Source organism: Streptomyces sp. NPDC051561 (assembly GCF_044454195.1).
Taxonomy (GTDB): domain Bacteria; phylum Actinomycetota; class Actinomycetes; order Streptomycetales; family Streptomycetaceae; genus Streptomyces.
Genome location: NZ_JBITDM010000022.1, coordinates 1 through 55,437, shown reverse-complemented (window position 1 = coordinate 55,437; position 55,437 = coordinate 1). Strand labels below are relative to the sequence as shown.

General features: G+C 69.9%; 54 protein-coding genes, 1 tRNA gene, 1 pseudogene and 2 riboswitches (1 of these 58 only partly in view). Of the genes and pseudogenes, 26 read left to right on the top strand and 30 right to left on the bottom strand.

Features of this window, described 5'->3' with window-relative positions:
- The 6 genes and pseudogenes from ACIA73_RS33670 to ACIA73_RS33645 form a co-directional block, all read right to left on the bottom strand.
- On the bottom strand, nt 1-247 hold the 5' portion of the coding sequence (locus ACIA73_RS33670; RefSeq protein ID WP_399442701.1) for an ArsR/SmtB family transcription factor. 404 nt of this gene lie to the left of the window's left edge; only the first 247 of its 651 coding nucleotides appear in the window; it begins with the start codon at nt 245-247; the stop codon falls past the left edge of the window.
- A gap of 122 nt (nt 248-369) precedes the next feature.
- Complete coding sequence (locus tag ACIA73_RS33665; RefSeq protein ID WP_399442768.1) at nt 370-1,260, bottom strand: glycine betaine ABC transporter substrate-binding protein; 891 nt, start codon at nt 1,258-1,260, stop codon at nt 370-372.
- Between the two features lie 119 nt (nt 1,261-1,379).
- Nucleotides 1,380-2,276, bottom strand: a complete 897-nt coding sequence (locus ACIA73_RS33660) for an ABC transporter permease (RefSeq protein ID WP_399442700.1) — start codon at nt 2,274-2,276, stop codon at nt 1,380-1,382.
- Nucleotides 2,273-3,678 (bottom strand): annotated as a pseudogene (locus tag ACIA73_RS33655) (betaine/proline/choline family ABC transporter ATP-binding protein). The gene ACIA73_RS33660 and the pseudogene ACIA73_RS33655 overlap by 4 nt, the downstream one beginning before the upstream one ends.
- Complete coding sequence (locus ACIA73_RS33650; RefSeq protein ID WP_399442699.1) at nt 3,671-4,318, bottom strand: ABC transporter permease; 648 nt, start codon at nt 4,316-4,318, stop codon at nt 3,671-3,673. The pseudogene ACIA73_RS33655 and the gene ACIA73_RS33650 overlap by 8 nt, the downstream one beginning before the upstream one ends.
- A 28-nt stretch (nt 4,319-4,346) precedes the next feature.
- Nucleotides 4,347-4,817 carry an Lrp/AsnC family transcriptional regulator gene (locus ACIA73_RS33645; RefSeq protein WP_399442698.1) on the bottom strand — a complete coding sequence of 157 codons (471 nt, stop codon included), beginning with the start codon at nt 4,815-4,817 and terminating at the stop codon, nt 4,347-4,349.
- A gap of 124 nt (nt 4,818-4,941) precedes the next feature.
- Between ACIA73_RS33645 and hppD the strand changes: the two genes are divergently transcribed.
- Nucleotides 4,942-6,090: a 4-hydroxyphenylpyruvate dioxygenase gene (gene hppD / locus ACIA73_RS33640; RefSeq protein ID WP_399442697.1), complete on the top strand. Its 1,149-nt coding sequence runs from the start codon at nt 4,942-4,944 to the stop codon at nt 6,088-6,090.
- A 119-nt stretch (nt 6,091-6,209) separates the two neighbouring features.
- On the opposite strand, the gene ACIA73_RS33635 is transcribed toward hppD, so the two are convergent.
- On the bottom strand, nt 6,210-6,851 hold the full coding sequence (locus ACIA73_RS33635; RefSeq protein WP_399442696.1) for a helix-turn-helix domain-containing protein: 642 nt from the start codon (nt 6,849-6,851) through the stop codon (nt 6,210-6,212).
- Between the two features lie 90 nt (nt 6,852-6,941).
- On the opposite strand from ACIA73_RS33635, the gene ACIA73_RS33630 reads away from it, so the two are divergent.
- Complete coding sequence (locus ACIA73_RS33630; RefSeq protein WP_399442695.1) at nt 6,942-8,237, top strand: benzoate/H(+) symporter BenE family transporter; 1,296 nt, start codon at nt 6,942-6,944, stop codon at nt 8,235-8,237.
- On the opposite strand, the gene ACIA73_RS33625 is transcribed toward ACIA73_RS33630, so the two are convergent.
- Nucleotides 8,200-9,957, bottom strand: coding sequence for a tetratricopeptide repeat protein (locus ACIA73_RS33625; RefSeq protein ID WP_399442694.1), 1,758 nt, complete (start codon nt 9,955-9,957; stop codon nt 8,200-8,202). The two genes, ACIA73_RS33630 and ACIA73_RS33625, sit on opposite strands and share 38 nt — an antisense overlap.
- A 108-nt stretch (nt 9,958-10,065) precedes the next feature.
- Between ACIA73_RS33625 and ACIA73_RS33620 the strand changes: the two genes are divergently transcribed.
- Both ACIA73_RS33620 and ACIA73_RS33615 read left to right on the top strand, forming a co-directional pair.
- The gene (locus ACIA73_RS33620) at nt 10,066-11,517 is read left to right on the top strand and encodes an FAD-binding oxidoreductase (RefSeq protein ID WP_399442693.1); all 1,452 of its coding nucleotides are present in this window, start codon (nt 10,066-10,068) and stop codon (nt 11,515-11,517) included.
- Nucleotides 11,518-11,679: 162 nt separating this feature from the next.
- On the top strand, nt 11,680-12,087 hold the full coding sequence (locus tag ACIA73_RS33615) for a VOC family protein (RefSeq protein WP_399442692.1): 408 nt from the start codon (nt 11,680-11,682) through the stop codon (nt 12,085-12,087).
- Here the strand turns inward: ACIA73_RS33615 and ACIA73_RS33610 are convergent.
- Nucleotides 12,084-12,524, bottom strand: a complete 441-nt coding sequence (locus ACIA73_RS33610) for an SsgA family sporulation/cell division regulator (RefSeq protein WP_399442691.1) — start codon at nt 12,522-12,524, stop codon at nt 12,084-12,086. The genes ACIA73_RS33615 and ACIA73_RS33610 overlap by 4 nt on opposite strands.
- Before the next feature lie 267 nt (nt 12,525-12,791).
- Between ACIA73_RS33610 and ACIA73_RS33605 the strand changes: the two genes are divergently transcribed.
- Both ACIA73_RS33605 and ACIA73_RS33600 read left to right on the top strand, forming a co-directional pair.
- Nucleotides 12,792-14,612, top strand: coding sequence for an RDD family protein (locus ACIA73_RS33605; RefSeq protein ID WP_399442690.1), 1,821 nt, complete (start codon nt 12,792-12,794; stop codon nt 14,610-14,612).
- Between the two features lie 131 nt (nt 14,613-14,743).
- Complete coding sequence (locus ACIA73_RS33600; RefSeq protein ID WP_399442689.1) at nt 14,744-15,430, top strand: RDD family protein; 687 nt, start codon at nt 14,744-14,746, stop codon at nt 15,428-15,430.
- Between the two features lie 61 nt (nt 15,431-15,491).
- Here ACIA73_RS33600 and ACIA73_RS33595 read toward each other — a convergent pair whose 3' ends face one another.
- Nucleotides 15,492-15,899, bottom strand: a complete 408-nt coding sequence (locus tag ACIA73_RS33595; RefSeq protein WP_399442687.1) for a hypothetical protein — start codon at nt 15,897-15,899, stop codon at nt 15,492-15,494.
- A gap of 556 nt (nt 15,900-16,455) precedes the next feature.
- Between ACIA73_RS33595 and ACIA73_RS33590 the strand changes: the two genes are divergently transcribed.
- On the top strand, nt 16,456-18,702 hold the full coding sequence (locus tag ACIA73_RS33590; protein WP_399442767.1) for an immune inhibitor A domain-containing protein: 2,247 nt from the start codon (nt 16,456-16,458) through the stop codon (nt 18,700-18,702).
- Nucleotides 18,703-18,849: 147 nt separating this feature from the next.
- Nucleotides 18,850-19,173: a hypothetical protein gene (locus ACIA73_RS33585; protein WP_399442686.1), complete on the top strand. Its 324-nt coding sequence runs from the start codon at nt 18,850-18,852 to the stop codon at nt 19,171-19,173.
- Nucleotides 19,174-19,235: 62 nt separating this feature from the next.
- On the opposite strand, the gene ACIA73_RS33580 is transcribed toward ACIA73_RS33585, so the two are convergent.
- Complete coding sequence (locus ACIA73_RS33580; RefSeq protein WP_399442685.1) at nt 19,236-19,820, bottom strand: isochorismatase family protein; 585 nt, start codon at nt 19,818-19,820, stop codon at nt 19,236-19,238.
- Nucleotides 19,821-20,003: 183 nt separating this feature from the next.
- Nucleotides 20,004-21,332, bottom strand: a complete 1,329-nt coding sequence (locus ACIA73_RS33575) for a nicotinate phosphoribosyltransferase (RefSeq protein WP_399442684.1) — start codon at nt 21,330-21,332, stop codon at nt 20,004-20,006.
- Nucleotides 21,333-21,414: 82 nt separating this feature from the next.
- On the opposite strand from ACIA73_RS33575, the gene clpS reads away from it, so the two are divergent.
- The 9 genes from clpS (at nt 21,415) to ACIA73_RS33530 (ending at nt 29,385) form a co-directional block, all read left to right on the top strand.
- On the top strand, nt 21,415-21,729 hold the full coding sequence (gene clpS / locus ACIA73_RS33570) for an ATP-dependent Clp protease adapter ClpS (protein WP_399442683.1): 315 nt from the start codon (nt 21,415-21,417) through the stop codon (nt 21,727-21,729).
- The gene (locus ACIA73_RS33565; protein WP_399442682.1) at nt 21,729-22,334 is read left to right on the top strand and encodes a DUF2017 domain-containing protein; all 606 of its coding nucleotides are present in this window, start codon (nt 21,729-21,731) and stop codon (nt 22,332-22,334) included. The genes clpS and ACIA73_RS33565 overlap by 1 nt, the downstream gene beginning before the upstream one ends.
- 421 nt (nt 22,335-22,755) lie before the next feature.
- Nucleotides 22,756-24,222, top strand: coding sequence for an amino acid permease (locus tag ACIA73_RS33560; protein ID WP_399442681.1), 1,467 nt, complete (start codon nt 22,756-22,758; stop codon nt 24,220-24,222).
- 84 nt (nt 24,223-24,306) lie between these two features.
- Nucleotides 24,307-24,726, top strand: a complete 420-nt coding sequence (locus ACIA73_RS33555; RefSeq protein WP_399442680.1) for a Mov34/MPN/PAD-1 family protein — start codon at nt 24,307-24,309, stop codon at nt 24,724-24,726.
- Nucleotides 24,727-24,809: 83 nt separating this feature from the next.
- Nucleotides 24,810-24,935: riboswitch (cobalamin riboswitch) on the top strand.
- Between the two features lie 38 nt (nt 24,936-24,973).
- Complete coding sequence (locus ACIA73_RS33550) at nt 24,974-25,960, top strand: ABC transporter substrate-binding protein (protein WP_399442679.1); 987 nt, start codon at nt 24,974-24,976, stop codon at nt 25,958-25,960.
- A gap of 13 nt (nt 25,961-25,973) precedes the next feature.
- The gene (locus tag ACIA73_RS33545; protein ID WP_399442678.1) at nt 25,974-27,020 is read left to right on the top strand and encodes a FecCD family ABC transporter permease; all 1,047 of its coding nucleotides are present in this window, start codon (nt 25,974-25,976) and stop codon (nt 27,018-27,020) included.
- Nucleotides 27,017-27,799, top strand: coding sequence for an ABC transporter ATP-binding protein (locus tag ACIA73_RS33540; protein WP_399442677.1), 783 nt, complete (start codon nt 27,017-27,019; stop codon nt 27,797-27,799). The genes ACIA73_RS33545 and ACIA73_RS33540 overlap by 4 nt, the downstream gene beginning before the upstream one ends.
- Nucleotides 27,800-28,127: 328 nt before the next feature.
- Complete coding sequence (locus tag ACIA73_RS33535) at nt 28,128-28,433, top strand: MoaD/ThiS family protein (protein WP_399442676.1); 306 nt, start codon at nt 28,128-28,130, stop codon at nt 28,431-28,433.
- A gap of 1 nt (nt 28,434) precedes the next feature.
- Nucleotides 28,435-29,385, top strand: coding sequence for a PLP-dependent cysteine synthase family protein (locus ACIA73_RS33530; protein WP_399442675.1), 951 nt, complete (start codon nt 28,435-28,437; stop codon nt 29,383-29,385).
- Nucleotides 29,386-29,480: 95 nt separating this feature from the next.
- Here the strand turns inward: ACIA73_RS33530 and ACIA73_RS33525 are convergent, their stop codons facing one another.
- Together ACIA73_RS33525 and ACIA73_RS33520 are read right to left on the bottom strand one after the other, a co-directional pair.
- Nucleotides 29,481-30,683 (bottom strand): glycosyltransferase, encoded by a 1,203-nt coding sequence (locus ACIA73_RS33525; protein ID WP_399442674.1) that lies wholly within the window; start codon nt 30,681-30,683, stop codon nt 29,481-29,483.
- A gap of 242 nt (nt 30,684-30,925) precedes the next feature.
- Nucleotides 30,926-31,411: a type II toxin-antitoxin system PemK/MazF family toxin gene (locus ACIA73_RS33520; protein WP_399442673.1), complete on the bottom strand. Its 486-nt coding sequence runs from the start codon at nt 31,409-31,411 to the stop codon at nt 30,926-30,928.
- A gap of 357 nt (nt 31,412-31,768) precedes the next feature.
- Between ACIA73_RS33520 and ACIA73_RS33515 the strand changes: the two genes are divergently transcribed.
- Entirely contained in the window at nt 31,769-32,521 is a 753-nt protein-coding gene (locus ACIA73_RS33515) for an MBL fold metallo-hydrolase (RefSeq protein ID WP_399442766.1), read from the top strand.
- Nucleotides 32,522-32,649: 128 nt separating this feature from the next.
- On the opposite strand, the gene ACIA73_RS33510 is transcribed toward ACIA73_RS33515, so the two are convergent.
- Both ACIA73_RS33510 and ACIA73_RS33505 read right to left on the bottom strand, forming a co-directional pair.
- A complete protein-coding gene (locus ACIA73_RS33510) occupies nt 32,650-33,927 on the bottom strand; it encodes a PTS transporter subunit EIIC (RefSeq protein ID WP_399442672.1) in 1,278 nt (425 codons plus the stop codon).
- 318 nt (nt 33,928-34,245) lie between these two features.
- On the bottom strand, nt 34,246-35,541 hold the full coding sequence (locus tag ACIA73_RS33505; protein WP_399442670.1) for a PTS transporter subunit EIIC: 1,296 nt from the start codon (nt 35,539-35,541) through the stop codon (nt 34,246-34,248).
- Nucleotides 35,542-35,683: 142 nt separating this feature from the next.
- Between ACIA73_RS33505 and ACIA73_RS33500 the strand changes: the two genes are divergently transcribed.
- From ACIA73_RS33500 to ACIA73_RS33490, 3 genes are all read left to right on the top strand, one after another.
- The gene (locus ACIA73_RS33500) at nt 35,684-36,007 is read left to right on the top strand and encodes a glucose PTS transporter subunit EIIB (RefSeq protein WP_399442765.1); all 324 of its coding nucleotides are present in this window, start codon (nt 35,684-35,686) and stop codon (nt 36,005-36,007) included.
- A 268-nt stretch (nt 36,008-36,275) separates the two neighbouring features.
- On the top strand, nt 36,276-37,034 hold the full coding sequence (rph, locus tag ACIA73_RS33495) for a ribonuclease PH (RefSeq protein ID WP_399442669.1): 759 nt from the start codon (nt 36,276-36,278) through the stop codon (nt 37,032-37,034).
- A 137-nt stretch (nt 37,035-37,171) separates the two neighbouring features.
- The gene (locus ACIA73_RS33490; RefSeq protein ID WP_399442668.1) at nt 37,172-37,573 is read left to right on the top strand and encodes a hypothetical protein; all 402 of its coding nucleotides are present in this window, start codon (nt 37,172-37,174) and stop codon (nt 37,571-37,573) included.
- 108 nt (nt 37,574-37,681) lie between these two features.
- Here the strand turns inward: ACIA73_RS33490 and ACIA73_RS33485 are convergent, their stop codons facing one another.
- From ACIA73_RS33485 to ACIA73_RS33470, 4 genes are all read right to left on the bottom strand, one after another.
- Nucleotides 37,682-38,323, bottom strand: coding sequence for a DUF1707 domain-containing protein (locus tag ACIA73_RS33485; RefSeq protein WP_399442763.1), 642 nt, complete (start codon nt 38,321-38,323; stop codon nt 37,682-37,684).
- Nucleotides 38,324-38,409: 86 nt separating this feature from the next.
- Nucleotides 38,410-39,387, bottom strand: coding sequence for an ATP-binding cassette domain-containing protein (locus tag ACIA73_RS33480; protein WP_399442667.1), 978 nt, complete (start codon nt 39,385-39,387; stop codon nt 38,410-38,412).
- A 20-nt stretch (nt 39,388-39,407) separates the two neighbouring features.
- On the bottom strand, nt 39,408-40,253 hold the full coding sequence (locus ACIA73_RS33475; protein ID WP_399442761.1) for an ABC transporter permease: 846 nt from the start codon (nt 40,251-40,253) through the stop codon (nt 39,408-39,410).
- Nucleotides 40,254-40,275: 22 nt separating this feature from the next.
- Entirely contained in the window at nt 40,276-41,082 is an 807-nt protein-coding gene (locus ACIA73_RS33470) for an ABC transporter permease (RefSeq protein WP_399442666.1), read from the bottom strand.
- A gap of 254 nt (nt 41,083-41,336) precedes the next feature.
- Here ACIA73_RS33470 and ACIA73_RS33465 point away from each other — a divergent pair, with 254 nt between their 5' ends.
- Nucleotides 41,337-43,805, top strand: a complete 2,469-nt coding sequence (locus ACIA73_RS33465) for a transglycosylase domain-containing protein (protein ID WP_399442665.1) — start codon at nt 41,337-41,339, stop codon at nt 43,803-43,805.
- Here ACIA73_RS33465 and ACIA73_RS33460 read toward each other — a convergent pair.
- The 3 genes from ACIA73_RS33460 to ACIA73_RS33450 all read right to left on the bottom strand — a co-directional run bounded on the left by ACIA73_RS33460 (nt 43,802) and on the right by ACIA73_RS33450 (nt 45,024).
- Nucleotides 43,802-44,122, bottom strand: coding sequence for a multidrug efflux SMR transporter (locus ACIA73_RS33460; RefSeq protein WP_362411757.1), 321 nt, complete (start codon nt 44,120-44,122; stop codon nt 43,802-43,804). The two genes, ACIA73_RS33465 and ACIA73_RS33460, sit on opposite strands and share 4 nt — an antisense overlap.
- A gap of 44 nt (nt 44,123-44,166) precedes the next feature.
- Nucleotides 44,167-44,232: riboswitch (guanidine-III (ykkC-III) riboswitch) on the bottom strand.
- A gap of 55 nt (nt 44,233-44,287) precedes the next feature.
- Nucleotides 44,288-44,584 (bottom strand): GroES family chaperonin, encoded by a 297-nt coding sequence (locus ACIA73_RS33455; RefSeq protein ID WP_399442760.1) that lies wholly within the window; start codon nt 44,582-44,584, stop codon nt 44,288-44,290.
- Between the two features lie 119 nt (nt 44,585-44,703).
- Nucleotides 44,704-45,024 carry a DUF3618 domain-containing protein gene (locus ACIA73_RS33450; RefSeq protein ID WP_399442664.1) on the bottom strand — a complete coding sequence of 107 codons (321 nt, stop codon included), beginning with the start codon at nt 45,022-45,024 and terminating at the stop codon, nt 44,704-44,706.
- 130 nt (nt 45,025-45,154) lie between these two features.
- Here ACIA73_RS33450 and bcp point away from each other — a divergent pair, with 130 nt between their 5' ends.
- The 3 genes from bcp to ACIA73_RS33435 all read left to right on the top strand — a co-directional run bounded on the left by bcp (nt 45,155) and on the right by ACIA73_RS33435 (nt 47,494).
- Nucleotides 45,155-45,622: a thioredoxin-dependent thiol peroxidase gene (gene bcp / locus ACIA73_RS33445; RefSeq protein WP_399442663.1), complete on the top strand. Its 468-nt coding sequence runs from the start codon at nt 45,155-45,157 to the stop codon at nt 45,620-45,622.
- Between the two features lie 242 nt (nt 45,623-45,864).
- Entirely contained in the window at nt 45,865-47,361 is a 1,497-nt protein-coding gene (proP, locus tag ACIA73_RS33440) for a glycine betaine/L-proline transporter ProP (RefSeq protein WP_399442662.1), read from the top strand.
- Nucleotides 47,362-47,410: 49 nt separating this feature from the next.
- Nucleotides 47,411-47,494: transfer RNA gene (locus tag ACIA73_RS33435), tRNA-Leu, on the top strand.
- A 65-nt stretch (nt 47,495-47,559) separates the two neighbouring features.
- Here the strand turns inward: ACIA73_RS33435 and rdgB are convergent.
- Together rdgB and ACIA73_RS33425 are read right to left on the bottom strand one after the other, a co-directional pair.
- On the bottom strand, nt 47,560-48,201 hold the full coding sequence (gene rdgB / locus ACIA73_RS33430) for an RdgB/HAM1 family non-canonical purine NTP pyrophosphatase (protein WP_399442661.1): 642 nt from the start codon (nt 48,199-48,201) through the stop codon (nt 47,560-47,562).
- A 44-nt stretch (nt 48,202-48,245) separates the two neighbouring features.
- The gene (locus ACIA73_RS33425; protein WP_399442660.1) at nt 48,246-49,580 is read right to left on the bottom strand and encodes an SGNH/GDSL hydrolase family protein; all 1,335 of its coding nucleotides are present in this window, start codon (nt 49,578-49,580) and stop codon (nt 48,246-48,248) included.
- Between the two features lie 335 nt (nt 49,581-49,915).
- On the opposite strand from ACIA73_RS33425, the gene ACIA73_RS33420 reads away from it, so the two are divergent.
- Entirely contained in the window at nt 49,916-51,409 is a 1,494-nt protein-coding gene (locus ACIA73_RS33420) for a DUF445 domain-containing protein (protein ID WP_399442659.1), read from the top strand.
- 273 nt (nt 51,410-51,682) lie between these two features.
- Here the strand turns inward: ACIA73_RS33420 and ACIA73_RS33415 are convergent, their stop codons facing one another.
- From ACIA73_RS33415 to ACIA73_RS33395, 5 genes are all read right to left on the bottom strand, one after another.
- The gene (locus ACIA73_RS33415) at nt 51,683-52,531 is read right to left on the bottom strand and encodes an excalibur calcium-binding domain-containing protein (protein WP_399442658.1); all 849 of its coding nucleotides are present in this window, start codon (nt 52,529-52,531) and stop codon (nt 51,683-51,685) included.
- Nucleotides 52,532-52,786: 255 nt separating this feature from the next.
- A complete protein-coding gene (locus tag ACIA73_RS33410) occupies nt 52,787-53,656 on the bottom strand; it encodes an excalibur calcium-binding domain-containing protein (protein WP_399442657.1) in 870 nt (289 codons plus the stop codon).
- Between the two features lie 90 nt (nt 53,657-53,746).
- Nucleotides 53,747-53,947 carry a DUF397 domain-containing protein gene (locus ACIA73_RS33405; RefSeq protein WP_399442656.1) on the bottom strand — a complete coding sequence of 67 codons (201 nt, stop codon included), beginning with the start codon at nt 53,945-53,947 and terminating at the stop codon, nt 53,747-53,749.
- A gap of 95 nt (nt 53,948-54,042) precedes the next feature.
- Complete coding sequence (locus ACIA73_RS33400) at nt 54,043-54,255, bottom strand: DUF397 domain-containing protein (RefSeq protein ID WP_399442655.1); 213 nt, start codon at nt 54,253-54,255, stop codon at nt 54,043-54,045.
- A complete protein-coding gene (locus ACIA73_RS33395) occupies nt 54,255-55,100 on the bottom strand; it encodes a helix-turn-helix domain-containing protein (RefSeq protein WP_399442654.1) in 846 nt (281 codons plus the stop codon). The genes ACIA73_RS33400 and ACIA73_RS33395 overlap by 1 nt, the downstream gene beginning before the upstream one ends.
- Nucleotides 55,101-55,437 lie beyond the last annotated feature (337 nt).

Here is a 55,437-nt window from a genome sequence, read left to right as displayed (position 1 = left end):
GGCGCAGGTGGTAGCTGGTCGCGCCGCTCGACTCGCCCAGTCGGTCGGCCAGTTGGGAGGCGGTCGCGGGGCCGTAGTCCCGCAGTGCGCGCAGCAGGCTCATACGCAGCGGGTGTGCCAGTCCGCGCAGGGACCGGGCATCGAGCATGTGGATCTTCTGCTCGGGGGCGGCGGCGGGGGCCGGCGCCTCCGGAGCGGCCGGCGGGACCGGCGTCCCCTGGCTCTGCGGAGCATCGCGTTCTGGCATGCCCCTACCGTAGAGTTGCAAAGAGATCGTTGCAAGGGATTTTTGCAACTACTTCTTTGCAAGGGGTTGTTGGCAAGCCGGAGCGCCGGTCCAGGCTGCCCCACCGCCCAACTCCCCACCCCCTAGCCCTCCTTGATGAACCCCTTCCTGACCAGCCACTCCTTCGCCACCGCATGCGGATCATCCCCGTCCACATCCACCTGGGCGTTCAGTTCCTGTGCCACCTCATTGCTGAGCTCGGCCGTGACCGGGGCCAGCAGGCCGGCGATGGCCGGGTACTTCTCCAGGGTCGCGGAGTTGATCTCGGGGGCCGCGTTGTAGTTGGGGAAGAAGTGCTTGTCGTCCTCCATCACCACCAGATCCATCGCCTTGATCCGGCCGTCGGTGGTGAAGACCTCGCCGTAGGTGCAGGCCGTGCCCGCGGCGACCTGGGTATAGATGATTCCGCTGTCCATCTTGGCGATGTTCGCGGGCGGGATCTTCATGCCGTACGCCTTCTCCATGCCCGGCACCCCGTCGTCGCGCGACGCGAACTCCGAGCCCACGCACAGCGTCACCGCCGACGGGTCCTTCCGGGACAGGGCGGCCACGTCGGAGAGGGTCCTGGTCCCGTACTTCTTCTGGTTGGCCTGGTTCATGGCCAGGGCGTAGGTGTTGTTGAGGGTGGCCGGGGGCAGCCAGCTGATGCCGTTGGACACGTCGGCTGCCTTCACCGCCTCCCACTGCTTCGCCGGGTCGGTGATCGGCTTGTCGTGACCGAGGTACGTGATCCAGGCGGTGCCGGTGTACTCGTACATGGCGTCCGCGTCGCCGCCCTTGACGGCCTCCCGCGCCCCGATCGACCCCTGGATCCCGGTCCGGTCGAGGACGTCCGCGCCCGCCGCCTCGAAGACGAGCCCCAGGATCTGGCCGAGCACGAGCTGTTCGGTGAACTCCTTGGAAGTGACGGTCAGTTCGGCGTCCTTCAGCGGCAGCCCCGCCCCCACGCTGCCCGGCCTCACGTCGTCCACCATCGGGCTGCCACTGGTCAGCCCGCACCCCGAGAGGGCGATCAGCGCGGCCACGGTCGCGGGCCCCCTCGTACCCCGGAAGCCTCTCGCGCCCCGGTAACCCCGCGAACCCCGAAAGCCCCTCATGCCCCGACCTCCAGTCCCCGTGGCCGCAACAGCACTTCCACCAGCGACGCCAGCCAGTCCACGAACAGCGCCAGCGCCACCGTCAGCACCGACCCCAGCACCAGCACCGGCATCCGCTGGGTGGTGATGCCGGTGGTGATCAGGTCACCCAGCCCGCCGCCGCCCCCGAACGCGGCCAGCGTCGCCGTGCCCACGTTCAGCACGAGCGCCGTCCGGACGCCCGCCAGGATCAGCGGTACGGCCAGCGGGAGTTCCACCTTCGTCAGTACGCCCGCCCTGGACATGCCGATCCCGCGGGCCGCCTCCAGGAGGGTCGGGTCGTTGGCCCGCAGTCCGGCCACGGTGTTGGAGAGGACCGGCAGCACGGCGTAGATGACCATCCCGATGAGGGCGGCGCGCATGCCGATGCCGAGCCAGATCACCAGCAGGGCCAGCAGTCCGATCGCGGGAGTGGCCTGCCCGATGTTGGCGAGCGTGGTGGCCACCGGGGCGGCCCGGCGCAGGGCGGGCCGGGTGAGCAGGATGCCCAGCGGGATGGCGATGAGGAGCACGAAGAAGGTGGAGATCAGGGTCAGTTCGACGTGCTGCTTGAAGCGGAGCCAGACATTGCCGTCGGCCAGTGCGTTCTGCGCGATGGAGTCCAGTTCGGCGGACTCGAACCACAGCCAGGTCGCCAGCAGTACCAGCGCCAGTGCGGCGGGCAGCAGGACCACCCGCTGCCAGGTGAGCCGCCGTGGCAGCCGACCGCCCGGTACGCCGGGGCCTTCGCCCGCGCCCAACGGCGGAGCGTCCGCCTCCGGTGCCCGTGCGTCGTCCCGGAACACCGCACCCTTGACCTCGTGCTCCCCCTCGGGCCGCCGCGACTCGAACCCCGGACCGCCACCAGGGCTCACGACCCCTCCTCCGACCCGGCCGCCCGCCCACCGGGCCCGGCCTCCGTCGCCCCCGAATCCGTCGGCCCAACCAGCGAAGCTCCCAGCCCCTCAGCCCCCGGCCCCTCAGCCCCCGGCCCCTCAGCCCCCGCCCCCTCCGAGCCCGCCCCCGAAGCCCCCGAAGCCTCCGAAGCCCCCGTACCCCCCACCTGACCCAGATGCGAAGCCGCCTCCACCCGGTCCGCCTCCAGCATTTCCTGTACGGAGTTCATCAGCGTCCCCATGTCGACGACCCCGGCGAACTCCCCGCGCCGCCCGGTCACCGCCACCCGCCCCCCGCTGTCCGTCAGTACCGCCTCCAGCGCGTCCCGGAGCGTCGCGTCCCTGGTCACGGTGTCGTGGACCAGCGTGCCCGCCCGGTCCAGGGAGCCCTTGGCCCGGCTCAGGTCGCCCCGCCGCAGCCACTTGTAGGGCCGCCGGTGCCGGTCCAGCAGCAGCAGTTCGCCCACCCGGGCGTCCCGCAGCGTGTCGAAGATCTCCTGGAGCGGGTCCTCCACCGTCACCGTGGGGAAGTCCGCGATCTCCACATCCCGCACCCGCGCCAGGTTCAGCCGCTTCAGGGCCGCGCCCGCCCCCACGAACCCGGAGACGAAGTCGTCCGCCGGTTGGTGAGGATCGCCTCCGGGGTGTCGAACTGGGCGATGTGCGAGCGGTCCCGGAGCACCGCGATGCGGTCCCCGAGCTTGATCGCCTCGTCGAAGTCATGGGTGACGAACACGATCGTCTTGTGCAGCTCGTGCTGGAGGCGGATCAGCTCGTCCTGGAGGTGGTCCCGGGTGATCGGGTCCACCGCGCCGAACGGTTCGTCCATCAGGAGTACGGGCGGATCGGCGGCCAACGCCCTAGCCACGCCCACCCGTTGCTGCTGGCCGCCGGACAGCTGGCGCGGGTAGCGCCCCCGGAACTCGCCCGGGTCCAGGCCCACCAGATCGAGCATCTCCTCGACCCGTGAGGACACCCGCGACTTGCTCCAGCCGACCATCTTCGGTACCAGCGCGATGTTCTGAGCGACCGTCATATGAGGGAAGAGGCCGGACGACTGGATCGCGTACCCCACGCTGCGGCGCAGCTTCACCGGGTCCATCTCGGTGACGTCCTCGCCGTCGATCCGGATCCGCCCCGAGGTCGGCTCGATCAGCCGGTTGATCATCTTCAGCAGGGTCGTCTTGCCGCCGCCGGACGGGCCGACGAAGACCACGGTCTCCCCGGCCCTGATCTCCATGGAGACGTTGTCCACCGAGGGGTACGGGTTGCCCGGGTACTGCTTGGTGAGGTTCTCCAGCCGGATCGCGGCACCGGACGCAACACCGCCACCGGGCGCAACAGCACCACCGGACGCGGCAGCGGCAACGGGCTCAGGCACGAATCCCCCTAGGGATGGTCAGACGCCCCACCAGGACGTACACGGCGTCGAAGATCAGCGCGAGCACCACGATGCCCAGCGTTCCCGCCAGCACCTGGTTCAGCGCGTTCCTGCTGCCCAGCGAGGAGATCCCGCGGAAGATCTCATTGCCCAGGCCGGGCCCCGAGGCGTAGGCGGCGATGGCGGCGATGCCCATCAGCATCTGGGTGGCCACCCGGATCCCGGTCAGGATCGGCGGCCAGGCCAACGGCAGTTCCACCTTGAGCAGCCGGGTGGTTCGGGACATTCCGATGCCGCGTGCCGCGTCCACCAGGGTGGGGTCGACGCCCCGGAGTCCGACGATGGAGTTCCGTACGATCGGCAGCAGCCCGTACAGGACGAGGGCGATCACCGTCGGCGCCACACCGAGCCCCACCACCGGAATCAGCAGACCGATCATCGCCAGTGAGGGGATGGTCAGGATCCCGGAAGCGGCCGTGGTCGCCAGGTTTCCCGCCCATTCGCTGCGGTACGTGAGAATGCCGATCAGTACGCCGATCAGCGTCGCCACCACCATGCACTGGAAGACGGCGCTGGCGTGCTGGAAGGCGTCGGCGAGGAGCTGCTGGTGCCGGTTGCCGAGGTACTCCCAGAAATTCACGGGCGGCTCCCTCGACGTAGGACGTGCGTCAGGTCAGCCCGGACGCCTGCTCCACCAGCGGGATGATCCGCAGCGGAACGGGGTTCTCCATGACGATCGCCGTGGAGGCCCGGACGATGCCATCAAAGCCCACAACCCGGTCGATCACACGTTGGAGATCGGCGTTGGACCGTGCGACCAGACGGCACAGCATGTCCCCGTGCCCGGTCGTCGTGTGCAGCTCCAGCACCTCCGGAACACCGGTCAGATGCGCCCGTACGTCCGCGCCCTGACCCTGTTTGATCTCCAGCGTCGCGAATGCCGTCACCGGATATCCGAGCGCCGCCGGGTCCACATCGGGCCCGAACCCCCGGATGGAGCCATTCGACTGAAGCCGGTCCATCCGCGCCTGCACGGTCCCGCGCGCCACTCCGAGCCGTCGAGAAGCCTCCAGCACCCCGATCCGGGGCTCACGGGCCAGCAGCACGATCAGCCGTCCGTCCAGCTCGTCCACGGTCATGGGCACTCCCAAGAGCTAGGCATCCTGTACAGATAGCCCGCCAATCCTCCCCCTGCACTGGGCAGATTGACCAGCTTTTACGCGAACTATTGCGCACCTTGCGATGTGGGGCGACGCTCCACCCATGACTGAGACCACTGAGCACGTCACCCCCTCCACCGCGCGTGAGGCCGATCCCTTCCCGGTCAAGGGGATGGACGCGGTCGTCTTCGCCGTCGGCAACGCCAAGCAGGCCGCGCACTACTACTCGACCGCCTTCGGCATGAAGCTGGTCGCCTACTCCGGACCGGAGAACGGCAGCCGCGAGAGCGCGAGTTACGTCCTGGAGACCGGCGCCGCCCGCTTCGTCTTCACCTCCGTCATCCGCGCCACCACCGACCACGGCCGCTTCCTCGAAGCGCATGTCGCCGAGCACGGCGACGGTGTCGTCGACCTCGCCATCGAGGTCCCGGACGCCCGCGCGGCGTACGAGTACGCCACCGCGCACGGCGCCACCGGCCTCACCGAGCCGCACGAGCTCAAGGACGAGCACGGCACCGTGGTGCTGGCCGCCATCGCGACGTACGGCAAGACCCGCCACACCCTGGTCGAGCGCAAGGGTTACGAGGGCCCCTACCTGCCCGGTTTCGTCGCCGCCAAGCCGATCGTCGAGCCCCCGGCCAAGCGCATCTTCCAGGCCATCGACCACTGCGTCGGCAATGTCGAGCTCGGCAGGATGAATGAGTGGGTGGCCTTCTACAACAAGGTCATGGGCTTCACCAACATGAAGGAGTTCGTGGGCGACGACATCGCCACCGAGTACTCCGCGCTCATGTCGAAGGTCGTCGCGGACGGCACTCTCAAGGTGAAGTTCCCGATCAACGAGCCGGCGATCGCGAAGAAGAAGTCGCAGATCGACGAGTACCTGGAGTTCTACGGCGGCGCGGGCGTCCAGCACATCGCGCTCGCCACCAACGACATCGTCGCCTCGGTACGCGCCATGCGCGCCGCCGGTGTCCAGTTCCTCGACACCCCCGACTCGTACTACGACACCCTCGGCGAGTGGGCGGGCGAGACCCGTGTCCCCGTCGAGACGCTGCGCGCCGAGAAGATCCTGGTCGACCGGGACGAGGACGGCTACCTGCTGCAGATCTTCACCAAGCCGGTCCAGGACCGCCCGACCGTCTTCTTCGAGATGATCGAGCGCCACGGCTCCATGGGCTTCGGCAAGGGCAACTTCAAGGCGCTCTTCGAGGCGATCGAGCGCGAGCAGGAGAAGCGGGGCAACCTCTAACGGCTGCCCGGCCGCCGGCAACTTCCCCTGCCGGTGGCGTGACGGACCCCGCGGCCCCACGGAACCTGCCCCGTGGGGCCGCGGTGTTTCCTCGGAGACCTGGGTTCGGACACCGGCTCTCAGTACCGGATGACCAGCGACGCCACCACGTCCCTGTCGCCCTCCGCTGCGTACACGTGCGGCACATCCGCCACCCATGACACATGGGTCCCGGCGGCGACGGTGAACGGCGCGTCCTTCGGGCCCACCCGGGCCACCCCCTCGTACACCGTCAGATACTCCGTCGTCCCCGGCGGGTGGGCGGGGGAGGTCTGGACGCGGCCGGGGCGGATGCGCAGGCGGTAGAGCTCGGTGGTGGCCGTGCCGTCCGCGAAGACCTCAAGGAGTTCGCCCGTCACCGAGTCGCCGTGCATCGGCTCGCGCGGGCCGCCGGAGAGCAACGAGGCCAGCGGTACGCCGAGTTGGGCGGACACCGCGTACAAGGTCTCCAGCGTGGGGTTGCGGGTGCCCGCCTCCAGGCCGGACAGGGTGGCCTTGCCGATGCTCGCGCGCAGGGCCAGCTCGGACAGGCTCAGACCGCGCTCGGTGCGCAGCTCGCGGATGCGGTGACCGATGCCGGCGGTGAAGGCCGCCGAGTGGGGAGCGGGTCCGGCGGTGTGCCGACCGGGTGCGGGGCTCCGGTCGGCCGGGTGGCTCCGGCCGGCCGTGGGGCTTCGGTCGTCCTCGGGTTGCCGGCCGGTGGTGGGGTCCTGGTCGTTCATGGGGTCCAGTATCCGAAACGCCGTTCCCTTTACGGAACGGGGGTGCCTATCCTCGTTCCGTAAACGGAACAGCACAGGAGGGGCCACCGCATGGGCCGCACCGCACAACCCGTCCTTGCCGGAATCGTCCTCGCGGTCGTCGGCTGCGCCAGCTCCTTCGCCGTCGTCCTCGCGGGACTGCGCGCCGTCGGGGCGAACGAGGCGCAGGCCGCGTCCGGGCTGTTCGTGCTCTGTCTGTCGATGGGGGTCGTGGGCATCGGGCTCGGGCTGCGCTACCGGATACCGATGAGCGTCGCCTGGTCCACTCCCGGCGCGGCGCTACTTGCCGCGGTGGGTACCCAGCACCCGGACTACCGGGCCGCGTTGGGCGCCTTCCTCGTCGCCGGTGCGCTGATCTTCCTGACCGGGCTCTCCCCGCATCTGGTACGCCTGCTCCAGGCGATCCCCGCACCCCTGGCCGCCGCCATGCTGGCCGGCGTACTGCTGCCACTGTGTCTGGCCCCGGTGCACGCGGTGGTGAAGTTCCCGGCGGAGGCGGTGCCCGTGGTGGTGGTCTGGGCGGTGCTCTTCCGGTGGGCACGGCGGTGGGCGGTGCCCGCGGCGCTCGCGGTGACCGTGGCCGTCATCCTGCTCGCGCACCCCAGCGACAAGGGTGACCTCCCGCTGCTGCCGACCCTCACCTTCGCCACCCCCACCTTCACCGTGGGCGCCCTCATCGGCATCGCGGTCCCGCTCTACATCGTCACGATGGTCTCGCAGAACGTGGCGGGGATGAGCATGCTCGCGACGTACGGATACCAGGCGCCCCTGCGCCCGGCCCTCACCACCACCGGGCTGGCCACCATGGCGGGCGCCCCGTTCGGCGCCCACGCGGTGAACCTGGCCGCCCTCACCACCGCCCTCGCGGCCGGCCCCGACGCGCACCCCGACCCCCGGCGCCGCTGGATCGCCTCCGTCACCGGAGGTGTCGGCTACATCGTCATCGGCCTCACCACCGGACTGACCCTCTCCGCCATCGCGGGAGCCCCACCGCTGCTCATCGAGACCGTCGCCGGGCTCGCCCTGTTCTCCACCCTCGCCGCCGCGCTCCGCACCGCCGTCTCGGACACCACCGCCCGTGAACCCGCCGTCCTCACCCTGGTCGTCACCGCCTCGGGCATCGCCCCGTTCGGCATCGGTGCCGCCCTGTGGGGGCTGCTCGCCGGACTGGCCCTGCACCTGGTGCTGAGGCGGGCCCCCGACCCCGTACGACAGAACCCCCCGAAGACCGGCGAGCCGCAGGCCGGCGCCCTCCCCGCACAGGGTGAGCGGCAGTCGGCCGCAGCCGCCAGCACCGTCGAACCGCAGGTCAGCGACGCTTCCGGGGAGCGGGCTCCGACTTCCTGACCTCGGAGGACCTCGCGCGCGAACCACCGCCCGTCGACCCACCGCCCGTCGACTCGGACTTGCGCACCTTCGGACGGTACGGCCACACATGGCGCGGCCCGCCCTCCGGCGGCTCGCCCAGCCGGTCCAGGGACGCCTGCGCGCGCGGCGCCCACAGCGGCGAGAAGACCGGGTTGACGCGCAGCGCCTCCGCCAAGTGCCGCCGTGCCGCCCCGTAGTCGCCGGTTCCCCGCTCGATCTCGCCCCGGTGGTAGAGGAACAGGGCGCTGCGCACCCCCTCCTTCGCCGCTCGCCGCGCGTACTCCAGCGCGGCCTCGTCGTCCCCGGTGCGGTGCAGCGCCCAGCCCAGCGCGTCCGCCACCTCCGCCCCGGGGTGCCGCGAGAACTCCTCGCGCAGCAGCTCCACGGCGGCCTCCGCGTCCCCGTGGTCGGCCTCCAGCCTGCCCAGCACCAGGGCTCCGCTCACCCCCTGCTCCCGGTCGTGCTCCACCTGTGCGCGCACCACCCCGAACTGTGCCGCGCCATCCCCTTCCTCGCCTGTCGCCTCCGTCAACTCGCCCAGTTCCAGGGAGTATTCGGGGCGCGGCGCGAGCGCCAGCGCCGCCCGGTACGCTTTCACCGCCTGCGCCGTACGTCCCATCGCCGCCAGTACCCGCGCCCGGCCCGCGACCGTCGCGCCCTGCTTGCGGTCCAGGGCGAGCGAGGCGTCGAAGAAGCCCAGCGACTCCTTCAAGTCGCCCCGCTCCCAGGCGAGTTCGGCCGCACGGCGCAACTGCTCCGCCTTCTCCGGCGCCTCCTGCGCCTCCATCGCGGCCTGAGACAGCAGGACGGCCGCGTCCTCGCGCCACCCCTTGTCCCGGTACGTCTGCGCCGTCCAGCCCAGCGCCGCCGCCCCACCGCGCTTCTCCATCAGCTCCTCGGCCGCCCGGCCCGCCGCCTTGGGGTCACCCAGCCGCCCGTATACGTCGATCAGCAGGGAGTACGTCGCCCACTGGCCCGGCGCCCGCAGCTGCGCCATCTCTCCGAAACGCCGGGCCTCACCGAAGTCGCCGCGCGAATAGGCGAGTTGAGCCATGCCCAGCATCGCGGCCAGGTTGCCCCGGTCCGCCGTACGCAGCGACAGCGACCGCTTGAGCGCCGCCTCCGCCCGGGGGTAGAAGGTGGCGTCGGCCGCCCGCGCACCCTTCTCGATCAGCGCGGTGCCGAGCGCCGACCACGCCCCGTCGTCCCTCGGATTCGTCCGCGTCCGGGCGGTCAGCACCGTCAGCGAACCGGCCGCCGGAGCACCGGCCACCGGCTTCGCGGCAGGCCGCTCGGGGCGCTCCGACCGCGTCAGTACGATCCCCCCGGCCGCGATCACCGCCACCACGAGGGAGGCCACCGCCACCCGGCGCACCAGGGGGGAGGGCCTCCTGGCGGGCACGGCGGGTACGGCGGACAGCACGGGCGCGGCAGGTGATGCGGGCGTGACGCCAGGTGCGAAAGGTACGTCGCCCCCGGCGGACCACTCCGACACGGCGGCCTCACCCATCACGGCCACCCCCTCCGGCATGGGAGCCGCCGCACTCCCGCCCGCCGAGTGCCCCGTAGCCCCCTCGCCCGCACCGGGCCCGGCCCCCGCAGGCGCACCCCGCTCACCCTCCCCGCGCGCCCCAGCGGGTGCCCCCCGCTTCCCCGATTCAGCGAATGCGTCCCGCTCGGTGGAGTCCATGGCGTCCATGGCGCTCACTGTGCGTCAACAGGAGCCGGTATGACGAGCACACCCGCCAACCGGGTTCCGGAACGCAGACGGGTTCACACCGATGGCCCCGAGTGCCAGGCTGACACCATGGACGATCTTGCGACCCCGCCCGGCCCCCCGTCCGGCTCCGCGCCCGTACCCCCGCGTGAACCCCTGCCCCCGCAGGATCCCGCGCGCGCCCTGCACGCGCGCCTGCGCACCGGGCTCCCCGAGGAGGCGCTGCTCACCGACCCCGATGTGATGGCGTCCTACACCCATGACATGGCCGGCTTCTGCGCGGCAGGGGCACCCGCCGCGGTCGTCCTGCCCCGCACCGTCGAGCAGGTGCAGCACATCATGCGCACCGCCACCGAGCTGCGGATCCCCGTCGTCCCGCAGGGCGCCCGCACCGGTCTGTCCGGAGCGGCCAATGCCACCGAGGGCTGCATCGTCCTGTCCCTGGTGAAGATGGACCGGATCCTGGAGATCAACCCGGTCGACCGGATCGCCGTCGTCGAACCCGGTGTGATCAACGCCGTCCTCTCCCGCGCCGTCGCCGAGCAGGGCCTCTTCTATCCACCGGACCCGTCCAGCTGGGAGACCTGCACCATCGGCGGCAACATCGGCACCGCGTCCGGCGGACTGTGCTGCGTCAAGTACGGGGTGACCGCGGAGTACGTCCTCGGGCTGGACGTGGTCCTGGCGGACGGACGGCTGCTCACCACCGGGCGGCGTACCGCCAAGGGCGTCGCCGGATACGACCTCACCCGGCTCTTCGTCGGCTCCGAGGGCAGCCTCGGCATCGTCGTGCGCGCGGTGCTCGCCCTCAAACCCGCACCGCCCGAGCAGCTCGCCATGGCCGCCGAGTTCCCGTCCGCCGCCGCTGCCTGCGAAGCCGTCTGCGCGATCATGGAGCGCGGCCACGCCCCCTCGCTGCTCGAACTCATGGACCGCACCACGTTGCGAGCCGTCAACGCCATGGCTCAGATGGGCCTCCCGGAAACCACCGAGGCCCTCCTGCTGGCCGCCTTCGACAGCCCGGACCCCGCAGCCGACCTGGCCGCCGTGGGGGAGGTCTGCACCGCCTTCGGCGCCACCCAGGTCGTACCGGCGGAGAACTTCGCCGAGTCCGAAATGCTGCTGCACGCACGGCGTTTGTCGCTCACCGCACTCGAAACCATCAAGTCCGCCACGATGATCGACGACGTCTGCGTCCCCCGCTCCCAGCTCGCCGCGATGATCGACGGCACCGCCGCCATCGCCGAGAAGTACGACCTCACCATCGGCGTCTGCGCCCACGCGGGTGACGGCAACACCCACCCCGTGGTCTGCTTCGACGCCGCCGACCAGGACGAGTCCCGGCGCGCCCGCGAATCCTTCGACGAGATCATGGCGCTCGGCCTGGAACTCGGCGGCACGATCACCGGCGAACACGGCGTCGGGCTGCTGAAGAAGGACTGGCTTGCGCGCGAACTCGGCCCGGTGGGCGTGGAGTTGCACCGCTCGGTGAAGGCGGCCTTCGACCCGCTCGGTCTGCTCAACCCCGGCAAGCTCTTCTGAGTGGGCCCAGCGGTCTAGGACCTCGGACGCCGGGGGAGTGGGTCGAAGGTCCGATGCGGCGCGCCCGGCCTCCTCCATAACCTTCAGTGGTACGTCGGTTGATCGATACGCACCGATCGATTTCGCACCGATCGATTTCGCACCGCTCGACGAGGAGGAATCGTGCCCGCACGACTCGACCACACCATCGTCCACAGCCGCGACCGCTGGGTGTCCGCCCGCTTCCTGACCGAACTGATGGGCGCCCCGGAGCCCAAGCCCTTCGGTCCGTTCGCCACCGTCCCGCTGGAGAACGGGGTCTCCATCGACTACGCGGACGCCCGGGGCGAGCACTACGGCGAGGAGGGCGACGCCCCGATCGTGTCCCAGCACCTGGCCTTCCTGGTCGGCGACGAGGAGTTCGACGCCATCCTCGGCCGCATCCAGGAACGCGAAATCCCCTACTGGGCAGACCCGTTCAGCAGCAAGCCCCAGCAGATCAACCACGACCACCAGGGCCGCGGCTTCTACTTCCGCGACCCGGACAACCACTTCTTCGAATTCCTCACCCACACCTATGTGATCGATTAGCAGTCCCCGTCCGAGGAGTCGGACGAGGTGGCCAACAGCTCGGCCAGGGCCTCGTCCAGGCCGAGCTGGTCGTTCTCGGTGCCCGGCGGCACCATGGTCAGCGTCCGCTCCAGCCACGCGGAGACGACCGGCGACGAGGCCTCCAGAAGTGCGTCACCCTCGGGCGAGGTCAGCGCCACACACACGACCGAACACCCGTCGACCTTCGTCGGCCAGATCCGGACATCTCCGTGCCCACACGGACGGAACACCCCGTCGACCAGAAGTTCGCGCGCGAACGTCCAGTTGACCGGGTAGTCCGAACCGATGTGGAAGGTGAAGTGCACGGCGTACGGGTCGTTCGTCCGGTACACCAGGCGCGCCTGGACGGGGATGGCTCGCTCGGGGGACAGGACGAGGTTGAGCTCCAGCTCGCGTTCCACGACGGTGTGCTGCACGGTCGTACTTCCTTTCCGGTACGGGGCCCAACGGAGGGCCGTACCAGGAGAGAGCGCAACCGGCGCGGTTCATTACGCGACTTGTGGGGTGGTTCTTTTCTCTGCCCGCCAATGACCGAAAAGTGGTGCATCCGGGCGGACGGGCCCGGTGGTGGGCGGGCGTCTGGTAGATGTGGACCCCGGTGTTTGAGACAGACCCAGCCAGACGGACACCGTCAGACAGGCCCCCTTGGCAGACGCGGCCCCCAACAGATTCGGGAATCGGTGATGAGCGCCCCCACACCGGCCAACGGCGACAGCAGCCCCACCCACGGCTTCTATCCCGACCCGTCCATTCCCGGATACGTCCGGTACTGGAACGGCAGCGCCTGGGTGCCCGGCACCAGCCGCCCCGCGCCCGCTCCCGGCGAGCCGATGCCGGCCCCGCCTCCCGGTGTCACCCCGGCGGCCCCGTACCCCCCGAACTCCGGTCTGCCGAACCTGGCTTCCGTACCCGCGCCGGCACCCACCACGCCCGCCGCCGGGCCCGCCGCGGTGGAGGAGACCGGCCCGTTCTTCTTCGACGAGGAGGGGCGGGAGCGGACGGGACAGTGGCAGCGGTCGGACGCTCAGCCAGGCCCGGTGTCCCAGCAAGGCCCGGTGTCCCAGCAACGTCCGGTGCCCCAGCAGGGTCCGGGCGGTGAGCTGGAGGTGCGCCGCTCGGCGGAACCCGCCCCGGCCTGGCAGGCGGACACCTCCCGGCAGAACGGTTTCGGCGGCGAGCGCGACCGCAGGGTGTCCTGGGGTTCCCCTGCCCAGGGCGGCGCCGGTGCTCAGGCGGTCGCCCCCGCTGCCGGTACGGCGCCGGGCGCGCCCGGCGCCCCGACTCCCGCAGGGCTCACCCCGGCCCCGGCCCGGGGCCGGACCCCGGCACAGGACCCTCGTACTCCCCGTACCCCCGGCACCTCCCACGCCCTGCCCGCACGCGCCGAACGGCCCGCACTGGAATCCCCGCCGGCCCAGCAGCAGCCGCACCAGCAGCAGCCCCAACAGCCCCAACCGCCCCAGCAGCCAAGCCAGTCACAGTCACGGTCCCAGGAGCAGAAGCAGCCGCCGCAGATTCCCTCGGCGCAGACCGCCGAGCCGCAGGTTCCGCAGGCCAAGTCCGCGCCGCGCACCGACCACACCGTGTCGATCCGCACCCGTGGCCCCGCCAAGGCCGCACCCGGCAGCGACGGCACCATGGCCATCCGCACGGTCCGTCCGAAGTCCCCACAGCAGAAATCGCCACAGCCCAACTCCCCGCAGCCCAATTCCCCACAGTCGCAGGCAAAGCCACAGGCACAGCCACAAGCCCAGTCCCAGCAGCCCGTGCAGCACCGCCCGCAGCCCCAGAGCCGCACTCAAGCCCCCGCTTCGACGCCTACCCCGTCCCCCACCCCCCAGGGCCAACTCCCGCCCCAGGGACGCAACTCGGCCCCATCCGGCTCCGCCTCCTGGGCCCAGCAGGTGCATCAGCTCGCCTCCGCCCCGGCGGCGGAGGGACAGGACGAGGGGAAGCCCGTCGTCCCGTGGAAGCCGCCGGTCGAGGACCACTTCACCAGGGCCGCGCGCGAGCAGGCGGCGGCCAAGCCCGCCGGGCTCGGGCGGCGGCTGGCGGCCCGGCTGATCGACACGGTGGTGCTGGGGGCCGCCGTCGCCGCCGTCGCCGTACCGCTGGTGACACAGGGCGTCGACCACATCGACGAGAAGATCCGGGCGGCCCGGCTCTCCGGGACGACGGTGACGGTCTATCTGCTGGACAGCACCACGGTCGGCATCCTCGCCACCGTCCTCGGCACCTTCCTGGTCCTCGGTCTGCTCTACGAGGCGCTGCCGACCGCCAAGTGGGGGCGCACGCTCGGCAAGAAGGTGTGCGGGCTCCAGGTGCGGGGCATCGAGGAGCACGAACCGCCCCGGTTCGGCGGGGCACTGCGGCGATGGGTGGTGTACGGGGTGCTGGGGGTGCTCGGCATCGGCGTGCTCAACGTGCTGTGGTGCCTCGTCGACCGTCCGTGGCGGCAGTGCTGGCACGACAAGGCGGCCCGTACCTTCGTCGCCAGGGGCTGACCCGCGCCGGGCGTCCCGGCCGGCCCCTCCCGTACCCGCATTCACCTTGTTGGCCGCACCTGCCGGCCGCCCGTCCCCCGAACGGCGTGCGAGCCCTTGCGGGGCCGGTGCGGGCGCGGTCGACTCCGGATATGAGTACCGACCAGCCGCCGCCCGGCGTGCCGCCTGAGAACGACCCGTTCCAGAAGTACCCGCCGCCCCCGCCGCCGCAGGGTGGTGCCGGTAACCCCTACGACCAGCCGCCGGGCAACGCGGGCGGCTCCCTGCCCCCGTACGGAGGCGGGCCGTACGACGGCAACAACTACGGTGCGGGAGGCGGTGGCCTCGGCGGGAACGACCCGCTGTCCGGGATGCCGCCGCTGGCCTCGATCGGCAAGCGGTTCGCCGCCCGGTTCCTCGACCTGCTGGTGGTGGGCATCCCGCTCGCGATCATCGGCATCCCGTTCGGGACGTACCGCAGGGTCACCGAGACCACCGACGACCTCGGCGACACCATCACCCAGGTCACCACCGGCACCGGGCTGGTCTTCCAGCTGATCTCCGTGGTCGCCTACGTCGCGTACGACGCCCTGATGACCAAGAAGAACGGTCAGACGGTCGGCAAGCGGCTGATGGGCCTGAGGGTCGCGATGCTCAACGACGGCAGCGTCCCGCAGAGCAACGCCGCGTGGATGCGGGCAGCGGTGCTGATGCTGCCCGCGATGCTGTGCTGCCCCTGTCTGTGGTGGCTCATCAACCTGGTGATGATCCCGGTCGACAAGCCGTACCACCAGGGCGTGCACGACAAGGCCGCCAAGACCGTGGTGGTCACGGTCTGAGCGGCAGCGAGCCGTACGCCGTCGGCCGTGCGGTGAGCGGGCCGGCGGTGCGGTGAGGAAGTCAGCCGTGCAGTGAGTGCTCGCCCACCGAGGAACGGGGGCGCGGACCGGGAACCCGGACCGCGCCGTACGCCTCGTCGGCGGCGGGAGACGCGACGGTCCCGGGATCCGTACCCGCAGCGGTACGGGTCCCGGGGGCCGTACCCGTGGTGTGCGAGGTGGTCCTCGGCATCGGCACCGTCATCGCCACCAGCAGCCCGAGACCCAGCGCAGCACACGCGATGACCGCGATCCAGGCACCCGAAGTGGTCTGGGAAAGCAGCAGCATGGCGAGGGTGGAGAAGACAACTGTGACTGCGCCGCACACGCACTGGGCGACGGTCGGGAGCGGGATCCGCAGCGCGTTGCCCGGGGGGTGCGAGCTGCTCGGGTCGCGGTCTGTCCGGGGGGTATGGCGTGTCCGCAGCATGGGGTCCGTCCTCGGAGCACGGGGTGGGGGTCGCGGGGTCTCGGCCGACCCTATGACCTTGGGTGCCCGCGCGCAGCAGCCGGTAAGCGTGACCTTACCCACGGTGCCGATGCATGGGGGGCGCACGGTGTCATGACGCCGTCCGCCCCTTGAGACGCAAGCGCCCGTACAGGAGTGACCCGGTGCCTGTCCGGATAGCGGATCGCCGCAACGTCCTAGCGTGCACGATGAGTTCATGTCAAGGTCTGTCTTTTCTTTCGTAACTCCGGTCGAATGAGGTCACTTGTGACGCGTGCCGCACACGGACCCCCTCACCCTTCGGGCCGGCGGCCGCGAGGGAGGACACCACCAAGTGATCAGCAACAGACGGGCGCTGCGCAGCGCCGCCGTACTCGTGGCGCTCGCGGCGACCGCCGCCACCGCCTCGACCTTCGCCACCGCGCAGGCGGCCCCGGCACCCGCGGCCGCCGCGCAGGACGCCATCAGCCACGGGACCAACGCTCCCGGCGCGGGCGACCCGAACGGCAAGGGCGTCAAGGGCGACAAGGGCCACGTCATCGACGGCCCGTTCAGCGAGCAGCAGGCGCAGCAGCGCAAGGCCGCCCTGGAGGAGGTCCTCAAGGGGACCAAGAAGGCGGAGAAGCGCGGCAGTTCCAGCGTGGTGAAGCTCGGCGACAAGAAGTACGTCGAGCTGGGCCGTGAGCGCACCGACCAGATCTTCACCATCCTGGTCGAGTTCGGCGACAAGGTCGACGACACCACGATGTACGACCCGGACGGCAGCGGCCCCAAGCCGCCCATCAAGAAGTACGGCGGCACCCCCGGCCCGCTGCACAACCGGATAGCCGAGCCCGACCGCGCCAAGGACAACTCCACCGCCTGGAAGAAGGACTACAACCAGGAGCACTTCCAGGAGCTGTACTTCGGCAAGGGCAAGGGCGCCGACGGCAAGCCCATCGAGTCCCTGAAGACCTACTACGAGAAGACCTCCTCGGGCCGCTACTCGGTCGAGGGCAAGGTCTCCGACTGGGTCAAGGTCGACTACAACGAGGCCCGCTACGGCTCCGACTACTGCGGCAGCAACAACTGCCCCAACGTCGAGGACCTGGTCCGCGACGGCGTCAACGCCTGGGTCGCCAAGGAGAAGGCGGCCGGCAAGACCGACGCCCAGATCAAGACCGACCTGGCCAAGTACGACGCGTGGGACCGTACCGACCACGACAACGACGGCAACTTCAACGAGCCCGACGGCTACATCGACCACTTCCAGGTCGTGCACGCCGGTGAGGACGGCTCGGCGGGCGGCGGCGCCCAGGGCACCGACGCCGTGTGGGCGCACCGCGGTTACGCGTTCGGCCGCGACGACGGCGAGAGTGGTCCCTCCGGCTTCAAGGCGGGCGGCACCCCGATCGGTGACACCGGCATCTGGGTCGGCGACTACACCGCGCAGCCCGAGAACGGCGGACTGGGCGTCTTCGCCCACGAGTACGCCCACGACCTGGGCCTCCCGGACCTCTACGACACCACCAACACCGCCGAGAACTCGGTCGGTTTCTGGTCGCTGATGTCGGCGGGCTCCTGGCTGGGCACCGCCAAGAACGAGATCGGCGACATGCCGGGCGACATGACCGCCTGGGACAAGCTGCAGCTCGGGTGGCTCAACTACGAGAAGGCCAAGGCCGGCACGACCTCGCTGCACAAGCTGGGCGTCGCGGAGTACAACACCAAGAACCCGCAGGCGGTCGTCGTCGAACTGCCGAAGAAGAACGTCACCACCGACGTCGTGAAGCCCTTCGAGGGCAGCAAGCAGTGGTGGTCGGACTACGGCGACAACCTCTCCAACACCCTCTCCCGCGACGTCGACCTGACGGGCAGGTCCAAGGCGTCCCTGGAGCTCCAGGGCTGGTGGGACATCGAGGCTGACTACGACTACCTGTACACCCAGGTGTCCGAGGACGGCGGCGCCTCCTGGAAGTCCATCGACGGCACCGCCGACGGTGAGACCATCACCCGCGACGGCGGCGACAAGCCCGCGCTGACCGGTGTCTCGGGCAAGTACAAGAAGCTCGTCTACTCGCTGGACGCCTACGCGGGCAAGAAGATCGGCGTCCGGTTCCGCTACAAGACCGACGGCGGCGCGGGCGGCAAGGGCTTCGCGGCCGACGGCATCACCGTCCAGGCGGACGGCGCTGCCCTGTTCACCGACAACGCGGAGGGCGACGACAACGGCTGGACCGTGCGCGGCTTCCAGCGCGTGGGCGAGTCCATCAACGGTGACTTCCCGCAGTACTACCTCGCGGAGAACCGCCAGTACGTCAGCTACGACAAGACCCTGAAGTCCGGCCCGTACAACTTCGGCTTCCAGAAGACGGACCGCCCCGACTGGGTCGAGCACTACGCGTACCGCCCCGGCCTGATGATCTGGCAGTGGGACACCTCGCAGCGCAACAACAACGTCGCGGAGCACCCGGGCAAGGGCATGCTGCTGCCCATCGACGCCCACTCCAAGCCGCTGAAGTGGCAGAACACCGGCAAGCTGATCTCCAACAAGATCCAGCCGTACGACGCGGCCTTCAGCTGGTACCCGAACCCCGGGTTCACCCTCCACAAGGAGGGCGTCGCCACCCGGATCCCGGCCCAGCTCGGCAACCCCGTCTTCGACGACCGGCGGGGCAGCTACTGGTCCGCGGAGAACCCCACGGGCAGCGTCCAGACAACTGACACCAACACCAAGATCTCCATCGTCCACCAGCCCCTGGACGGTCAGACGATGTCCATCCTGGTGAGCAAGTCCGGCCGCTGATGGCTTGATTTCCAGCCATTTACGCAGGTCAGAGCATGATCGGCCGTCGCCCCTCTAGCGGGCGGCGGCCGATCGCGTTTAGATGCCTCTTACGTACTCGCTATTGACGCGACGTCTTACGGGGCGTCGTACGGGGGAGTGATCGACATGTCCGCAGGAGGTTTCAACAGACTTCCGAACGGGAGCGTGGTGGTGGCACTGACCCTGCCCCGCCCCGGCCCCAGCGGCCTCGGCGCGGGGCCCAAGGTCCGCGTCCTGGTCCATGCCGCCAACCGGTCGCGCGCCCTGACCCGGCTGCGCAACCTGGGGCTGCGCGCCGTCTACCTCCGGGGTAACGCCGAGCCACCCACTCCGGACGAGATCACGGCTGTCCTGCACCACCCGGACGGATTGCTGTGGCGGGCGGCACCGGAGGCGCGCGAAGAGCTCTGGCACCCGATACGCGCCCTGCTGAAGACGGCGGTGCGCTAGCGCGGTCCGCCGGATACCCGGCCGGCCGCGCCCCGGGGCGACCGGGTATCCGGCCGCGGCCCTCAGACCACCGGCTTCCCGCTCAGGCGTACGCCCGCCGCCCGCAACTCCTCCAGCGCCGCCTCCGTCGTCGGCGCGGCCACCCCCGCCGTCAGATCCAGCAGCACATGGGTGGTGAAACCCTCCCGCGCCGCGTCCAGCGCCGTCGCGCGGACACAGTGGTCGGTGGCGATGCCGACCACGTCGACCTCCGTGACGTCCCGGGAGCGGAGCCAGTCCGCCAGCGCGACTCCGTTCTCGTCCGAGCCCTCGAAGCCGCTGTAGGCGGCCGAGTGCGCGCCCTTGTCGAAGACGGCGGCGATGGCGCCGCAGGCGACGGCGGGGGCGAAGTTCGGATGGAAGCCGACGCCCTCGGTGCCCGCCACGCAGTGGACGGGCCAGGAGTGCACGTAGTCCGGGTTCGGGGAGAAGTGGTCGCCGGGGTCGATGTGGTGGTCGCGGGTGGCGACGACATGGCGGTAGCCGGCCTGGGCCTCACCGATCAGATCGGTGATCGCGGCGGCGACGTCCGCCCCGCCCGCGACCGCGAGACTGCCGCCCTCGCAGAAGTCGTTCTGCACGTCGACGACGATCAAAGCGCGGTGCATGGCACATTCCTCACTGGCTCAAGAGGCACTCACCGGCGAGAGCGGGTGCCGTCGCGGAGGCCCGTCCTCCTGAGAGTAGAGACTCCGGCGCCCCGGGGGGAGTGGGCGTCCGGGGCAACCGGTAAATCCGGTTCAGGGGTGGTGCACGTACCCGGTGGAATCAGAGGTACGCGACCGCACCCCTCACAGGTACTCGGTCGGAATCACCGGCTCGCCCCGCGAGAGCTGCACCGCCGACATCGGCAGCGCCCCCCGCACCCTGGTGTGCCGCTCCCGGGCCGCGTCCAGCGGCTCGCGGGCGACGACCTCGCCGCCCTTGACCAGCTCCACCTGGAGCTGCCGGTCGACCAGCTCCGGCGGCACCGGACCGGTGCCGATGACCTCCGCCTCGGCCGCCCCGTACTCGTCGGGCCTGCGCGCCGCCCACTTGCGGCCGCCGCGCGAGGACTTCGCGCCCATGGACTTCTTCGCCACCGGGACGAGCGGGGCCTTGGGGTCGGCGGACTGTGCCCGGGCCACCAGCTTGTAGACCATCGAGCAGGTGGGGTGACCGCTGCCGGTGACCAGCTGGGTGCCCACGCCGTACGCGTCCACCGGGGCCGCCGCCAGCGAGGCGATCGCGTACTCGTCCAGGTCGGAGGTGACGACGATCTTCGTCCTGGTGGCGCCCAGCTCGTCCAGCTGGTCGCGCACCCGGTGGGCGACCAGCAGGAGGTCGCCGGAGTCGATCCGTACCGCGCCCAGTTCCGGACCCGCGACCTCCACGGCCGTACGGACTGCCTCGGCCACGTCGTAGGTGTCCACCAGCAGCGTCGTACCGCTGCCCAGCGAATCGACCTGTGCCTGGAAGGCGTCGCGCTCGCTGTCGTGCAGGAGGGTGAAGGCGTGGGCGGAGGTGCCCACCGTCGGGATGCCGTAGCGGAAGCCCGCGGCCAGGTCGGAGGTGGAGGTGAAGCCGCCGACGTACGCCGCGCGGGCCGAGGCCACCGCGGAGAGCTCGTGGGTGCGGCGCGCGCCCATCTCGATCAGGGGGCGGCTGCCCGCCGAGGCGGCCATCCGGGAGGCGGCGGCGGCGATCGCCGAATCGTGGTTGAGGATCGAGAGGATCACCGTTTCGAGCAGCACGCACTCCGCGAAGCTGCCCTCGACGCGCAGGATCGGCGAGCCCGGGAAGTACACCTCGCCCTCCGGGTAGCCCCAGATGTCACCGCTGAAGCGGTAGGAGGTCAGCCATTCGAGGGTCGGCTCGTCGACGATGTCCTGTTCGCGCAGGAAGGCGATGAGGTCCGCGTCGAAGCGGAAGTTCTCGACGGCGTCCAGCACCCGGCCGGTCCCCGCGACCACGCCGTAGCGCCGCCCGGAGGGGAGTCTGCGGGTGAAGACCTCGAAGACGGAGCGGCGGTCGGCGGTGCCGGCCCGCAGCGCGGCCTGGAGCATCGTGAGCTCGTACTGGTCGGTGAAGAGGGCGGTCGACGGAACATCCACCGGCAGCCCAAGGTCCGCAGCGTTCATAGGACCGGATGCTACCCCTGATTTCGTCAAAGTGACGAGATCTAGGAGGCCGTTTGTGCGAGCGCCCCCCTGCGGTGGCAGCATGGGAAGGGTGAGTGTCGCCCCCGTAGAGATCGAACGCCCCGAGTCGGCCGAGGAAACCTTCGTGGTGCCCGAGCCGGACACCCCCTGGGTGACCCTGGTCCACAACGACCCGGTCAACCTCATGAGTTATGTGTCGTACGTCTTCCAGACGTACTTCGGCTACTCGAAGGAGAAGGCGAAAAAACTGATGATGGACGTCCACCACAAGGGCCGGGCGGTCGTCTCCGCGGGCAGCCGCGAGGAGATGGAGCGCGACGTGCAGGCGATGCACGGGTACGGACTCTGGGCGACCCTCTCCCAGGACCGCAACTGATGCCCGGCTACTTCGAGACGGTCCCCGGCGGTGGCGCGGCCGTCGCTCTGGACCCAGTGGAGACGTCCATCCTGCGCTCGCTCGCCGTCCAGCTCCTGGAGCTGATCGGCCCCGGCGACGAGCCGGTCGAGGGCGAGGACCCGCTGGCGGCGCTGTTCGCCGAGGGCCCGAGCGAGGCCCCCGCCGACCCGGCGCTGGCCCGGCTCTTCCCCGAGGCGTACGTCGACCCGACGTCGGACCCGGCCGCCCCGGACAAGGAGCAGCTCGCCGCCTCCTCCGAGTTCCGCCGCTTCACCGAGAACGACCTGCGCACCCGCAAGCGCGAGGACGCCCTGTCCGTGGTGCGGAACCTGGACGCGCTGGCCGCCGCCGCGGACGACGAGCCCGGCCTCGTACTCAAGCTCCTGCCCGACGAGTCCCGGCGCTGGCTCGGCACCCTCAACGACCTCCGGCTGACCATCGCCTCCCGGCTGGACATCACCGAGGACGACGAGAGCGAACTGCTGTACGCGCTCCCCGACGAGGACCCGCGCAAGCCGATGGTGATGGCGTATCTGTGGCTGGGCGGGTTGCAGGAGACCTTGGTCGAGACCTTGCTGCCGTAGCCGAAGCGGCCTTGGCGCGGTGTTCCGGCGCCGGTGCTTCCAGGAGTCCGACAGATCCCGCAATATCAATCCGTGAAACGTAAGTGTTCGCTCAGCGGACGCTCAAATCCGAATAACGATCGGGTCACCTCCCCTGTGTGCTTTGCCGCCGCAGGGGAGTTTTGTCTGCTTTTCCCTGTGCAATAGGGCACAAAGTGTCATCTCGATCATCGGTTTCGGCGTGATAGATCTGCACGACCACCACGGACGCCACCCCTGTCCGTGAGGGCGCTGACGCCGGCGGATCGCCGGTATGCACTCCCAATCCGGGGGCAGTAAAGCCCCTCAATGGATCGTCACCGTCGATCCGAGCCGCGAGCCGCGTTCCTCATCGGAGCGTGGTGTTGTCCGGCCGGGTCGGCACGGAGAAAGGCGCAACACCATGACCTCAGCGCAGGTCGATCAGCAACACGACAGCAGCGGGGCGATTGGCGCCGAAGGCACATCGTCCGGCGAAGGCGAGAACGAGGGCTACCAGCGAGGCCTCGGAGCCCGCCAGATCCAGATGATCGCCATCGGCGGCGCCATCGGCACGGGCCTCTTCCTCGGCGCGGGCAAGAGCATCTCCAAGGCCGGTCCCAGCATCATCTTGGCGTACGCCATCGCGGGTCTGGTCATCTTCTTCATCATGCGGGCGCTCGGCGAGCTGCTGATGTACCGCCCGGTCTCCGGTTCCTTCTCGGAGTACGCCCGTGAGTTCCTCGGCCCGTTCTTCGGGTTCGTGACCGGCTGGACGTACTGGCTCTTCTGGGTCGTCACCGGCATCACCGAGGTCACCGCGGCCTCCAAGTACATGCAGTACTGGACGAAGGACGCGACGGGACTGATCAACCAGCCCCAGTGGGTCTACGCCCTGATCTTCACCGTCGTCCTCTTCGCCGCCAACCTGATCTCCGTGAAGCTCTTCGGCGAGCTGGAGTTCTGGTTCTCGATGGTCAAGGTGACCGCCATCATCGGCATGATCCTGATCTGCGCCGGCATCCTGACGGTCGGCTTCTCGGACGCCGGCGACACCGCCTCCGTCTCGCTCCTGTGGTCCGAGGGCGGGTTCTTCCCCAACGGCATCGGCTCCACCCTGATGACCCTCCAGATGGTCATGTTCGCCTTCCTCGCCGTGGAGCTGGTCGGCGTCACCGCGGGTGAGTCCAAGGACCCGAAGACGGTCCTGCCCAAGGCGATCAACACCGTTCCGTGGCGCATCGCCGTCTTCTACGTCGGCGCGCTGATCATGATCCTCTCGGTGGTCCCCTGGACCCACTTCCAGCCCGGCATCTCCCCGTTCGTGGCCGCCTTCGAGAAGATGGGCCTGGGCGTCGGCGCCGCGATCGTCAACTTCGTGGTGCTCACCGCCGCCCTCTCCTCCTGCAACTCCGGCATGTACTCCACCGGCCGGATGCTGCGCGACCTCGCCCTCAACGGGCAGGCCCCGAAAGTCTTCACCAAGCTGACGGCGCGCGGGCTGCCGCTCATCGGTACGTCCTTCTCCGCCGCCCTGATGCTGGTCGGCGTCTGGATCAACTACCAGTGGCCGGGCAAGGCGTTCGACTACGTCGTCGCCTTCGCCACCATCTCCGGCATGTGGGCCTGGATCATGATCCTCTGCTCGCAGATCAAGTACCGCCGGATGTCCGACGCGGGCCTGCTGCCCAAGTCGACCTTCCGTGCCCCGGGCTCCCCGTGGACCAGCTGGTTCGCGCTGGCCTTCATCTTCATGGTCATCGTGCTGATGGGCCTCGACGAGGAGGGGCGCATCTCCCTCCTCGGAGCGCCCGTCTGGGCCCTGCTGCTCGGTGTCTCGTACCTGGTCATGAAGGCACGCGACCCCGAGAAGTTCGCCGCCCGCAAGTAGCAGCCGAGACTCTGCGTCTCACCATCCGGTCCCGTCCGTACCACTCCTCGGTACAGGCGGGACCGTTTGCATATCCTGGCGCCCATGCTGACCATTTCCCGCACCCTGCACGACCACATCGTCGCCCACGCGCGCGCCGACCACCCCGACGAGGCGTGCGGCATGGTCGCGGGCCCGGAGGGCACCGGCCGCCCCGAACGCTTCATCCCCATGCTGAACGCCGCCCGCTCGCCCACCTTCTACGAGTTCGACTCCGGCGACCTCCTCAAGCTCTACCGCGACCTCGACGACCGCGACGAGGAACCCGTCATCGTCTACCACTCCCACACCGCCACCGAGGCCTATCCCTCCCGCACCGACGTCACCTACGCCAACGAACCCGGCGCCCATTACGTCCTGGTCTCCACGGCCGACACCGACGGCCTCGGCGACTTCCAGTTCCGCTCCTACCGGATCGTCGACGGCGTCATCACGGAGGAAGAGGTCGAGGTGGTGGAGGGCTGACGGCGAACCCCGCCGCGTACCCCCCGGCCCGATCACCACGCACGCCCCGGGGCCCGGTCGCCCGCCGCCCGCGTCCCGGGTGAGAGACTGTGCCCCGACCAGGGCCGCAGGACCCAGGAAGCCGGTGTGAATCCGGCGCGGTCCCGCCACTGTGACCAGGCCCTTCGGGGCCCGGGAGCCAGGAACTGACCTGTTGCCCTCCATCCGGTAAAGGGGACGTGGAAATCCCCCAAGGAGGCACCTCCGCATGTCCTGGCGTACCCGTACCCAGATGGCTCTCATAGCCGCCGTCGCGCTCCCGCTCACCGCGTGCGGCATGACCACCACCCCCACCCCGGACGCCAGGGCCGCGCCCGCCGCCGGATTCCCGTACACCGTCGAGAACTGCGGCGTGAGGACCACCTTCACCAAGCCCCCGGCCCGCGCGCTGGCGATGAACCAGCACGCGACGGAGGTCCTGCTGGAACTGGGCCTCGCGAAGTCCATCACCGGCACCGCCTACCTGGACGACAAGGTCCTGCCGAAGTACGCCGCCGAGTACGGCAGGATCCCCGTCGTCGCCAAGGAGTACCCGGCCAAGGAGAAGCTCCTGGCCGCCAACCCCGACTTCGTGTACGGCGGTTACGCCTCCGCCTTCGACCCCAAGCAGGGCCGCGGCAGGGAGGACCTGAAGAAGTCGGGGATCGAGTCGCGGCTGAACATCGAGTACTGCACCAAGGGCAGCAGCGCGATCGACGACATCTACCGCGAAGTGGCCGAGACGGGACGGACGTTCGGGGTCGGGGCGCGCGCCGACACGTGGGTGGCGGACGCGAAGAAGACCATCGCGGACACCGAGAAGCAGCTCAAGGGCGTCAAGCCGGTCAGCGTCTTCGCGTACGACAGCGGCGACAAGACCGCATCGACCGCCGGCGGCAAGGGCATCGCCAACGAGATGATCACCCGTGCGGGTGGGAAGAACGTGATGGCGGACGTGCCGAAGTCGTTCACGGACGCGTCCTGGGAGCAGGTCGTCACGCGCAACCCCGAGGTCATCATGATCATCGACTACGGGTCGACGACCGTGGAACAGAAGAAGAAGCGGCTGCTCGACGACCCGGTCCTCAAGGACGTCCCGGCGATCAGGAACAAGAGGTTCGCGGTGATGCCGCTCTCCGAGCTGGTGGTCGGCGTGCGGGCGCCCGCCGCGATCGAGAGGCTGGCCCTTCAGCTGCACCCCGAGCTGAAGAAGTAGGGCGAAGAAGAAGGTGAGTTGCAAGACGCCGCCCGCCAAGGGCCCGCTCCGCTACACCCTGGTGCTCGGCGTCCTCGCCGCTGTCCTCGCGGCGGCGATGGTCGCCGGGCTGGCGCTCGGGCAGGTCCGGATACCCGCCGCGCAGGTGCTGGACATCGTCACCGGGGGAGCCGAACCGAGCCCGTTCCGCACGATCGTCCTCGACGTGCGGATGCCGCGCGTACTGCTGGGGGCGGTCGTCGGAGCGGGCCTCGCAGTGATCGGCACCGTGCTCCAGGCACTGGTGCGCAACCCGCTCGCCGACCCGTACCTGCTGGGCATCTCCTCCGGCGCCTCCGCCGGAGTGGTGCTCGTCATCGTCTTCGGGATCGGCAGCGGCATGGGGATCTCGACCGCCGTGACCATGCCCGCGGGGGCGTTCGCGGGCTCACTGCTCGCGCTCGTGCTGGTCTACAGCCTCGCCCGGCGCGGCGGGCAGATGACCGGAACCCGCCTGGTCCTGGCGGGAGTCGCGGTGGCGTACATCCTCTCCGCGCTGACCAGCCTCCTGATGGTCACCTCCGCCCGGCGGGAGCACTTCCAGGAGGCCATGTACTGGTCGCTGGGCGGGCTGGGGTCGGCGCGCTGGGACATGCTGATGCTGCCCGCGGTGGTGCTGGCGGCGGGCACGGCACTGCTGATCGCGCTCGCCAGGCCGCTGGACCTGATGCTGGTGGGGGAGGAGGGCGCGACCGTCCTCGGCCTGGACACCTCCCGCTTCCGGGCCGCCGTCTTCGTGCTGACCTCGCTGGTCACCGGCGTACTGGTCTCCGTGTCCGGGGCGATCGGCTTCATCGGACTGCTGGTGCCGCACGCCGCGCGGATGCTGGTCGGCGCCTCGCACCGGACGCTGCTGCCGGTGGTGGCGCTGGGCGGCGCGGCGTTCCTGGTACTGGCCGACCTGGCCGCCCGTACCGTCGCCGAACCCCAGGACGTACCCGTCGGCGTCCTCACCGCCCTGATCGGCGGCCCGTTCTTCCTGTGGCTGCTGCGCCGCCGCCCCGAAGGAGCCCCGGCATGAGCCATCTGCGTACCGAAGGACTCTCCTACGGGGTCGAGGGCCGCCACCTCGTCGACGCCATCGACATCGAGGCCCGACCCGGCGAAACCGTCGGACTCGTCGGCCCCAACGGCAGCGGCAAGACGACCTTGCTGCGCTGCGTGTACGGCACCCTCACCCCCACCCACGGCCGCGCCCTCCTCGACGGCGAGGACCTGCACGCCATGGGCGCCAAGGCCCGCGCCCGGCGCCTGGCCACCGTCCCACAGGACGGACAGGCGGTGTTCGAACTCACCGTGCGCGAGGTCGTCGCGATGGGCCGCTCGCCGCACAAGAGGTTCTGGGAGGCGGACACCGCCGCCGACGCGCAGCTCGTACGGGAGGCCCTGGACCGGGTCGGTGTCGCCGACCTCGCCGACCGGGCCTTTCCCTCACTGTCCGGCGGCGAGCGCCAACGCGCGCTGGTGGCACGGGCATTGGTGCAGGAGCCCGCCCTGGTCGTGCTCGACGAGCCGACCAACCACCTCGACATCCGCTACCAGCTGGAGGTTCTCTCCCTGGTACGCGACCTGGGGACCACCAACCTCCTCGCCCTGCACGACCTCAACCTCGCCGCCTACTACTGCGACCGCGTCTACGTCCTGGACGCCGGCCGCATCGTCGCCTCCGGCACCCCCGAGGAGGTCCTCACCCCCGACCTCCTCAAGCGGGTCTACGGGGTCGACGCCGAGGTCAGCGTGCACCCGACGACCGGGGCGCCGACCGTCGTCTACCTTCCACCGTCCACCCAGCGGACGTAATCCTCCCACCATGTGAGATCACATGCCGGAAACCGGGCCGGGAATCTATACGATGACCGCATGGTTCCCCACGACGTGACAGCGAAGACGACGCCCGGCAGCACGCTGCTGCTCGTGGCGCGCCTGCACGTCGACCTGTGCCGGCTCGACAGCACTCTCTGTACGGCTGCCTGAACCACCCGCACCCTGCGACGCCCGACGCCCCCGCGCGGGGGAGGACGACCCGCCGCGCGCCCGTTCACGTACTCCCGTAGCCCCCGTACTTCCGTAGTCCGCTACTCCCGTACCCCGTACTCCCGAGAAGACTTCCGAGAAGGAGCCGCACGCCATGGCCATCGAGGTCCGCATCCCCACCATCCTCCGCACCCACACCGACGGCGCCAAGGCCGTCGAGGGCAACGGCGCCACCCTCGCCGACCTCTTCACCGACCTGGAGACCCGGCACACCGGCATCCGGGAGCGCATCGTCGACAAGGGCGAGCTGCGCCGCTTCGTGAACGTCTACCTCAACGACGAGGACGTCCGCTTCCTCGACGGCATCTCCACCAAGCTCGCCGACGGCGACAGCGTGACGATCCTGCCCGCCGTCGCGGGCGGTTCGGCCGACGCCGTGTCCATGGCCGGCCTGCGCTGATATGCGGTACGACTCCCCGCTGGCCGCCGTCGGCAACACGCCGCTGGTGAGGCTGCCCCGGCTCTCGCCCTCCGCCGACGTGCGGATCTGGGCGAAGCTGGAGGACCGCAACCCGACCGGTTCGATCAAGGACCGTCCGGCGCTCCACATGGTCGAACAGGCCGAGAAGGACGGCCGGTTGACGCCCGGCTGCACCATCCTGGAACCCACCAGCGGCAACACCGGCATCTCGCTCGCCATGGCCGCCAAGCTCAAGGGCTACCGGATCGTCTGCGTGATGCCGGAGAACACCTCGCAGGAGCGGCGCGACCTGCTCACCATGTGGGGCGCGGAGATCATCCCCTCCCCGGCGGCGGGCGGTTCCAACACGGCCGTACGGGTCGCCAAGGAGCTCTCCGCCGAGCACCCGGACTGGGTGATGCTCTACCAGTACGGCAACCCCGACAACGCGGGCGCGCACTACGCGGGGACCGGCCCGGAGATCCTCACCGACCTCCCCTCGATCACCCACTTCGTCGCGGGTCTGGGCACCACCGGCACCCTGATGGGCGTCGGCCGCTACCTCCGCGAGCACAAGCCGGACGTGAAGATCGTCGCCGCCGAGCCGCGCTACGACGACCTGGTCTACGGCCTGCGCAACCTCGACGAGGGCTTCGTGCCCGAGCTGTACGACGCCTCCGTGCTCACCACCCGCTTCTCGGTGGGCTCCGCCGACGCGGTCACCCGCACCCGCGAACTCCTCCAGCAGGAGGGCATCTTCGCGGGCGTCTCCACCGGCGCCGCCCTGCACGCGGCGATCGGCGTCGGCAACAAGTCGGTCAAGGCGGGCGAGGGCGCCGACATCGTCTTCGTCGTCGCCGACGGCGGCTGGAAGTACCTCTCCACCGGGGTCTACACGGCTCCGACCACGGAGGCGGCCATCGAGACGCTGCAGGGCCAGCTCTGGGCGTAGCGCCGCGGGGAAGAACGGGAACAGCACGAAGAAGGGGGCCGGGATCACCCGGCCCCCTTCTTCGTGCTTACCGCCTCGTCCTCGCCGCGTACCGCCTACCGCGCCAGCAGCCCGAAGAGCTCTTCCCACCGGTCGGTGACCTTCTCGGCGGAGAACCGCTGGATGTTCTCGCGCGCGGTGTCGCCCATCTTGTCGCGGAGGTCCTGCTCCTCGATCAGCCGGGAGAGCATCGCGGCGAACTCATCGACATTGCCCGGACGGGCGAGCAGTCCGTCGACCTCGTGGTTGACGATCTCGCGCATACCGGGGGCCATGTCGAAGGCCACGCACGGGACCGCGGTGGCCATCGCCTCCATCGGGGCCAGCGGGAAGCCCTCCGCGCGCGAGGTCAGCACGAAGACGGACCCCTCACGGAGCGCGCCGGGAACGTCGGAGGTCCGGCCCAGCCACTGCACCGTCGAGGAGATCTCCAGGTCCTCGGCCTGCTGGTGCAGGGCCGCCTCGCGGTCGCCGGTGCCGTAGACGCGCAGGGTCCAGTCCGGGTGCCTGGGGGAGACCTCGGCCCAGATGGAGAGGAGCATGTCGATGCCCTTCTCGTGCGAGAGGCGCCCGATGCTCACCACGTTCTTGTCCGTGCGCGCGGAGGGCTGCTCGGGGAAGAAGGGGAGCGGGTTGGGCATGAAGCCGACGTTGTCCAGCTTGCCCTGGGCGATCCACAGGTCGGCGTCCTCACGGGTGAGGGCCAGCAGCCGGTCCACGTTCCGGTAGTGCTTCTGCACGCGGCGGAAGCGCGAGGAGCCCTTGGTGGCCGCGAACGACTCGTGGCTCATCCCGATCGTCGTCAGCCCGGAGGTGTCGGCGAGCGCCACCCACTCCATGGCCCACACCTGCGTCACGATTATCACCGCGCCCGGGCCGGCCGCCTTGAACAGCGCGGTCAGCTTCGCCGCCTGCGCCGCACGGTCCGCCTCGTGGACCGCCAGCTTGCGCTTGTCGAGCGGGTGCAGCCGACGGACCCGGGGGGCCTGCGGGGGATGGGCCGCGTACAGCGTGGTGGTCGCATACGGTACGTCGGGCCCGAGATCGTGCCGGCGGCCGGCCGGGGCGGGCACGATACCGACGACCTGGACACGGTGACCGCGGGCGGCGAACAGCCGGGCCATCTGGTGTGTCCAGCTGGTCACGCCGCCCACTTCGTCGACGCTGTTGGAGACCAGGAAGATGTCCCGGAGGGTGTCCTGCGGCGCTTCCTGAGGCGTTTCCTGAGGCGTGTCCTGGGGCGGGTTCGTCCCGTGCATGTGGTGTCCGTTCAAGAGCGACGGTGCACGCGGACCACTGTGCGTCAGAGCGGGGCTGCCGAGACGGCTGGCGTCGCGGTTCACAGGATCTCGGTGCGGTGGTGGGGCCCCACAAACGAGGGTGATCAAGCATAGTGCGGCATGCTTACAAACTAGCCATGCTGGTGTGATCATTCCAAATCCGGGAAGGGACGCCCGCCGGGAATCCGGGGCTGCTCCCGCCCCCCCTCGGACACGGACTCTCACCGCGCCAGATGCCGTACCTGGTCCCACACCGTCGGATCCGCCGAGCCCACCCGCCGCCGGAAGTCCCACAGGGGTACGTCGCGCAACTCGTCCGTCTCCAGGAAGCTGGGCCGCCCCTGGGCGTCGCCCACCGAACCGGGCGGCAGCGCGATCACCCCGGCCCGGTCGTGCTGCCACTTGCTGGTGATCTTGGCGACGACCGCGTTCTCGCCCCGCACCGACAGCACCAGACACGGCCGGTCCTTCGACCCGGGCCCGTCCTCGTACGGTACGTCCGCCCACCAGATCTCCCCGGCCTCCGGCAGCCGCTTCGGCAGCTTCCCGGGCCTGCGCCGGGGCCCGGTCGGCCGCCCCGGCGGCCGGGTACTGCCACCGGGCCGCCGCCGCTTCACCCGCCGGCCGCGTCCCCACCCGTCGGTCAGCGCCGCGACCAGAGCGATCGCCACCACCGCAAGCAATGCCAGCCACCACGAGGTATCCATGCGCCCGACGGTACCGGCCACCCCCACCCGAGTCGCGCCGGCGCCCGTCTCCCCTCCTCGCCCCAGCCGCCTTGGGCGGAGGTGCCCCCCACGGAGTCGCCACCCTCGCCGTCCCGGCCCACCCCCGACCCCGTACCCCCCAACACCCCCTCCCCCCACCGAAGTTCCCACGCCCCCCCGCCCCCCACCGCACGCCCCCGCGCGCTCCCCCCGAACCGGTGACAGCCCAGGTGAGTTGCCCCACAACGGCACACGGCCGAGGAGCGAGGGCCCATGACGCGCCTTACGCTCGAACCCACCCCGCGCTCCCCACCCCGCCCCCGCGCGGACACCCGCACCCACGGAGGTCCCGGCTCCATGAAGCTCACCGTCGTCGGCTGCTCGGGGTCGTTCCCGTCCGTGGAATCGGCCTGTTCGAGCTACCTCGTCGAGGCCGACGGCTTTCGGCTGCTTCTCGACATGGGCAACGGCGCCCTCGGCGAGCTGCAGCGCCACACCGGCCTGTACGACCTGGACGCGATCTTCCTCAGCCATCTCCACGCCGACCACTGCATCGACATGACGGGCTACTTCGTCACCCGCTACTACCGGCACGACGGCGGCCGCGCGCCGAGCCTGCCCGTGTACGGCCCGGAGGGCACCGAGGAGCGGCTGGGCGCCGCGCACGCCGCCCTGCCCACCCCCGACGCGATGAGCAAGGTCTTCGACTTCCACACCCTGAAGGCCGGCACCTTCGAGATCGGCCCGTTCCAGGTCCGCACCGAGAGGATGCGCCACCCCGTCGAGACGTACGGCATCCGCCTCGAACACGGCGGTCGCACCCTGACGTACTCCGGGGACACCGGCCCCTGCGAGTCGCTGCACAAGCTGGCCGAGGACAGCGACCTCTTCCTCTGCGAGGCGTCGTTCCTGCACGGCAAGGAGGACATCCCGGAGCTGCACCTCAACGGCCGCGAGGCCGGCGAGTACGCGCACCGGGCGGGCGCGGGCAGCCTGCTCCTCACCCACATCCCGCCGTGGACCGACGCCCAGCGCAATCTGCGCGACGCGCGCGAGGTGTTCGGGGGGCCGGTCGAGCTGGCGGCCAGGGGCGCGGTCCACCTGGTCTGACGTACCGGCGCCACCTGGTCCGACGTACCGGCGGACGAACAGCAGCGGCGGACGAACAGCAGCGAGGGCCCCCGGAACCGATCGGTTCCGGGGGCCCTCGCGTCAGGCAACTGACGTGCGGCGAAGCCTTACTTGGCTTCGGCCTTCTGGAGCTCGGCGAGCTCCTCGTCGGACTCGCGGCCCGGCGTGGGGATGTTGAACTTGGTGATCGCGAAGCGGAACACGAAGTAGTAGACGACCGCGAAGCAGAGGCCGACCAGGACCAGCATCCAGGGCTTGGTGGCGATGCCCAGGTTCAGCAGGAAGTCGATCGCGCCGGCCGAGAAGCCGAAGCCGTCCTTCATGCCGAGCGCCCAGGTCAGGGCCATCGAGACACCGGTCAGCACCGCGTGGATCGCGTAGAGCACCGGGGCCAGGAACATGAAGGTGAACTCGATGGGCTCGGTCACACCGGTCACGAAGGCGGTCAGCGCCAGCGAGAACATCATGCCGCCGACGATCTTGCGGCGCTCGGGGCGGGCGCAGTGGACGATCGCGAGGCAGGCCGCCGGGAGGGCGAACATCATGATCGGGAAGAAGCCGGTCATGAACTGACCCGCGGTCGGGTCGCCGGCCAGGAAGCGGGCGATGTCGCCGTGCACGGCGCCGTTGGCACCGTCGAAGGAACCGGCCTGGAACCACGGGAAGGAGTTCAGCAGGTGGTGCATGCCGACCGGGATGAGCGCACGGTTGGCGACACCGAAGATGCCCGCGCCGACCGCGCCGGAGCCGACCAGCCACTCACCGAAGTTGTGCAGACCCGCACCGAGTATCGGCCAGATCAGACCGAAGACGATGCCGGTGACCAGACCCGCGAAGGCCGAGAGGATCGGGACCAGACGACGGCCACCGAAGAAGCCCGCCCAGTCGGGCAGCTTGGTCCGGTAGAACTTCTGGTAGAGCAGGGCGACGATGATGCCCATCACGACGCCGCCGAGGACGCCGGCGTTGACCGGGGCGTCATTCATGACGATCTTGCCGTCGGCGACCGCGGCGACCTTCGGGAGGTTGCTGTCCGTGAAGGTGGCGAGCACCTTCTGGAAGACCAGGTAGCCGGTCACGGCGGCCAGTGCGGTCGAGCCGTCCGACTTCTTGGCGAAGCCGATCGCGATACCGACGGCGAACAGGATCGCCATGTTGTCGATGATCGCGCTGCCGCCGGCCGCCATGTAACCGGCGATCTTCTGGATGAACTCCGGGAAGTTCTCGCGACCGAGCATGTCGGTCTGGCCGAGGCGGATCAGCAGGGCGCCCGCAGGCAGCACGGCGACCGGCAGCATGAGGCTGCGGCCGATGCGCTGCATGACAGCCATCACGCCCGCGCCCTTCTTCTTCTCAGCCGCGGGGGCGGCGCTGGCCTTGGACATCTGATCCTCCATGGGGGCAAGGCGCCGCCAGGACATGGAAAAGATGGGGACGGCGGCGTCTCCGGGGCTGCGCGCGAACCGAAGAGTTCGGGTCACGTGGTCTACACCAGTCACTGGTGTAGACCAGTTGTAACACGGTGAGGGTGAGATAAGGAACCCTCGATTCCGGTGGCCCGGGACACACCGTCACAGAACAGACGAAGGCCCCCGGACCACTAGGGTCCGAGGGCCTGGGGGAGCGGGGCAAATGCCCTGCGCCGGGGGATTCTTCGTGCCGTACGTCAGGCGTGCGCGGCTACTTCACTTCCGTGTGCGCGGCTACTTCGTGTTCTCGCGCTCCAGCTCCTCCTCCACTTCCTCCGGCTCGCGGCCGGGGGTGGGGAGGTTGAACTTGGTGATCGCGAAGCGGAAGAGGGCGTAGTACACGACCGCGAAGCAGAGTCCGATGGGGATGATCATCCAGGGTTTCGTCGCCAGTCCCCAGTTGATGACGTAGTCGATCAGACCGGCCGAGAAGCTGAAGCCGTCCTTGACGCCCAGGCCCCAGGTGACGGCCATCGAGACGCCCGTGAGCACCGCGTGGATCGCGTACAGCGCCGGCGCGATGAACAGGAACGAGTACTCCAGTGGCTCCGTGATGCCGGTGACGAGCGAGGTCAGACCGACCGACAGCATCAGTCCGCCGACCGCCTTGCGCCGGTGCGGCTTGGCGCAGTGGGTGATCGCCAGCGCCGCCGCGGGCAGCGCGAACATCATGATCGGGAAGAAGCCGGTGGTGAACTGACCGGCCGTCGGGTCGCCCGCCAGGAACCGGTTGATGTCACCGTGCACGACCGAGCCGTCCGGCTTGGTGTAGCTGCCGAACTGGAACCAGATGGGCACGTTCAGGAACTGGTGCAGACCGATCACCAGCAGGCCGCGGTTGGCGATGCCGAAGATGCCCGCACCGAGTGCGCCGAGCCCGATCAGCCAGTCGCTGAAGCTCTCCAGCGCGCTGCCGATCGGCGGCCACACCCACAGGCAGAGCGCGGCGAAGATGATCGCCACGAAGGACATGATGATCGGCACCAGACGGCGGCCGTTGAAGAAGCCGAGCCAGTCGACCAGCTTGGTGCGGTGGTACTTCTGCCAGAAGTACGCGGCCAGCAGCCCCATCACGATGCCGCCGAACACACCCGGATTCTGGTACGTGAAGGCGGAGACGGTGTTGTCCGCCGCCTGGCATCCCTGCGCGACCGCCTTCGCACCGGCCGCGCAGTCCTCGGGGAACTGGCGCAGCACGTTGTAGTACACGAGGAAGCCCGCCACCGCGGCCAGCGCGGTGGAGCCGTCCGCCTTCTTGGCCATGCCGATGGCGACACCGATGCAGAACAGCAGCGGCAGTCCGAGGTTGGCGTCCAGCAGGGCGCCGCCCGCGCCCATCATCACCTTGGCCACGTTGTTCCAGCCGAGCCCGTCGGTGCCGAACACGTCCGGCTGGCCCAGCCGGTTCAGGATGCCGGCCGCGGGGAGGACCGCGATCGGCAGCTGAAGGCTGCGGCCCATCTTCTGCAGGCCCTGGAACAGGCCGTTCCACCACTTGGGCGGTGGCGCCGCCGCGCTCTGCACACTCATGGACGTCCTCCCGGAACAAGCCATTCCTCACGGGTGTTGCACACTGGTGTAGACCAGTTGCGATACGGTCCCGGAGTGCTGCGATGCGCGGTCCTCCGGTGATCGTCATCCTTTGCCACCCGCGACCCGGGCGCCCGCGAAGATGGGCCAACCGTGGGTTAACGTGACAAAGCGGCCGACGCTGGGCCGACGCGGCGTGACGCAGCGACCTTTGACCATCAGGGAGAAACACATGGCCACCAAGGCTGAGAAGATCGTCGCCGGGCTCGGCGGGCTCGACAACATCGAAGAGGTCGAGGGCTGCATCACGCGCCTGCGCACCGAGGTCATCAACGCCGACCTCGTCGACGAGGCCGCGCTCAAGGCCGCCGGCGCCCACGGCGTCGTCCGCATGGGCACCGCGATCCAGGTCGTCATCGGCACCGACGCGGACCCGATCGCGGGCGAGATCGAAGACATGATGTGAGCCACTGAGGCTCCGCGAAGGCCCGGCCCCCGTAAAACGGGCCCGGGCCTTCGCCTTGCCCCGAGCACCCGTCGCCCCGGGCGCCGGGCCCGCTACCCCTGCTGTGCCGTCGTCGCCTTGGGCGTCGGGGCCGCCCCCCGGGGGGCGGAACGGGCGGCCCCCGGCGGACGCCGCACCCTCGCTGCCGCCCGCCCCCGCCCCGTACCCCCGGCACCGCCTCACCCCGACATGGCCTCACCCCCCTGGCCGTACCGACTAGGCTCGCCTCATGTCTCGAATCGACGGCCGCACCCCCGACCAGCTCCGTCCCGTCACCATCGAACGCGGATGGAGCAAGCACGCCGAGGGCTCCGTCCTCGTCTCCTTCGGCGACACGAAGGTCTTCTGCACCGCCTCCTTCACCGAAGGCGTCCCCCGCTGGCGCAAGGGCAGCGGCCAGGGCTGGGTCACCGGCGAGTACTCGATGCTCCCGCGCGCCACCAACACCCGCGGCGACCGTGAATCCGTCCGCGGCAAGATCGGCGGCCGCACCCACGAGATCTCGCGCCTGATCGGCCGTTCCCTCCGAGCCGTCATCGACTACAAGGCCCTCGGCGAGAACACCATCGTCCTGGACTGCGACGTGCTCCAGGCCGACGGCGGCACCCGAACCGCCGCCATCACCGGTGCCTACGTCGCCCTCGCCGATGCCATCGCCTGGGGCAAGTCCAAGAAGCTCATCAAGCACAACCGCGAGCCGCTGACCGGCACGGTCTCCGCCGTCTCGGTCGGCATCGTGGACGGCGTCCCGCTCCTCGACCTCTGTTACGAGGAGGACGTCCGCGCCGACACCGACATGAACGTCGTCTGCACCGGCGACGGCCGCTTCGTCGAGGTCCAGGGCACCGCCGAGGCCGAGCCCTTCGACCGCAAGGAGCTCAACGCGCTCCTCGACCTGGCGGCGGGCGGCTGCGCCGACCTCACCGCACTCCAGACCCGCGCCCTCACCGCGGCGAACGTGGAGGGCGAGGCTCCGGTCGCGCCGTAGCAACCACGGACGACTCTCCCGCGTCGTATCGGATACGGGTGCACGGACTTCAACACCGTGCGCCCGTCCATCCATTGACCACGCGGGGGCCGGGTCTCTGCCCCCTTCCGCGCGGGCCGTCCCGGGAGGACCATTCCATGCCGTCCGCTGTACGCCGCCCCCGCCATCGCGCCGTCCTGGCTCTCGCCGCGGCAGCACTCGCCCTCCCGCTGGCCGTCGGCTGCGGGGCCCTGGACAAGGCCATGGACTGCGCCAGTACGGCCTCCACGATCGCGTCCAGCGTGAACAAGCTTCAGCAGGCGATCACCACCGTGGCGGACAATCCGCTGCAGTCGGAGCAGGCGCTCAACGACATCGACCGTGAGCTGAAGGCGCTGGGCGACAAGACGGACAACGCGGATCTGTCCAAGGCGGTGAAGGACCTCACCGCGGGGGTTGCGAGCGTCCGCAAGGCGATCGACTCCGGCGACACCAGCCCGGACCTCACCCCGGTCACGGACGCGGCGTCGGAGATCGGGAAGGTGTGCACACCGGGCTAGTCCTGCCCCGTAGCCCCGTAGCCCCGTAGCCCCGTAGCCCCGTAGCCCCGTAGCCCCGTAGCCCCGTAGCCCCGGGCGGCGGGGCCGCCCCCGTACCTCGGCGGCCCCCTACTCCTCCAACTCCCTGTTGCGCCGCTCCTCCTTCAGCCGCTGCTTCTCCGCCTTGCGCATCTTGCGGTCCACCCCCACCCCGCCCATCAGCGCGAACCCCGTGACCCGCACCCGCGGCGACCCCGGTGTGCCCTGGCCGGTGGCCTTGTCGTCGAAGCCGCCCATGATGCCCAGGCCGGTGACCTCCACCGTGAGGTCCTGCGGGACCTTGACCGCGATCCCGCCCATGATCGTGATGCAGCGGATCGTCACCTCGCGCTCGGCGAACCGCGCCTCACGCAGATCGATCTCCCCGCCGCCCCACATCGCGAACGCGGTGAAGTTCCGCGGCACACTCCACTGCCCCCACCGCTTGAACCCGCCCCAGAAGGCGAACGCCCCCTTCGAGGTGGCCGGCACCCCGATCCGCCCCGCCCAGGACGCCGCCTCCCCGCCCTGCCCGTGCGGAGCGAGCACGGAGGGCGCCGCCCCCGAGGACACCGGCAGATCCCGCACCAGCACCTGAAGCTCGCCCTGGGTGCGGGACGTGTACGCAGCCCCCAGCCGCTCGTCGAACTCCTCCATGTCGAGGCGCCCCTCGGCGACCGCCTCCCGCAGCACCTCGACAATGCGCTCACGGTCCGCGTCGGAGGCGCGCAGATCGGGGACGGCGGCAGGCGCGTATTTTTCGAGGTCCGGCTTGGAGAGGCCGGGGCGACGCTCAGGCACATCACTGGTCATGCAACTCACCCTAGCCGGGCACCCGTTGACCCGTCCTGCCCGGCGTACATCTTCGCGATCACGGCCTCGATGTCCGGCTCCCGCACCGAGAGATCGACCAGCGGATACGCCGCCGCCAGCTCCGCCACCAGCGGCGCCGCCGACACCGAAGCCGGGAACGCCAGCCACTGCCGCGGCCCCTCCACCTTCACCACCCGGGCCAACCGCGTCGTCACGGGCGGGAGTTCACGCTCCAGATCCACCACCAGGGTCCGCTCCGACTCGCCCACCTCGTGCAACGCGGCCGGCGCACCGTCGTAGACCAGACGCCCGTGGTCGATCACCATGACGCGCTTGCAGAGCTGCTCGATGTCCGTCAGGTCGTGGGTGGTGAGCAGCACGGTGGTGCCGCGCTCGGCGTTCAGGTCCCGCAGGAACTCGCGGACCCTGGACTTCGACACCACGTCGAGGCCGATCGTCGGCTCGTCCAGGTACAGGACCTCGGGATCGTGCAGCAGCGCCGCCGCGATGTCCCCGCGCATCCGCTGGCCGAGCGAGAGCTGCCGTACGGGGACGTCCAACAGCTCGCCCAGATCGAGGAGTTCGATGCACCGCGCCATGTTCGCGGCGAACCGGTCGTCGGGGATCCGGTACATCCGGTGCATCAGACGGTACGAGTCCTTGAGGGGGAGGTCCCACCACAGCGTGGTCCGCTGCCCGAAGACCACGCCGATCCGCTGCGCCAGCCGGGTGCGCTCCTTCGCCGGGTCGATGCCCGCCACCCGCAGCCGGCCGCCGCTGGGGGTGAGAATGCCGGTCAGCATCTTGATGGTGGTGGACTTGCCCGCCCCGTTGGGGCCGATGTAGCCGACCATCTCGCCGCGCGGCACGGTGAAACTGATCCCGTCGACGGCCCGCACCTGCCGCTTCTCGCGCCGCAGGAAGCCCGTCTTGCGCCGTACGTCGAAGACCTTCTCGACCCCGTCCAGCTCGATGAAGTCCATGCCCTCAACCATCCGCTTCCTCAGCTTCCCGTACTCCGGTACGACCTCAACCCGACCCGCCACAACAGCCCCGCCACCACCCAGAACCCCACCGCCACCACCGGCGGCAGAAACGCGAACCACTCCGGCACCCCCAGCGGATACGGCAGCCCCAGGACGTACATCGCCGGAAGCCAGTTCACGAAGGCCAGCGGGAGAACGAAGGTCACACCGCGCACCAGGTCCTTGGCGAACACCGTCGGCGGGTACTGGAGCAGCGCGTTCCCCCCGAAGGTGAACGCCGACTGCACCTCCGCCGCGTCCTGCGCCCAGAACTGGAACGCCCCGCCCATCACGAACACCGCCGCGAAGATCGCCCCACCGCTCAGCACCATCAACGGCACCATCAGGACCTTCAACGGCGTCCATTCCAGGTCAAGTTGGACGATCGCGTACGTCAGCACCCCCAGCCCCTGAGTGATCCGCCCCAGCCTGCGCAGCGCGAACCGGTCCGCCGCCACCTGCGCCAGCACCGGCGCCGGCCGCACCAGCAGGGTGTCCAGCGTCCCGTCCCGCACCTTGTCGCCGAGCCTGCCCATCTGCCCCATCGCCAGGTCGGCCAGGCCCAGCGCCGCCCCCGAGAGCCCGTAGAGGAACGCCACCTCGGCCAGCGAGAAACCCCCGAGCGTCTCGACGTGCTGGAACATCAGGAGCACCGCGACGAAGTCCAGCCCGGTCGCCGCGAAGTGGCCCAGGGTCGTCATCACGAAGGACGCCCGGTACGCCATCGTCGAACGCACCCACATCGCCGCGATCAGCCCGTACGCCCGCACCCCGTCCCGGGCGAGCGCGAACCGCGCCGCCGGACCCCGGCGGCGTACTCCCACAAGGCCGGACGGCGCACCCGGATCAGCCACCCTGTACCACCACCCGTCGCGTCGCCACACCCTGCAGCAGCCTTCCCGCCGTCAACACCACGGCCGCCCAGCCCACTTGGAAGGCGTACGCGCTCACCAGATCCCATCCCGTCCGCTTGCCCAGATACACATCGACCGGGACCTGGAGGATCGACGACCACGGCAGCAGCCGCGCCACCTCCCCGAGCAGCCCGGGAAAGAGCGTCAGCGGCAGCAGCATCCCGGAGAAGAACATCGCCGCCAGCCACGCCACCTGTGTCACCCCCGCCCCGTCCATCAGCCAGAACGCACTCAGCGCCACCAGGAACCGCAGCCCGAAACTCACCACCAGACCCAGCCACACCGACGCCAGGAACGCCACCCAGGTCCACGCCGAGGGCGGCATTGCGACGTCGAACGCCAGCGCCCCCGCCACCATCGGCACCACCCCGCGCCCGATCAGCAGAAACGCCCCGCGTCCCAAGTCGCTTGCCAGCCACCACAGTTGCAGGTCGACGGGGCGGTGCAGGTCGGTGGCGATGGCGCCGGAGCGGATGCGCTCCATCAGCTCGCTCTCGAAGCCGCCGCCCATCAACGAGGCGGCGGCCAGCAGGGCTTGGCCCAGCCAGACGTACGCCATCGCCTGCGAGAGGTCATAGCCGCCGAGGTTCGGGCGCTGGTCCCACAACGCCGTGTACGTGTAGGCGATGACGAATCCGAAGATCGTGTTGGTGAAGATCCCGGCCGCCGTGGCCAACCGGTAGGTCGCGTACCGGCGAAAGCCCCCGGCCGCCACAAGTGCGTACAACCGCCAGCGCACCCACACCCCCCGTACCTCTCGCTCGTTGTGCCACGTGGCCCTGTCACATCGGGCCCGGCCCGCACATGGGCACCAAAGCGCACGACCCTAGTCCAACGGGGTCACCCTCCGCGAGCGATTACCCGGCACGTGTGAGCGCGGGTGGGAAGAGCGGCGGGGCACGGTGTTTTATGGGGGTACATGCGAATCGCCCGATACGACACTGTTATGCCGGAGAGTGAACCTCTGGCCGCGTCCGAGGAGTCTTCACAGGCATGAGCGACGAGCCACCGCAGCAACCTGGCTGGACCCCCCGGGACCCCTCCGTCCCCGCCCCGGGCCCGGACTCCGCCTCGAACCCGGACAACCACCAGGCCGGCTCCGAGGCGACCGGCGAAGGCGCCGGGAAGAAGGGCAAGAAGCCCAAGCGGCCCAAGCGCACCGGCTGGCGCAGGCTGATCCCCACCTGGCGGTTCGTGGTCGGCGCCTTCCTGCTGCTCGCACTCCTGCTCAGCGGTGCCTTCGTGGCCGGCTACACCATGGTCAAGATCCCCAAGGCCAATGACACCGCGACCGCCCAGTCGAACGTCTACCTGTACGCCGACGGCTCCTCGCTCGCCCGTGACGGCGAGGTCAACCGCGAGAACGTCAAGCTCTCCCAGGTCCCCAAGCCGGTGCAGCACGCGGTGCTCGCGGCCGAGGACCGCGGCTTCTACAGCGAACCCGCCGTCGACCCCCAGGCGATGATCCGCGCCGCCTGGAACACCGCCACCGGCAAGGGCAAGCAGTCCGGCTCGACCATCACCCAGCAGTACGTGAAGAACTACTACCTGGCGCAGGAACAGACCGTCACCCGCAAGGTGAAGGAGTTCTTCATCGCGATCAAGCTCAACCGGGAAGTCTCCAAGGACGACATCCTGGAGGGCTACCTCAACACCAGCTACTTCGGCCGCAACGCCTACGGCATCCAGGCCGCCGCCCAGGCCTACTACGGCAGGGACATCGAAGACCTCGGCGCCCCCGAAGGCGCCTACCTGGCCTCCCTGTTGAACGCCCCCAACGCCTACGACGTCGCCACCCACCCCGAGAACCGCGGCAAGGCACTCGCCCGCTGGAACTACGTACTCGACGGCATGGTCAAGGAGGGCTGGCTCAAGCAGGCCGACCGCGCGAAGACCACCTTCCCGCAGCCCCAGCAGGCCAAGCCCGCCTCCGGACTGTCCGGCCAGCGCGGCTACATCGTCCAGGCCGTCGAGGACTACCTCACCAGCAACAAGGTCATCGACGAGGAAACCCTCAACACCGGCGGCTACCGCATCACCACCACCCTGGAGAAGCCCCGCCAGGACGCCTTCGTCAAAGCCGTCGACGACAACGTCATGAAGAAGACCTCGAAGGAACGCAAGGCCGACCGCAACGTCCGGGTCGGCGGCGCCTCCATCGACCCGGCGACCGGCAAGATCGTCGCCATGTACGGCGGCATCGACTACACCAAGCAGTACGTCTCCAACGCCACCCGCCGCGACTTCCAGGTCGGCTCCACCTTCAAACCGTTCGTCTTCACCTCCGCCGTCGAGAACTCCTCCACCACCCAGGGCGGCACCCGCATCACCCCCAACACCGTCTACGACGGCACCAACAAGCGGCCCGTCACCGGCAGCGCCATCCCCTTCGCCCCGGAGAACGAGGACGACCGCTCCTACGGCCAGATCTCGGTGCGCACCGCCACCGACAAGTCCGTCAACGCGGTCTACGCACAGATGGCGGTCGACGTCGGCCCGTCCAAGGTCAAGGACACCGCCGTCGCCCTCGGCCTCCCCGCCGAGACCCCCGAACTCACCCCGTACCCCTCCATCGCACTCGGTGTCGCCACCGCCAGCGTCCTGGACATGACCGAGGCGTACGCCACCCTCGCCAACCACGGCAAGCACGGCACGTACACGATGGTCGAGACGATCTCCAAGAACGGCGTCGACCTGCCCCTGCCCAAGCAGGAGGCCAAGCAGGCCGTCTCGCGGACCGCCGCCGACACCACCACCGCCATCCTCAAGAGCGTCGTCGAGGGCGGCACCGGCGCCGCCGCCCAGGCCGCGGGACGGCCCGCGGCCGGCAAGACCGGCACCGCCGAGGAGGACAAGGCCGCCTGGTTCGCGGGCTACACCCCCGACCTGGCGACCGTGGTCGCCGTGATGGGCGCCGACCCGGACACCGCCGTACAGAAACCGCTGTACGGAGCCCTCGGGCAGCCCCGCGTCAACGGTGGCGGCGCACCGGCCGAGACCTGGGCGCAGTACACGCAGGCCGCCCTCAAGGGCAAGGCGGTCAAGGACTTCGAGCTGGAGCTGGAGGAAGGCGCCGAGGCCCCCGTCGAACCGCCGCCCGCGAGGTCGTCCGTAGCCCCGCCGCCCGGCGACACCGCGGGCCAGGACCCGGGCGACGCCGACGGCGGTACGACCACGGACGGCGGCCAGCAGCAGGGCGGCCAGAACGGCACCGGGGGAACCGCCGACACCGGCGGCGGCGCCGACACCGGCGGCGCACTCACCGGCGGAGACACCGGCGGGGGCGACACCGGCGCCACCACGGAGGGCCCCGGCCCCACCGGCGGCACCGACACCGGCGGCGGCGACGACACCGGAGGCACCGACAACCCGGTCGGCGGACTCCTCGGCGGCGGCGACGGCGGCAGCGCGGACGGCGGCGGCGGGGACGACGGGGGCGGGGGCGACCCGGCGGCCCGCTAGTGCCCCGAGGTCGCCTTCAGCCCCACCACGGCGACCAGCAGCAGACACACGAAGAAAATCCGGGCGGCGGTGACCGGCTCGTTCAACGCGACCATGCCGACCACCGCCGCACCGGCCGCACCAATACCGACCCACACCCCGTACGCCGTACCGATCGGCAAGGTCTTCGCGGCCTGCGACAGCAGCAGCATGCTCACCACGATCCCGGCACCGGTGAACACACTCGGCCAGAGCCGGGTGAACCCCTCGGTGAACTTCATACCGATCGACCAGCCGACCTCAAGCAGACCAGCGACGACAAGAAGAACCCATGCCATGACGGCACCTCCGACAAGAGACAAGAACACCTGGACAACTCACGGGTGCGTCGTCTTGTCGTGAAACCCGGTACGGCGCGTCTCGTCGGGGTCCCACCAAGGTAGCAAAAGAACAGCGGAAGGGCCTGGTGACGGCGGTCACCAGGCCCTTCCACCTCGCGCTCTCTACAGGTACAGCCCGGTCGAATCCTCCGACACCCGCTCCGAGGCCACCGCGTGCAGATCCCGCTCCCGCATCAACACGTAAGCGGTACCCCGCACCTCGACCTCGGCACGGTCCTCGGGGTCGTACAGCACCCGGTCACCGGCCACCACGGTCCGCACGTTCTGACCCACCGCGACGACCTCGGCCCAGGCCAGGCGCTTGCCCACCGCGGCCGTCGCCGGAATCAGGATGCCGCCGCCCGAGCGGCGCTCACCCTCCGGGCTGTCGGACCTGACCAGCACGCGGTCGTGCAGCATCCGGATGGGCAGCTTGTCGTCACCGTGCTGGTGGCTGTCACTGGGGTGGTGGGATTTGTCGCTCACGCCACGCAACCTACCTGCCCGGGCCGGCCAAGGCCCCGCGAGGGGGCCGACGATCAGCTCCTACGCCGCCGGGTGGACACCACCAGCAGACCCACGAGCGCCACCGCGACCACCGCCACCGGCACCAAACGCTCGATCCGCGGCGCACCCTCGGCATCCACGAACTGCGCCTTCACGTCCGTGACCTTGCGGTTCACCGCGACAAAGGCCCGCCCCGCGGTCTCGTCCACGGCCGACCGCGCCTTGGCCTTCGCATCCCCGACGATCGTCTTCGGATGCAGCCGTACACCGATCTCGTCCAGCGTCACCGCGAGCTGCTCGCGCCTGCGGACGATGTCCGCCTCGATCTGCGCAGGGGTCCTGGCTTCCGACACTGCGCCGCCTCCGTGGTCCGGTCCGGTAATCCGTCCTGAACAGTCTGTCAGCTCCCGCGCACTCGCACCCATCGGCACCCCCATTACGCTCAAGCTCACCACACGCCCACTACCCGACCTGGGAGCCCTCATGAGCGAGCGCCTCGCCCCCGGCGACACCGCCCCCGCCTTCACCCTGCCCGACGCCGACGGCAACGACGTCTCCCTCGCCTCCCACCACGGCCGCAAGGTCATCGTCTACTTCTACCCGGCCGCCCTCACCCCCGGCTGCACCAAGCAGGCCTGCGACTTCACCGACAACCTCGACGCGCTGACCGCGGCCGGTTACGACGTCATCGGCGTCTCCCCGGACAAGCCCGAGAAGCTCGCCAAGTTCCGCGAGAAGGAAAACCTCAAGGTCACCCTCGTCGGCGACCCCTCCAAGGCCGTCCTGGAGGCCTACGGCGCCTTCGGCGAGAAGAAGCTGTACGGCAAGACGGTCACCGGAGTCATCCGCTCCACGATCGTCGTCGACGAAGAAGGCAAGGTCGAGCACGCCTTCTACAACGTCAAGGCCACCGGCCACGTAGCGAAGATCATCAAGGACCTGAAGATCTGACCCTCCCGGGTGACCGCCGCCGGGCGACCTGGGCCGGGCGACCTGGGCCGGGCGACCTGGGCCGGGCGACCTGGGCCCGGAGACCGGGGCCCGGAGACCGGGGCCCGGGACTCGGCCACCGGGGTCATTTCGGCCCCCAAAACCGTGACGGAAGTCCCAGTTCGCTGGGACTTCCGTTTGCGATCGTCGCAATGGTGCAGAAGTAATCCTTGGATACGTGTCCAAGGAAAGGAACCTGCACCATGGCGCTCAGCGGCCCCGAGAGAGCTGAGGATCCCGAGGCGGTCAAGCGTCACCGGAACCTCTTCCGCACCATCAAACGGCGCAAGAACCCACCCCTGCGCCGGTCGGACATCACCATCACCGACGAGGCAGCGGTCAAGCGGGCGACGAAAGCCGCCTCCCTGGGCAATGCCATGGAGTGGTTCGACTTCGGCATCTACAGCTACCTCGCCGTCACCATCGGCAAGGTCTTCTTCCCGTCCGGGAACGACACCGCCCAGCTCCTCTCCTCCTTCGCGACCTTCGCCGTGGCCTTCCTCGTACGGCCCCTCGGCGGCATGTTCTTCGGCCCGATGGGCGACAAGATCGGCCGCAAGAAGGTCCTCGCCCTCACGATGATCCTGATGTCGATCGGCACCCTCGCCATCGGCCTCATCCCGTCCTGGGACTCCATCGGCGTCTGGGCCCCGATCCTCCTGATCTTCTTCCGGATGGTCCAGGGCTTCTCCACCGGCGGCGAGTACGGCGGCGCGTCCACCTTCATCGCCGAGTACGCCCCCGACAAGCGCCGAGGCTTCTTCGGCAGCTTCCTGGAATTCGGCACGCTCGCCGGATACGTCGGCGCGGCCGGGCTGGTGACCGCCCTCACCGCGATCCTCGGCAACGACGTCATGCGCGAATGGGGCTGGCGCATCCCGTTCCTCGTCGCGGCCCCGCTCGGCCTGATCGGCCTCTACCTCCGGATGAAGCTGGACGAGACCCCGGCCTTCCAGAAGCTGGAAGCGGAGAACGCCCGCGCCTCGGAGGCGGCCGACGCCGTCGAGAAGACCACCAAGGGCGACCTCGGCCGGATCTTCCGCGACTACTGGCCGACCCTGATCCTCTGCATCTGCCTGGTCGGCGCGTACAACATCACCGACTACATGCTGCTCTCCTACATGCCGACGTACCTCTCGGACGAGCTCGGCTACTCGGAGACCCACGGCCTGCTCATCCTGCTCGGGGTCATGGTCTTCCTGATGCTGATCATCAACCAGGTCGGAAAGCTCAGCGACCGCTTCGGCCGCAAGCCGCTGCTCATGGCCGGCATGATCGGCTTCTTCGTCCTCTCCCTCCCGGCCTTCCTCCTGATCGGCCAGGGCAGCATCCCCGCGATCATCATCGGCATGCTGATGCTGGGCCTTTCGCTGGTCTGCCTCCTCGGCACGATGTCGGCAGCCCTCCCGGCCCTCTTCCCGACCCCGGTCAGGTACGGCTCCCTCTCGGTCGGCTACAATCTCTCCGCCTCGATCTTCGGCGGCACCACCCCCCTGGTCATCACCGGCCTCATCGCCTGGACCGGCAACAACCTGATGCCCGCCTACTACTCGATGGCCGCCGCCCTGGTCGGCATCATCGCGGTCGCCTGCATGAAGGAGACCGCCCAGAAGCCCCTCGCCGGCTCCCCTCCCTCGGTCGAAACCAAGGCCGAAGCCGCCGAACTGGTCGAAGCCCAGGCCCGCGAACCGAAGTTCTGACCATCGGCGCGGCCCGGCCGCACTCGCCCCTTACCATGGGGGCGCACCCGCGGCCGTGGTGGAATTGGCAGTCACGCTGGGTTTAGGTCCCAGTGGGGTAAAACCCGTGGGGGTTCGAGTCCCCCCGGCCGCACAGCTACGACAAAGGGCCGCCCGTCTCGCACGGGCGGCCCTTCGTCGTGTGTGCTACCGCCGTTCTCAGCCGAGCAGTTCCCGCAACACCGGCACCAGCGCCCTGAACGCCTTGCCGCGGTGCGAGATGGCGTTCTTCTCCGCAGGCGACAGCTCCGCGCACGTCATTTCGTAGCCGTCCGGCTGGAGGATCGGGTCGTAGCCGAAGCCGTTGGTGCCGGCGGGGGCGTAGCGCAGGGTGCCCGGCATGGTGCCGAAGACGACGCGTTCCGTGCCGTCCGGGAGGGCGAGGGCTGCCGCGCAGGCGAAGTGGGCGGCGCGGTGCTCGGTGCCGATGTCGGCCAGCTGGGCCAGGAGGAGGTCCAGGTTGGCCCTGTCGTCGCCGTGGGTGCCGGACCAGCGGGCGGAGAAGATGCCCGGGGCGCCGTGCAGGACGTCGACCGCGAGGCCGGAGTCGTCGGCGATGGCGGGCAGGCCGGTTGCCTTGGCCATGGCGTGGGCCTTGAGCAGGGCGTTCTCGGCGAAGGTGACGCCGGTTTCCTTGACGTCCGGGATCTCCGGGTAGGCGTCGGTGCCGACGAGCTCGTAGGGGAGGTCGGCGGCGGCGAGGATCGCGCGGAGCTCGGTGATCTTGCCGGCGTTGCGGGTGGCGAGGATGAGGCGGGTGGGGCCGCTGGAGTCGGTGGACCCGTTGGTCTGGGTGGTCATGGGTCCACGCTACGGGGAGTGGGGCGGCTGCCGCCCCGTACCCCTCAGACCCCCGAAGCCCCGACCCCCGCTCCCCGTGCCAGCACCCGCAGGTCCACCCACTGGCCCATCCGCCGGTAGCCCTCGTCGCTCGGGTGGAGGTGGTCTCCTGCGTCGTATGCGGGCAGCATCCGCTCTGGGGCGTGCGGGTCGCGTACGGCCGCGTCGAAGTCCAGGATGCCGTCGAACACGCGCCCGGCCCGGATCTCCGCGTTCACTTCTTGACGGACCATCTCCCTCTCCGGTGTCCAGGACTTGTGACCTCCGAAGGGGAGCAGCGTCCCGCCCAGCACGCGCTGCTGCCGTGCGTGCCCCTGGCGTACGAGCTCACGCAGCCCGGCCACCACACTCTCCGCGTCGGCCCCGGGCTTCCCGCCGATGTCGTTGATCCCCAGGAGCACCACCACGGTCTTCGCGCCGGGCTGCCGTACCGCGTCCGCGTCGAAGCGGGAGAGGCCGCTGGGGCCGCGGTTGTCGTTGAGCAGCCGGTTTCCGCTGATTCCCTGGTTGAGGATGCCGTAGTGCGGGGCGCCGGGCTCGGAGCGCAGGCGGTCGGAGAGGACGTCGGGCCAGCGGCGGTTGGTGTCCTGGGTGGAGCCGAGTCCGTCGGTGATCGAGTCGCCGAAGAGGACGAGGGAGCCGTTGGTGTCGTCGTTGAGGACGTCGACGCCGGTCAGGTAGCGCCACTTGTTGGTACGGGTGAGGTAGGCGGCGCCGGTGGTGTCACCGGTGTGCTCACCGAGTGCGGTGTAGCTGGTCTGGTGGGAGTTGGGGTGGTACGTCACCGGGCCGCTCGGCGTCGGCGAGAACACGGTGATCAGCAGGTCTCCGTCGTACGGGATCTTGATCGAGACCCCGTCGCTGGCCACGGAGCGGCCGACGGGTATGACCACGGAGGTCTTGCCCCGGAAGGTGAGGGCCCGCATGGTGCCCGGTTCGGCCGCCGGTGCGCCTGCGGCGGCGGCGACCGCGAGTGACGCGTGGGATATCTGGAGGGGACTGGTTCCGAAGAGGTTGGAGAGGGTGATGCGGGCGCCGGTGCCGCCGATGCTGGTGTGCACGACGTTGCGTATCGACTTGCCGGGGAGCCCCTGTGCGGTGCCCGGTTCGCCGCTGACGGGCGAGGCGGACCAGGTGCCGGTCCAGCGGGCGGAGGTGGCGGGCCTCATTCCGGTCCCGCCGGGACGCTTTTGCTTGGCCGCGGCGCGGTGGGCGCCGTTGTCCGTGGGGGACTGGCTGTCGCCGCCCGTCAGGCCGGTGAGAGCGAATATCCCGGCGGAAATCAGAACGACCACTGCTGCCAGGGCGGCAAGCAGGGCATAACCATGGCGCCTGGTCATGCGGGGGGTGACTCCTCGTTGTGCAGGGGGCGCCGTGGGGCCGCCCGTTCGAGACTCGAACTGATCACCATCATGAGGCATGTGGTCATGACATGAGGCATGTGGTCATGAGAGGGGACGTTGGGAACTCGAAGTGCGTTCCAGGAGTAGGAAAGGTAGTGACTCAGGTAACGAGCAGGGCAGGAGTCAGGCAGGAGCGTCGCATTCGGGTCTTCCCGGGTGCGGAGTCTCTGTGGTCAGGGGTCTTGTCGTACGTGCGGTTGCGCACGGCACTTGGTCGCCGGCGGCGCACGCCGACCGGAACCGGGCACGGGCGAACGGAGTGGGCGGAGCGGATGGAACGTACGGACGACAGGTCTGACAGGGCGGACGGGACGGCGGCCAATGAGGCGGCCGGGTCGGTGAACGGCGCGGCAGCCAGTGAGGCGCCCGGGTCGGCGAACGGAGTAACGGACGGGACGGCAGCCGGCCCGGCAGCCGGTCGCGAGCCCACCGGTGCGGGTGCTCGCAAAAGCGAATCCCGCCCGGACGGCCTGAGGAAGCCTGCCCCGCCCCCGCCCCGCCCACCCTTCGCGTTCAGCGAGGCCGACGAGGAGAAGCGGCAGGGCGTACGCCGGATGAAGGCGACCGCCACCGGCCTGCTCCTCTTCGTCGCACTTGTGTACGTCCTCGCCAAGTGGGCCGAGCACAGCGGCCTCACGGGCTGGCCGGGTTACGTCGCGGCCGCCGCCGAGGCGGGCATGGTGGGCGCCATGGCGGACTGGTTCGCGGTCACCGCCCTCTTCAAGCACCCGCTCGGCATCCGCATCCCGCACACCGCCATCATCCCCACCAAGAAGGACCAACTCGGCGTCTCCCTGGGCGACTTCGTCGGCGAGAACTTCCTCTCCGAGGACGTTATCAAGGCCCGCCTGGCCCCCCTCCAGATGGGTGGCCGACTCGGCGCCTGGCTCGCCGAACCCGCCCACGCGGACCGCGTCACCGAAGAACTGGCCACCGCCCTGCGCGGCGCCCTCACCGTCCTGCGCGACTCCGACGTACAGGCGGTCGTCGGCGAGGCCATCACCCGCCGCGCGGACGCCGCCGAGATCGCCCCCGGCCTCGGCAAGGCCCTGGACAAGGTGGTCGCGGACGGCGCCCACCACCGCGCCGTCGACCTGATCTGCACCCGCGCCCACGACTGGCTGGTCGAACACGGCGACTCCGTCATGGACGCCGTGCAGGGCGGCGCCCCCGGCTGGACCCCCCGCTTCGTCGACCGCAAGATCGGCGACCGCGTCTACAAGGAGCTGCTCCGCTTCATCACCGAGATGCGGGACATGCCCACCCACCCGGCCCGCGGCGCCATCGACCGTTTCCTGGCCGATTTCGCGGGCGACCTCCAGTCGGACTCCGACACCCGCGCCCGTATCGAGCGCCTCAAGTCTGAGATCCTCAACCGAGGCGAGGTCCAGGACGTCATCGCGTCCGCCTGGTCCGCCGTCCGCGCGATGATCATCGCCGCCGCCGACGACGAACAGTCCGAACTCCGTCTCCGCGTCCGCGCCTCCCTCATCTCCCTCGGCTCCCGCCTCGCCACCGACGGCCGCCTGCAACGCAAGCTCGAAGGCTGGGTCGAGGGCGCCGCCGTCTACGTCATCACCACCTACCGCTCCGAGATCACCTCCCTGATCACCGACACGGTCGCCGGCTGGGACGCCGACCACACCTCCAAGAAGATCGAGGCCCATATCGGCCGCGACCTCCAGTTCATCCGCATCAACGGAACGGTGGTCGGCGCCCTGGTCGGCCTCCTGATCTACACGGTGTCGCGGGCCTTCGGCGCGTGAGGTGGGCGGCGGGGCCCGCCCGCCCCTCCCCATTCCCTCAGCCCGCTTGCCCGCCCGTTCCGCCCCCGGGGGCGGAACGGGCGGGCAAGCGGGCGGCCCCCGACGGAGTCGCACCCCCCCCCCCCCCGCCCCCCCCCCCCCCCGGGCCCCCGCGCGCCCCCCCCCCCCCCCCCCCCCCCCCCCGCCCCCGCCCCGGCCCCGGGGGCCCCCGCCCCCCCCGCACCCCACCCGTCCCGGCCCCCGTCGCACCCGGGCCCCGAGCCCCCGCCCCGACTACTCGCAGCCGACCCCGTCCCCGTCACGGTCCAAGTGCCTCGCATACCCCGGGTCGCCCCGGCGAATGGGCGCGGCACCGGCAGCCCGCACCGCCGTGCAGTTCTTGTAGTAGACGGAGCCCCCACCCCCGGACGTACCCGCTGAAGACCCCCCACTCGCAGACCCACCACTCGCCGACCCACCACTCGCCGACCCACCGGTCGTAGACCCACCACTGGTCCCCCCGGACGTAGACGGCTTGGTCGTCTTCCGAGGCTTCGGCGGCGAAGTCGTCTTGCGCGGCTTGGGCGGCTTGGGCACCACCGGCCGCTCCGTCGCCCTGACCGGCGCGCTGACGGTGATCCGTACAACCGCCGTACCACTCACCCCACTTGCCCCCTTCCCCGCCACCTCGTACGTGAACTCGTCCTCGCCCGTATAACCGGCCGTCGGCGTGTACACCAGATTCGTCCCGCTGACCGTCGCCGTCCCGTGCTGCGGCACGACAGAAACACCCAGCTTGTACGCCCCCGCCCCGACCTCCCGCGTCAGATCCCCGGCCTCCCCAGCCGCCGAAGTCACCTCGTCATTGGCCAGCGCGGCCACAATGATCTGCTTCCCGCCCCGCCCACTCGCCTGGTCATCGGCGAGCTTCAGCCCCGCCCTCGCCGTCACCGAGGGCGACGCCGACACCTTGTCCCCCACGGGCTTGAGCCCACCGGCCTTGCTGTCCCCGACCGCGCCGCCGCCCCCACACCCGGCCAGCACCATCACCATCGCCACGGCCCCACCGACCGCCACGACCGCCCGCTGCCGCCCCGCCACGCTGCTCTTCCGAACCTGCCCTACCTGCCATATGTGCTTCATGTGCCCCCCAAGGCGTCACGAGTGAACCGAGGGGTTGATGATGGCAGTTATGTGAAGATCCGGTAATGGAGTGGTAATTGAATGGCCGAAAAAGGCCGGTTTAAATTACCCCGAACACCTCAGGCCGCAGCTCAAAGCCCAAACCCGAACCCCTGCCCCCACACCGAGAGTTGCTGCAATGGCTCAATCCCACACACTCAATCCCGCACACTCAATCCCGCACGGGCGCACCCGCCCCGCCACCACTCCCCGCCTTCACCAATCGCAACCGGTTCCATCCCCGTCATGATCCAGGTGCCGTCCATAGCCCGGATCCCCCCGACGAATAGGCGCGGCCCCCGCCGCCTTCACGTCCTCGCAACTCTTGTAAAACACCGCACCCCCACCTCCGTTCCCTCCACCGGGTTTCCCCTCCTTCCCGGCACAAGCCACCCCGTCCCCGTCCCGGTCCAGATGCCGCCCGTACCCGGGGTCCCCCCGCCGAACGGGCGCAGCCCCCGCAGCCCGCGCCTCGGCGCAACTCGCATAGAAAGCCGCCGGCTTGGTGGGCCTCCCGCTCTCCCCGGGCTCCGGTTCCTCATCCCCCCAAGCCCCGTCGTCCTCCTCCTCGGGCTCCTCGGGCGGCTCGGTAACCCTCACCGGCTCATTCACCGTCACCCGCACAACTGCCGTATCAATCAAGCCACTTACCCCCCTCCCTGCCACTTGGTACGTGAACTCGTCCTCGCCCACGTACCCGTCCGTCGACACGTACACGAGGTTCGTCCCACTCACCGTCACCGCCCCGTTCCGCGGCTTCCCCGTGACGCTCAGCCGGTACGTCCCCGCCCCGACCTCCCGCGTCACGACCCGGGCCTCCCCACCCGTGACCTTCACCCGGTCATTCGCCAACGAAGCCAGAATGATCTGCCGCCCCGACGGCCCACTCGCCTCGTCATCCCCAAGCTCCAACACCACCTTCACCGGCCCACCCGCCCCCGTCGGCGCGGGCGCCGCCAGCGGCCTCACCCCCTCCTGCCTCCCGCTCCCCGCCGCACTCCCCTCACACCCGGCCAGAACCGCGACCAGCGCCACGGCCCCTCCCGCCACCACCACCGAACCCCGCCGCGCGCTGCTCTTCCGCATGTGCCCCCCTAGGCATCAGAAGTGACCCGAGGGGCTGATGATGACAGTTCCACGTCAACTGGCCCAGACCTCGACGACCCCGCCCACCCCCTACGGCGCGATGTCACCGCACTGAACTGCGCGAACGAATTCCCCCCAGGCGCCGACCGTCACGTCGAAGAAGGGACCGTCGGGGAACTTGGAGTCACGCACGGCGGTGCGGGCGGTGGACGGCGCGAACTCGACGCACTCGCCACCCGTCCCATTGCTGTAGCTGCTCTTGCGCCAGATCGGCGGCACAACGGTGGTCATCGAGAACGCACCTCCAGGGCTTAGCGGGTCAGAACGGCTGGCTTCCTTGGACCCGGCGGCTGGACTGACAGGAGGCGAGGTCGTCCGCCCCCTCCCTACAGTGCTCCCGCTCCGTCCTGGACCGCCAGGATGAAGGCAGTCCAGGCGCCGTGAGTCACGGCGAACGAGGGGCCATCAGGCGTCTTGGAGTCACGCACGGCGGTGTGGGCGGGGAGGGGGGCGACCTCAACGCACTCACTCGTGTTGGCTCCGCTGTACGAGGACTTGGTCCAGGCGGAGGCCGGTATGGACTTGGTACGGCTCTGCATTACATCTCCTCGCGTACGCGCTCGATCAGGGCTGATGAGGCAGCCATATCCAACGCTTGTGCGCGCAAGTACTCAAACGCAAGCCGGTATCGGTCCAGTTCCTCCTCCTTCTCCATGAAGAGGGAGCCGAAGTGAGCATCGATGTACACCACGTCCAAGGTGGGTTCCGCGCCGCCAAGGATGACGAAGCTGCCCATGGCGGCCGAGTGCGCGCCCTTGGAGAACGGCAGGACCTGGAGGGTGATGGAGGGTGACTCGTTGGCCTTGAGGAGGTGGGCGAGCTGCTCCTTCATGACGCCCGCCGAACCGACCACCCTCCGGATCACGGACTCGTCCAGGATGGCCCAAAGGTGCAGCGGCTTCGGACGGTTGAGAACCTGCTGGCGCTTCATGCGGATGTCCACGAGCCGCTCGATATCGTCTGCCGGAAGGCGCATCTCCGATGCGTGCTGCACGGCCACCGTGTAAGCGCGAGTCTGAAGCAGCCCCGGCACATAGAGACAGTTGAAGTGATCTTCGCGTACGGCCTCGTCTTCCAAGGTGAGGAGCAGATCCATGCTGTCAGGGATGGAGTCGGCGAAGGAGTTCCACCAGCCCTGCTGCTTAGCGTGCTTAGCCAGTGCGACAACTGCCGTTTGCTCAGTCGCTGTTGCGCCGTACGCGCGGCAGAGGCCCTCCACCACCAGCCACTTCACCGGTCCGGCCTGGGTTTCGTAGCGGCTCACGGTTGCCTTGGATACGCCGACCTGTTGTCCGGCCTCTTCCAGCGTCATGCCCTTTGCGGCGCGCAGCTTGCGCAGGACTGCTCCGAGCTGGCGGCGGCGGGTGGTTGCCCTCGCGGTCATGACGGCACGTCCTCTTCAGTCTCGGAGCCGACGGCCAGTCGGCAGCAACAAGGTTAGGCAGAGCGCGAGTTGACCGCGTAGGCGATTCACTCGGACGATTCTCGTGAGAAGTTACATAGTGCGACTTCTCAGTGCCATACTCATCACTGTGCCGCTACACAGCGCAGCCGTACGGACACGGTGAGCGCGGCATTGCTGCGGCACGGGAGGAGAGGTCTGGCCATGACCGGCTATGAAGACACTGAGTGTTTTCAGAGTGGCCACTGATCGGGTGATGGGCCGGTGTGAGCAACGGACAGGGCTCCCGTGCCGTTGAGGGAGGTGTTCGACGTCTCAT

Coding starts and splice junctions, on each gene's coding strand:
- ACIA73_RS33665 (WP_399442768.1), bottom strand. CDS start 1,260: ATGGTGGACGACGTGAGGCCGGGCAGCGTGGGGGCGGGGCTGCCGCTG.
- ACIA73_RS33645 (WP_399442698.1), bottom strand. CDS start 4,817: ATGACCGTGGACGAGCTGGACGGACGGCTGATCGTGCTGCTGGCCCGT.
- hppD (WP_399442697.1), top strand. CDS start 4,942: ATGACTGAGACCACTGAGCACGTCACCCCCTCCACCGCGCGTGAGGCC.
- ACIA73_RS33635 (WP_399442696.1), bottom strand. CDS start 6,851: ATGAACGACCAGGACCCCACCACCGGCCGGCAACCCGAGGACGACCGA.
- ACIA73_RS33630 (WP_399442695.1), top strand. CDS start 6,942: ATGGGCCGCACCGCACAACCCGTCCTTGCCGGAATCGTCCTCGCGGTC.
- ACIA73_RS33625 (WP_399442694.1), bottom strand. CDS start 9,957: ATGGACGCCATGGACTCCACCGAGCGGGACGCATTCGCTGAATCGGGG.
- ACIA73_RS33620 (WP_399442693.1), top strand. CDS start 10,066: ATGGACGATCTTGCGACCCCGCCCGGCCCCCCGTCCGGCTCCGCGCCC.
- ACIA73_RS33605 (WP_399442690.1), top strand. CDS start 12,792: ATGAGCGCCCCCACACCGGCCAACGGCGACAGCAGCCCCACCCACGGC.
- ACIA73_RS33600 (WP_399442689.1), top strand. CDS start 14,744: ATGAGTACCGACCAGCCGCCGCCCGGCGTGCCGCCTGAGAACGACCCG.
- ACIA73_RS33595 (WP_399442687.1), bottom strand. CDS start 15,899: ATGCTGCGGACACGCCATACCCCCCGGACAGACCGCGACCCGAGCAGC.
- ACIA73_RS33585 (WP_399442686.1), top strand. CDS start 18,850: ATGTCCGCAGGAGGTTTCAACAGACTTCCGAACGGGAGCGTGGTGGTG.
- ACIA73_RS33580 (WP_399442685.1), bottom strand. CDS start 19,820: ATGCACCGCGCTTTGATCGTCGTCGACGTGCAGAACGACTTCTGCGAG.
- ACIA73_RS33575 (WP_399442684.1), bottom strand. CDS start 21,332: ATGAACGCTGCGGACCTTGGGCTGCCGGTGGATGTTCCGTCGACCGCC.
- clpS (WP_399442683.1), top strand. CDS start 21,415: ATGGGAAGGGTGAGTGTCGCCCCCGTAGAGATCGAACGCCCCGAGTCG.
- ACIA73_RS33565 (WP_399442682.1), top strand. CDS start 21,729: ATGCCCGGCTACTTCGAGACGGTCCCCGGCGGTGGCGCGGCCGTCGCT.
- ACIA73_RS33560 (WP_399442681.1), top strand. CDS start 22,756: ATGACCTCAGCGCAGGTCGATCAGCAACACGACAGCAGCGGGGCGATT.
- ACIA73_RS33555 (WP_399442680.1), top strand. CDS start 24,307: ATGCTGACCATTTCCCGCACCCTGCACGACCACATCGTCGCCCACGCG.
- ACIA73_RS33550 (WP_399442679.1), top strand. CDS start 24,974: ATGTCCTGGCGTACCCGTACCCAGATGGCTCTCATAGCCGCCGTCGCG.
- ACIA73_RS33540 (WP_399442677.1), top strand. CDS start 27,017: ATGAGCCATCTGCGTACCGAAGGACTCTCCTACGGGGTCGAGGGCCGC.
- ACIA73_RS33535 (WP_399442676.1), top strand. CDS start 28,128: ATGGCCATCGAGGTCCGCATCCCCACCATCCTCCGCACCCACACCGAC.
- ACIA73_RS33530 (WP_399442675.1), top strand. CDS start 28,435: ATGCGGTACGACTCCCCGCTGGCCGCCGTCGGCAACACGCCGCTGGTG.
- ACIA73_RS33525 (WP_399442674.1), bottom strand. CDS start 30,683: ATGCACGGGACGAACCCGCCCCAGGACACGCCTCAGGAAACGCCTCAG.
- ACIA73_RS33520 (WP_399442673.1), bottom strand. CDS start 31,411: ATGGATACCTCGTGGTGGCTGGCATTGCTTGCGGTGGTGGCGATCGCT.
- ACIA73_RS33515 (WP_399442766.1), top strand. CDS start 31,769: ATGAAGCTCACCGTCGTCGGCTGCTCGGGGTCGTTCCCGTCCGTGGAA.
- ACIA73_RS33510 (WP_399442672.1), bottom strand. CDS start 33,927: ATGTCCAAGGCCAGCGCCGCCCCCGCGGCTGAGAAGAAGAAGGGCGCG.
- ACIA73_RS33505 (WP_399442670.1), bottom strand. CDS start 35,541: ATGAGTGTGCAGAGCGCGGCGGCGCCACCGCCCAAGTGGTGGAACGGC.
- ACIA73_RS33500 (WP_399442765.1), top strand. CDS start 35,684: ATGGGCCAACCGTGGGTTAACGTGACAAAGCGGCCGACGCTGGGCCGA.
- rph (WP_399442669.1), top strand. CDS start 36,276: ATGTCTCGAATCGACGGCCGCACCCCCGACCAGCTCCGTCCCGTCACC.
- ACIA73_RS33490 (WP_399442668.1), top strand. CDS start 37,172: ATGCCGTCCGCTGTACGCCGCCCCCGCCATCGCGCCGTCCTGGCTCTC.
- ACIA73_RS33480 (WP_399442667.1), bottom strand. CDS start 39,387: ATGGACTTCATCGAGCTGGACGGGGTCGAGAAGGTCTTCGACGTACGG.
- ACIA73_RS33465 (WP_399442665.1), top strand. CDS start 41,337: ATGAGCGACGAGCCACCGCAGCAACCTGGCTGGACCCCCCGGGACCCC.
- ACIA73_RS33460 (WP_362411757.1), bottom strand. CDS start 44,122: ATGGCATGGGTTCTTCTTGTCGTCGCTGGTCTGCTTGAGGTCGGCTGG.
- ACIA73_RS33455 (WP_399442760.1), bottom strand. CDS start 44,584: ATGCTGCACGACCGCGTGCTGGTCAGGTCCGACAGCCCGGAGGGTGAG.
- bcp (WP_399442663.1), top strand. CDS start 45,155: ATGAGCGAGCGCCTCGCCCCCGGCGACACCGCCCCCGCCTTCACCCTG.
- proP (WP_399442662.1), top strand. CDS start 45,865: ATGGCGCTCAGCGGCCCCGAGAGAGCTGAGGATCCCGAGGCGGTCAAG.
- rdgB (WP_399442661.1), bottom strand. CDS start 48,201: ATGACCACCCAGACCAACGGGTCCACCGACTCCAGCGGCCCCACCCGC.
- ACIA73_RS33425 (WP_399442660.1), bottom strand. CDS start 49,580: ATGACCAGGCGCCATGGTTATGCCCTGCTTGCCGCCCTGGCAGCAGTG.
- ACIA73_RS33420 (WP_399442659.1), top strand. CDS start 49,916: ATGGAACGTACGGACGACAGGTCTGACAGGGCGGACGGGACGGCGGCC.
- ACIA73_RS33415 (WP_399442658.1), bottom strand. CDS start 52,531: ATGAAGCACATATGGCAGGTAGGGCAGGTTCGGAAGAGCAGCGTGGCG.
- ACIA73_RS33410 (WP_399442657.1), bottom strand. CDS start 53,656: ATGCGGAAGAGCAGCGCGCGGCGGGGTTCGGTGGTGGTGGCGGGAGGG.
- ACIA73_RS33405 (WP_399442656.1), bottom strand. CDS start 53,947: ATGACCACCGTTGTGCCGCCGATCTGGCGCAAGAGCAGCTACAGCAAT.
- ACIA73_RS33400 (WP_399442655.1), bottom strand. CDS start 54,255: ATGCAGAGCCGTACCAAGTCCATACCGGCCTCCGCCTGGACCAAGTCC.
- ACIA73_RS33395 (WP_399442654.1), bottom strand. CDS start 55,100: ATGACCGCGAGGGCAACCACCCGCCGCCGCCAGCTCGGAGCAGTCCTG.